Source organism: Synechococcus sp. C9 (assembly GCF_022984075.1).
Lineage (GTDB): Bacteria > Cyanobacteriota > Cyanobacteriia > Gloeomargaritales > Gloeomargaritaceae > Gloeomargarita.
In genome coordinates, this window is sequence record NZ_JALAAD010000001.1 from 2664663 (window position 1) to 2722333 (window position 57671).

At 50.0% G+C, this 57671-nt stretch carries 52 protein-coding genes, 1 tRNA gene and 2 pseudogenes (1 of these 55 only partly in view); 26 read left to right on the forward strand and 29 right to left on the reverse strand.

The window, feature by feature from the left end:
- Positions 1 to 99 precede the first annotated feature (99 nt).
- A complete protein-coding gene (rpaB, locus tag MLD66_RS12990) occupies positions 100 to 837 on the forward strand; it encodes a response regulator transcription factor RpaB (RefSeq protein WP_247219139.1) in 738 nt (245 codons plus the stop codon).
- Positions 838 to 1168: 331 nt separating this feature from the next.
- On the opposite strand, the gene thrS is transcribed toward rpaB, so the two are convergent.
- From thrS to MLD66_RS13010, 4 genes are all read right to left on the reverse strand, one after another.
- Complete coding sequence (gene thrS / locus MLD66_RS12995) at positions 1169 to 2944, reverse strand: threonine--tRNA ligase (RefSeq protein WP_247218536.1); 1776 nt, start codon at positions 2942 to 2944, stop codon at positions 1169 to 1171.
- A 10-nt stretch (positions 2945 to 2954) separates the two neighbouring features.
- Positions 2955 to 3386: a chemotaxis protein CheW gene (locus MLD66_RS13000; RefSeq protein WP_247218537.1), complete on the reverse strand. Its 432-nt coding sequence runs from the start codon at positions 3384 to 3386 to the stop codon at positions 2955 to 2957.
- A 548-nt stretch (positions 3387 to 3934) separates the two neighbouring features.
- Positions 3935 to 4393, reverse strand: a complete 459-nt coding sequence (locus MLD66_RS13005; RefSeq protein WP_247218539.1) for a hypothetical protein — start codon at positions 4391 to 4393, stop codon at positions 3935 to 3937.
- Positions 4394 to 4446: 53 nt separating this feature from the next.
- A complete protein-coding gene (locus MLD66_RS13010; RefSeq protein ID WP_247218541.1) occupies positions 4447 to 5061 on the reverse strand; it encodes a hypothetical protein in 615 nt (204 codons plus the stop codon).
- A 107-nt stretch (positions 5062 to 5168) separates the two neighbouring features.
- On the opposite strand from MLD66_RS13010, the gene MLD66_RS13015 reads away from it, so the two are divergent.
- The 7 genes and pseudogenes from MLD66_RS13015 to MLD66_RS13045 all read left to right on the forward strand — a co-directional run bounded on the left by MLD66_RS13015 (position 5169) and on the right by MLD66_RS13045 (position 16171).
- Positions 5169 to 5990, forward strand: a complete 822-nt coding sequence (locus MLD66_RS13015; RefSeq protein WP_247218543.1) for a helix-turn-helix domain-containing protein — start codon at positions 5169 to 5171, stop codon at positions 5988 to 5990.
- A gap of 193 nt (positions 5991 to 6183) precedes the next feature.
- Positions 6184 to 6837: a VWA domain-containing protein gene (locus tag MLD66_RS13020; RefSeq protein ID WP_247218545.1), complete on the forward strand. Its 654-nt coding sequence runs from the start codon at positions 6184 to 6186 to the stop codon at positions 6835 to 6837.
- A gap of 8 nt (positions 6838 to 6845) precedes the next feature.
- Positions 6846 to 7667, forward strand: coding sequence for a PP2C family serine/threonine-protein phosphatase (locus MLD66_RS13025; RefSeq protein WP_247218547.1), 822 nt, complete (start codon positions 6846 to 6848; stop codon positions 7665 to 7667).
- Positions 7660 to 11253 carry a tetratricopeptide repeat protein gene (locus MLD66_RS13030; protein ID WP_247218550.1) on the forward strand — a complete coding sequence of 1198 codons (3594 nt, stop codon included), beginning with the start codon at positions 7660 to 7662 and terminating at the stop codon, positions 11251 to 11253. The genes MLD66_RS13025 and MLD66_RS13030 overlap by 8 nt, the downstream gene beginning before the upstream one ends.
- Before the next feature lie 259 nt (positions 11254 to 11512).
- Positions 11513 to 12359, forward strand: a pseudogene (locus tag MLD66_RS13035) (IS630 family transposase).
- 363 nt (positions 12360 to 12722) lie between these two features.
- The gene (locus tag MLD66_RS13040) at positions 12723 to 15845 is read left to right on the forward strand and encodes an Eco57I restriction-modification methylase domain-containing protein (RefSeq protein ID WP_247218552.1); all 3123 of its coding nucleotides are present in this window, start codon (positions 12723 to 12725) and stop codon (positions 15843 to 15845) included.
- A 125-nt stretch (positions 15846 to 15970) separates the two neighbouring features.
- Positions 15971 to 16171 (forward strand): DUF2283 domain-containing protein, encoded by a 201-nt coding sequence (locus MLD66_RS13045; RefSeq protein WP_247218554.1) that lies wholly within the window; start codon positions 15971 to 15973, stop codon positions 16169 to 16171.
- A gap of 36 nt (positions 16172 to 16207) precedes the next feature.
- On the opposite strand, the gene MLD66_RS13050 is transcribed toward MLD66_RS13045, so the two are convergent.
- Positions 16208 to 16450, reverse strand: coding sequence for a DUF433 domain-containing protein (locus MLD66_RS13050; protein WP_247218556.1), 243 nt, complete (start codon positions 16448 to 16450; stop codon positions 16208 to 16210).
- A gap of 48 nt (positions 16451 to 16498) precedes the next feature.
- Here MLD66_RS13050 and MLD66_RS13055 point away from each other — a divergent pair, with 48 nt between their 5' ends.
- From MLD66_RS13055 to MLD66_RS13065, 3 genes are read left to right on the forward strand one after another with little or no spacing between them, the layout of a single operon-like run.
- Complete coding sequence (locus tag MLD66_RS13055; protein ID WP_247218558.1) at positions 16499 to 16951, forward strand: hypothetical protein; 453 nt, start codon at positions 16499 to 16501, stop codon at positions 16949 to 16951.
- Positions 16929 to 17528, forward strand: coding sequence for an RES family NAD+ phosphorylase (locus MLD66_RS13060; RefSeq protein WP_247218560.1), 600 nt, complete (start codon positions 16929 to 16931; stop codon positions 17526 to 17528). The genes MLD66_RS13055 and MLD66_RS13060 overlap by 23 nt, the downstream gene beginning before the upstream one ends.
- A 1-nt stretch (position 17529) precedes the next feature.
- Positions 17530 to 20796, forward strand: coding sequence for a helicase-related protein (locus MLD66_RS13065; protein ID WP_247218562.1), 3267 nt, complete (start codon positions 17530 to 17532; stop codon positions 20794 to 20796).
- A gap of 628 nt (positions 20797 to 21424) precedes the next feature.
- Here MLD66_RS13065 and MLD66_RS13070 read toward each other — a convergent pair.
- From MLD66_RS13070 to MLD66_RS13080, 3 genes are read right to left on the reverse strand one after another with little or no spacing between them, the layout of a single operon-like run.
- Entirely contained in the window at positions 21425 to 22219 is a 795-nt protein-coding gene (locus tag MLD66_RS13070; protein ID WP_247218564.1) for a TniB family NTP-binding protein, read from the reverse strand.
- Between the two features lie 2 nt (positions 22220 to 22221).
- On the reverse strand, positions 22222 to 23382 hold the full coding sequence (locus tag MLD66_RS13075) for a transposase family protein (protein ID WP_281438634.1): 1161 nt from the start codon (positions 23380 to 23382) through the stop codon (positions 22222 to 22224).
- Positions 23346 to 23825, reverse strand: a complete 480-nt coding sequence (locus MLD66_RS13080; RefSeq protein WP_247218568.1) for a helix-turn-helix domain-containing protein — start codon at positions 23823 to 23825, stop codon at positions 23346 to 23348. Before MLD66_RS13080 ends, MLD66_RS13075 begins: the two co-directional genes overlap by 37 nt.
- A 519-nt stretch (positions 23826 to 24344) precedes the next feature.
- On the opposite strand from MLD66_RS13080, the gene MLD66_RS13085 reads away from it, so the two are divergent.
- Positions 24345 to 24605: a hypothetical protein gene (locus MLD66_RS13085; protein ID WP_247218570.1), complete on the forward strand. Its 261-nt coding sequence runs from the start codon at positions 24345 to 24347 to the stop codon at positions 24603 to 24605.
- 221 nt (positions 24606 to 24826) lie between these two features.
- Here the strand turns inward: MLD66_RS13085 and MLD66_RS13090 are convergent, their stop codons facing one another.
- The 5 genes from MLD66_RS13090 to MLD66_RS13110 form a co-directional block, all read right to left on the reverse strand.
- Positions 24827 to 25552 (reverse strand): peptidylprolyl isomerase, encoded by a 726-nt coding sequence (locus MLD66_RS13090; protein ID WP_281438474.1) that lies wholly within the window; start codon positions 25550 to 25552, stop codon positions 24827 to 24829.
- Positions 25552 to 26112, reverse strand: a complete 561-nt coding sequence (locus tag MLD66_RS13095) for a photosystem I assembly protein Ycf4 (protein WP_247218572.1) — start codon at positions 26110 to 26112, stop codon at positions 25552 to 25554. Before MLD66_RS13095 ends, MLD66_RS13090 begins: the two co-directional genes overlap by 1 nt.
- A gap of 47 nt (positions 26113 to 26159) precedes the next feature.
- Positions 26160 to 26903, reverse strand: coding sequence for a response regulator transcription factor (locus tag MLD66_RS13100; RefSeq protein WP_247218574.1), 744 nt, complete (start codon positions 26901 to 26903; stop codon positions 26160 to 26162).
- Between the two features lie 104 nt (positions 26904 to 27007).
- Positions 27008 to 27649: a DUF3318 domain-containing protein gene (locus tag MLD66_RS13105; protein WP_247218576.1), complete on the reverse strand. Its 642-nt coding sequence runs from the start codon at positions 27647 to 27649 to the stop codon at positions 27008 to 27010.
- A 60-nt stretch (positions 27650 to 27709) separates the two neighbouring features.
- Entirely contained in the window at positions 27710 to 27913 is a 204-nt protein-coding gene (locus MLD66_RS13110) for a hypothetical protein (protein ID WP_247218578.1), read from the reverse strand.
- A 200-nt stretch (positions 27914 to 28113) separates the two neighbouring features.
- On the opposite strand from MLD66_RS13110, the pseudogene MLD66_RS13115 reads away from it, so the two are divergent.
- Both MLD66_RS13115 and pth read left to right on the forward strand, forming a co-directional pair.
- Positions 28114 to 31365, forward strand: a pseudogene (locus tag MLD66_RS13115) (LAGLIDADG family homing endonuclease); the annotation flags it as partial.
- 12 nt (positions 31366 to 31377) lie between these two features.
- Positions 31378 to 31947, forward strand: a complete 570-nt coding sequence (gene pth, locus MLD66_RS13120; RefSeq protein WP_247218581.1) for an aminoacyl-tRNA hydrolase — start codon at positions 31378 to 31380, stop codon at positions 31945 to 31947.
- A gap of 87 nt (positions 31948 to 32034) precedes the next feature.
- Here the strand turns inward: pth and MLD66_RS13125 are convergent, their stop codons facing one another.
- The 3 genes from MLD66_RS13125 to MLD66_RS13135 form a co-directional block, all read right to left on the reverse strand.
- On the reverse strand, positions 32035 to 32703 hold the full coding sequence (locus MLD66_RS13125) for a Coq4 family protein (RefSeq protein ID WP_247218582.1): 669 nt from the start codon (positions 32701 to 32703) through the stop codon (positions 32035 to 32037).
- Positions 32704 to 32976: 273 nt separating this feature from the next.
- Positions 32977 to 33873 (reverse strand): MazG family protein, encoded by an 897-nt coding sequence (locus MLD66_RS13130; protein WP_247218584.1) that lies wholly within the window; start codon positions 33871 to 33873, stop codon positions 32977 to 32979.
- A 5-nt stretch (positions 33874 to 33878) separates the two neighbouring features.
- Complete coding sequence (locus tag MLD66_RS13135) at positions 33879 to 34388, reverse strand: TIGR04376 family protein (RefSeq protein WP_247218585.1); 510 nt, start codon at positions 34386 to 34388, stop codon at positions 33879 to 33881.
- 68 nt (positions 34389 to 34456) lie between these two features.
- On the opposite strand from MLD66_RS13135, the gene MLD66_RS13140 reads away from it, so the two are divergent.
- Entirely contained in the window at positions 34457 to 35788 is a 1332-nt protein-coding gene (locus MLD66_RS13140; RefSeq protein WP_247218587.1) for a dihydroorotase, read from the forward strand.
- Positions 35789 to 35959: 171 nt separating this feature from the next.
- Here the strand turns inward: MLD66_RS13140 and MLD66_RS13145 are convergent, their stop codons facing one another.
- Positions 35960 to 36655 carry a ComF family protein gene (locus MLD66_RS13145; protein ID WP_247218588.1) on the reverse strand — a complete coding sequence of 232 codons (696 nt, stop codon included), beginning with the start codon at positions 36653 to 36655 and terminating at the stop codon, positions 35960 to 35962.
- 374 nt (positions 36656 to 37029) lie between these two features.
- Between MLD66_RS13145 and MLD66_RS13150 the strand changes: the two genes are divergently transcribed.
- The 3 genes from MLD66_RS13150 (at position 37030) to MLD66_RS13160 (ending at position 39250) form a co-directional block, all read left to right on the forward strand.
- Entirely contained in the window at positions 37030 to 38451 is a 1422-nt protein-coding gene (locus MLD66_RS13150; protein ID WP_247218590.1) for a form I ribulose bisphosphate carboxylase large subunit, read from the forward strand.
- A 74-nt stretch (positions 38452 to 38525) separates the two neighbouring features.
- A complete protein-coding gene (locus tag MLD66_RS13155) occupies positions 38526 to 38903 on the forward strand; it encodes a chaperonin family protein RbcX (RefSeq protein WP_247218592.1) in 378 nt (125 codons plus the stop codon).
- 17 nt (positions 38904 to 38920) lie between these two features.
- Positions 38921 to 39250: a ribulose bisphosphate carboxylase small subunit gene (locus tag MLD66_RS13160; RefSeq protein ID WP_247218593.1), complete on the forward strand. Its 330-nt coding sequence runs from the start codon at positions 38921 to 38923 to the stop codon at positions 39248 to 39250.
- A 613-nt stretch (positions 39251 to 39863) separates the two neighbouring features.
- On the opposite strand, the gene MLD66_RS13165 is transcribed toward MLD66_RS13160, so the two are convergent.
- A complete protein-coding gene (locus tag MLD66_RS13165; RefSeq protein ID WP_247219143.1) occupies positions 39864 to 40964 on the reverse strand; it encodes a HAMP domain-containing sensor histidine kinase in 1101 nt (366 codons plus the stop codon).
- Between the two features lie 80 nt (positions 40965 to 41044).
- On the opposite strand from MLD66_RS13165, the gene hflX reads away from it, so the two are divergent.
- From hflX to MLD66_RS13180, 3 genes are read left to right on the forward strand one after another with little or no spacing between them, the layout of a single operon-like run.
- Positions 41045 to 42661, forward strand: coding sequence for a GTPase HflX (gene hflX, locus MLD66_RS13170; RefSeq protein WP_247218595.1), 1617 nt, complete (start codon positions 41045 to 41047; stop codon positions 42659 to 42661).
- Positions 42645 to 42797: a hypothetical protein gene (locus tag MLD66_RS13175; RefSeq protein ID WP_247218597.1), complete on the forward strand. Its 153-nt coding sequence runs from the start codon at positions 42645 to 42647 to the stop codon at positions 42795 to 42797. Before hflX ends, MLD66_RS13175 begins: the two co-directional genes overlap by 17 nt.
- A complete protein-coding gene (locus MLD66_RS13180; protein WP_247218599.1) occupies positions 42770 to 43312 on the forward strand; it encodes a hypothetical protein in 543 nt (180 codons plus the stop codon). The genes MLD66_RS13175 and MLD66_RS13180 overlap by 28 nt, the downstream gene beginning before the upstream one ends.
- Here MLD66_RS13180 and MLD66_RS13185 read toward each other — a convergent pair.
- Positions 43309 to 43566 (reverse strand): hypothetical protein, encoded by a 258-nt coding sequence (locus MLD66_RS13185; protein WP_247218607.1) that lies wholly within the window; start codon positions 43564 to 43566, stop codon positions 43309 to 43311. The two genes, MLD66_RS13180 and MLD66_RS13185, sit on opposite strands and share 4 nt — an antisense overlap.
- 62 nt (positions 43567 to 43628) lie before the next feature.
- Between MLD66_RS13185 and MLD66_RS13190 the strand changes: the two genes are divergently transcribed.
- A tRNA-Arg gene (locus MLD66_RS13190) sits at positions 43629 to 43701 on the forward strand.
- Between the two features lie 36 nt (positions 43702 to 43737).
- Here MLD66_RS13190 and MLD66_RS14585 read toward each other — a convergent pair.
- The 7 genes from MLD66_RS14585 to MLD66_RS13230 all read right to left on the reverse strand — a co-directional run bounded on the left by MLD66_RS14585 (position 43738) and on the right by MLD66_RS13230 (position 49214).
- Entirely contained in the window at positions 43738 to 44454 is a 717-nt protein-coding gene (locus tag MLD66_RS14585; protein ID WP_281438476.1) for a pentapeptide repeat-containing protein, read from the reverse strand.
- Positions 44451 to 45143 carry a phosphoribosylformylglycinamidine synthase subunit PurQ gene (gene purQ / locus MLD66_RS13205; RefSeq protein WP_247218608.1) on the reverse strand — a complete coding sequence of 231 codons (693 nt, stop codon included), beginning with the start codon at positions 45141 to 45143 and terminating at the stop codon, positions 44451 to 44453. Before purQ ends, MLD66_RS14585 begins: the two co-directional genes overlap by 4 nt.
- Complete coding sequence (gene purS / locus MLD66_RS13210; RefSeq protein ID WP_247218610.1) at positions 45140 to 45421, reverse strand: phosphoribosylformylglycinamidine synthase subunit PurS; 282 nt, start codon at positions 45419 to 45421, stop codon at positions 45140 to 45142. The genes purQ and purS overlap by 4 nt, the downstream gene beginning before the upstream one ends.
- A 47-nt stretch (positions 45422 to 45468) precedes the next feature.
- Entirely contained in the window at positions 45469 to 46113 is a 645-nt protein-coding gene (locus MLD66_RS13215; protein WP_247218612.1) for a pentapeptide repeat-containing protein, read from the reverse strand.
- Positions 46095 to 47186: a metallophosphoesterase gene (locus tag MLD66_RS13220; protein ID WP_247218614.1), complete on the reverse strand. Its 1092-nt coding sequence runs from the start codon at positions 47184 to 47186 to the stop codon at positions 46095 to 46097. Before MLD66_RS13220 ends, MLD66_RS13215 begins: the two co-directional genes overlap by 19 nt.
- Positions 47186 to 47323, reverse strand: coding sequence for a hypothetical protein (locus MLD66_RS13225; protein ID WP_247218616.1), 138 nt, complete (start codon positions 47321 to 47323; stop codon positions 47186 to 47188). Before MLD66_RS13225 ends, MLD66_RS13220 begins: the two co-directional genes overlap by 1 nt.
- A 151-nt stretch (positions 47324 to 47474) precedes the next feature.
- Positions 47475 to 49214 (reverse strand): cation:proton antiporter, encoded by a 1740-nt coding sequence (locus MLD66_RS13230; RefSeq protein WP_247219147.1) that lies wholly within the window; start codon positions 49212 to 49214, stop codon positions 47475 to 47477.
- 137 nt (positions 49215 to 49351) lie between these two features.
- Here MLD66_RS13230 and MLD66_RS13235 point away from each other — a divergent pair, with 137 nt between their 5' ends.
- The 4 genes from MLD66_RS13235 to MLD66_RS13255 all read left to right on the forward strand — a co-directional run bounded on the left by MLD66_RS13235 (position 49352) and on the right by MLD66_RS13255 (position 54839).
- On the forward strand, positions 49352 to 50512 hold the full coding sequence (locus MLD66_RS13235; protein ID WP_247218618.1) for a putative peptidoglycan glycosyltransferase FtsW: 1161 nt from the start codon (positions 49352 to 49354) through the stop codon (positions 50510 to 50512).
- Positions 50513 to 50552: 40 nt separating this feature from the next.
- Positions 50553 to 51680, forward strand: coding sequence for a substrate-binding domain-containing protein (locus MLD66_RS13245; RefSeq protein ID WP_281438478.1), 1128 nt, complete (start codon positions 50553 to 50555; stop codon positions 51678 to 51680).
- Between the two features lie 4 nt (positions 51681 to 51684).
- Complete coding sequence (locus MLD66_RS13250) at positions 51685 to 53760, forward strand: CHASE2 domain-containing serine/threonine-protein kinase (RefSeq protein WP_247218620.1); 2076 nt, start codon at positions 51685 to 51687, stop codon at positions 53758 to 53760.
- Positions 53761 to 53867: 107 nt separating this feature from the next.
- Positions 53868 to 54839: a hypothetical protein gene (locus MLD66_RS13255; protein WP_247218622.1), complete on the forward strand. Its 972-nt coding sequence runs from the start codon at positions 53868 to 53870 to the stop codon at positions 54837 to 54839.
- Positions 54840 to 54867: 28 nt separating this feature from the next.
- On the opposite strand, the gene MLD66_RS13260 is transcribed toward MLD66_RS13255, so the two are convergent.
- The 3 genes from MLD66_RS13260 to MLD66_RS13270 form a co-directional block, all read right to left on the reverse strand.
- Positions 54868 to 55104 carry a DUF167 domain-containing protein gene (locus MLD66_RS13260; RefSeq protein ID WP_247218624.1) on the reverse strand — a complete coding sequence of 79 codons (237 nt, stop codon included), beginning with the start codon at positions 55102 to 55104 and terminating at the stop codon, positions 54868 to 54870.
- A 177-nt stretch (positions 55105 to 55281) separates the two neighbouring features.
- Complete coding sequence (locus MLD66_RS13265; RefSeq protein WP_247218626.1) at positions 55282 to 55998, reverse strand: hypothetical protein; 717 nt, start codon at positions 55996 to 55998, stop codon at positions 55282 to 55284.
- A gap of 137 nt (positions 55999 to 56135) precedes the next feature.
- On the reverse strand, positions 56136 to 57671 hold the 3' portion of the coding sequence (locus MLD66_RS13270; RefSeq protein ID WP_247218628.1) for an alpha-D-glucose phosphate-specific phosphoglucomutase. The gene runs 99 nt beyond the window's last position; the window shows 1536 of its 1635 coding nt (coding positions 100–1635); the start codon falls outside the window, past its right edge — the gene reads right to left on this strand; the stop codon is at positions 56136 to 56138.

Here is a 57671-nt window from a genome sequence, read left to right on the forward strand (position 1 = left end):
TATGCTTTGAAGAGCATCATTATGGTCATGAACCTGTGTATTCACAAGCTTAGGGTATTCTAGGCAACCATCGTTGGGTTTATGGGAGCAGTGACGACGTTGGAAAACCGCAAAGAACGGATTTTAGTGGTTGACGATGAAGCCAGCATCCGCCGGATTTTGGAAACCCGTTTGTCCATGATCGGCTACGAGGTGGTCACGGCGGCGGACGGGGAGGAGGCGCTGACGGTCTTCAAGCGGGAGCATCCCCATTTGGTGGTTTTGGATGTGATGATGCCCAAGCTAGACGGCTATGGGGTCTGTCAAGAACTCCGCAAGGAATCGGACGTGCCGATCATTATGTTAACAGCCCTGGGGGATGTGGCGGATCGGATTACGGGGCTGGAGTTGGGGGCGGATGATTATGTGGTCAAGCCCTTTTCCCCCAAAGAATTGGAAGCTCGGATTCGCTCGGTTCTGCGCCGGGTGGAGAAAAATGGGAGTTCCAGTGCGATTCCCAGTTCCGGGGTGATCACCATCAACAACATTAAAATTGATACCAACAAGCGGCAGGTGTACAAAAACAACGAACGGATTCGCCTGACGGGCATGGAATTTAGTTTGCTGGAATTGCTGGTGGGACGCTCCGGGGAACCCTTTTCCCGTACGGATATTTTGCAGGAGGTGTGGGGGTACACGCCGGAACGCCATGTGGATACCCGGGTGGTGGATGTGCACATTTCCCGCCTGCGCGCCAAGTTGGAAGACGACCCCAGCAACCCGGATTTGATCCTCACGGCTCGGGGCACGGGTTATCTATTCCAACGGATTACGGACGTGAATAAATCCTCAGATTAACCAATTTGTAGGAGAATGGGTTGCCCGCAGGGCACCTCTATAAATTCAAAGTTGACGGTTGCAGGGGGGCACCCCCCGCCTTCTAGGTAATACAGGTATTCAACAATGAGATTTATGGCTACGCCATCCAGGCTATGGGTTGGTTCCAATAGATATGCCTTGAAGTAAGTCCTATTGGAATGACCACTTCTCAAGCTCTACTCCTGGCTAAAAAACGCAATTTACATTTATTCAACCCCCAAGGGTGAGGGCAATAAATCATATTTTGATGTGCAAAAATTCTGCCATCCCTGCATACTAATTAATCAGGCTTTCATCACGTTTAATCACCTTAAAAATCCTGACGTTGGTTCACCGCCCGCTGTAACCGTTCTTCCACTTCTCGCACGGGTAATGCCCCCAAATCCCCCCCCTGGCGAGTCCGTACACTCAGGGTTTGGGTTTCCATCTCTTTCGCCCCCACAATCGCCATCACCGGAATTTTCGCCGTCTCCCCATTGCGGATCAGTTTGCCCAAGCGTTCCCCGGACTTATCCACCTCCACCCGCAGACCCATTTTCTGCCAATTTTGAGCAATTTCCTGGGCATAGCTGAGATACTGTTCCCCAACGGGTAAAAAGCGCAACTGCACCGGTGCCAACCACAGAGGAAAATCCCCCGCATAGTTCTCAATTAAAATCCCGAAAAACCGCTCTAGGGAACCAAAAATTGCCCGGTGGATCATGATAGGAACCTGGCGAGAACCATCGGCGGCTACATATTCCAAACCAAACCGATGCGGTAAATTAAAATCCACCTGAATCGTCGAACATTGCCATAAACGTCCAATCGCATCCCGAATTTTTATATCAATTTTGGGACCATAAAATGCCCCACCGCCTATATCTTCCTTGTATGCCCAATCCTTGGTTTGGAGGGCATCTTTCAACGCATGGGTTGCCAATTCCCACACCTGGTCATCCCCCACATATTTATCCGGACGGGTGGATAAATTCACTTCGTAATCCCGAAACCCAAAATCCGACAAAATTTGTTCCGTGAGATTCAAGACACCCAAAATTTCCTCCGCCACCTGTTCCGGCAGACAAAAAATATGCCCATCATCCTGGGTAAACCCCCGCACCCGCATCAAGCCGTGCAGCGTACCGGAGCGTTCGTAACGATAAACCGTGCCCAATTCCGCATAACGAATCGGTAATTCCCGATAGGAATGCAGGTGATTTTGATAGGTCAAAACATGGAACGGACAATTCATCGGTTTGAGTTGATATTCCTGGGATTCCACCGCAATCGCCTCAAACATACTTTCTCGGTAAAAATCAAAATGCCCCGAAGTTTTCCACAGGTCTAAATGGGCTAAATGAGGGGTGTACAAAAGTTCATAACCAGAGCGTAAATGGGCTTCCCGCCAATAGTTTTCAATTAACAAACGCATCCGGGCACCCTTGGGATGCCAAAACACCAGTCCGCCCCCGGCTTGCTCTTGGATGCTAAATAAATCCAATTCCTGCCCCAACCGCCGATGGTCCCGCCGCAGAGCTTCCCGTTTTTGGTGCAGATAGGCGTGCAATTGCTCCGGAGTTTCCCAGGCGGTGCCATAAATCCGTTGCAACATGGGATTGCGTTCATCCCCCCGCCAGTAGGCTCCCGCCACACTTTCCAATTCAATGGCATCGGGGTTGAGTTCCCCCACATTGTCCAGATGGGGCCCCGCACACAAATCCCACCATTGATCCCCCAAATGGTACAGGGTAATTGGCTCTTGAATCCCTGCTAAAATCTCTAATTTGTAGGGTTCATTCAGGGCTTGAATCCGTCTTAGGGCTTCCTCTCTCGTCACCTCTTCCCGAATGACCGGCAGTTTTTTCTTGATAATTTTTACCATCTCTTTTTTGATGGCTTTCAAATCCGCTTCCGTAAAGGGTTCCGGGTGGTCAAAGTCATAATAAAACCCGTCTTCGATCCACGGACCAAGGGTGACTTTCGCCCGGGGAAATAGTTTTTGCACCGCCATCGCCATCACATGGGAAGCGGTGTGCCGGATGCGCTTCAGTTTTTCCGATTCACTGGTGCGGGGTAAATGCACCGGGGGGGGTGTGATAGACATAATAAATTCATCATAACCTAGGGGATGGGGTGATGATGCTACCCAACCGTTGACTGTCCAGCAAAAATAAGGTCATTGTATCATTATTTAACCGAGCCACATGGCTGGCAAGTCCGAGGGTGTCCCCCTGGCGATAGGTGGCGGGAATTTGGCGTATCTGCTCTGGGAGAATATCCACGAGGGCGGGCATCCCCGTGCAGGGAAGACCATAGAGTTCCGCATTGCCTTTGACCACAATTAGATGGGTGGCGGGAATCGGGTTGGTTTGACCGAATAGGTACTGGTGTAGGTCAAGCACCACCACCTCTTGCTCTTCAAAATGCGCCAGACCAACCGGTTTTTGCCCACTGCTGAACACGGTGGGGTAAGGCAATACCTTCTGCACCTGGGTCAAGGGCAGTCCCACCTGGAGCGACCCCAACGGAAAATGGAGAACTTTCATCGTGTGGTGCGAAATTCTAAGGGGTATTTCTATTATGAATCTGATTATGAATCTGATGGGAATCTGAACCTATAGCCATTGTACAATCTCAAATTATTTGTCACCGATCTCAAATTAATGTCGTCATACACCCCCTTTGTCCTCATTCATCAAGAAACATTCCTGACTTAGTTGTGGGAAAGCAGACATACCGGAATTGGTCATGGCATTACTACGCTACGGCATCCTGAAAGATAGCATATCGCCTTTCACCCGCTCTGTTTGTTGGAAGGCGGATGCAACTTAAGGCTACACCCACGCAAGTTACACTCATGGACACCTCTACAAATTCAAAATTAGCGGTCGCAGGGGCATAGCCCCCGTCTGTGGTTCTCAATAATATAGGTATCTCAGCGAAATAATCTGCCAGTGGTGACAATAAATTGAGGAATAAATAGAGGTGCCCTCATTTCTAAGAGTCCCCTGCTACCTGGGTCAGCCGTTCTCGTAGTAGGTGGGAACAGATGTTGCCTGTGGGCAACAAAATCAGCCCTTGTGCCGCCATTTGTTTAGTCAAACCCCATGCAAATCAGCGTTTCTGGGTCCACATCTGCTAAAGGGTGCCAGTAGTCTTCTAATTTGTCCTTAGAGTGCCAGTAGTCTTCTAATTTGTCCTTCTCGAAGTAGGGAAGCACACCATTTTCCACCGAGTGGTGCACCGCTTTGAGACGCTTTCGGAATTTCTCGCTCTTCCAACCATATATATCGCATTTGTCATCAAAAACCACCTCGATGTACCTTTCGAGTAATCCCCTCAAAACCCGCCGGAACGCTTCCTCCCCCTCCGTAGCAAAAGACAGCATATTGAGTAAGAAATGATCTGAACTCACCCGACAAGTAGCGAGAAAAATCCACATTCCCACCGTTTCTTTCTCCTCATTCGGCAAACTTTCCAGCAACAATCGGCCGGTCTCACAAGGTGTCAACAAAGTCGTTATACAAGTTTCAGTGCGGGCAAAAATCTTCATAATACATCCTAAACTGACTTTTCTATTTTAACGAAAAGGAGTTTTCCCCCGCCCTAGTTGCTGAAAAGCGGATGCAACGCAAGCTGGGTTTCCAGCCGCTCAATTTTGATTTCCACTTGCCGCCGTTTCCGCCTGAGTTCGTCCGTATCTTCCGACTCCGTGGGCACAGTCAAGCGGTGTTTCAGCAAGTAGGCAAAGATAGACCGCTCAACGACATCCTGACATTGTTGGTACACCTGAAACCAATTATTAATCTCCCTATGGAGAAGTGCTTGTGCCCGAATTTTCATCTCCTCTAGGGATAAACCCGCATTTTTCGCCAATTCTGCATCCGGTCTGAGGACACTCAACCAGGTTTGCTGACCCTGTAACTTTTGCTGTAGTTTCCGCCGTTTTGTTAACCAAGCCTTGTAGGTTTCCTGCACCTGTCGTTGGGCGGAGGCACACCAGCGAGCAGGCAGACCGCTTTGCGCCTGGTTCACTAAATTTTTGACCACCTGGGTAGGCAGTTCCCCGGTAGCTACCCATTGCGGAAAATCTTTGTGTTGGGAAACTTGTTCCAAGGTGGTGGCAATCAGCGGCGCATAACGACCCGCCATCATCTCCCACACCTGGCGGCGGGTTTCCTCTTCAGCAACCAGACGGCACTGAATCGTTAACTTAGTCATATATCCATAAGAAGTTGATAATTTAATAATAGCATATCTGTGTTAAAAGTTGTCTAGCCATTGAAAGCACTTCAGGGTACGATAAAGCCAATCAATACTTGGGAACGATGTTTTTCAGCACGAAGGAGGCGGCGCGCATCACGGGCTGTACCATCCGGCAACTGCAATACTGGCGGAGTAAGGGGTTGGTCGTGCCAGTAGTGAATCCGGCGGGTACGGGGTACAGTGCGTATTACGACCGGGAAAACCTGGTGAATCTGTCCATCGTGCATTACCTGTTACAGCGGGGATATGACTTGGCGGCGATAGCGATGTCGTTGGCAGTGTTGCAAAAGCTAGATGCAGGGTATGCCCAGCCGGAACAAGCCCGGCGGTTTCTGTTGCGGTGGGAGGATGTCCAACAAAAGCTCGTCGTAGAGGAATTTGACCCTCAGAAAGTAGCAGTTTTGATAAAGCAAGGGGTTTTTAGTATGACGGTCATACCGGTAGATGAGTTACAACGACAAATTCAAACAACGATTGAAAATCCGCAATCGGTTGAGGAGTTGGTCATGGCAAAACTGATGACAGCGGGTTGGGATAAAAGTCCACATTCCATTACGATTAATGGGGAAATTGTCGCTAAAAATAAAAGTTCATCCACTCGGTCAGGGAGAAAGAATAGAGCAAAAGCTGATTATATTCTCAACTATGGTCATCATGGGGCGATTGCTGTGGTGGAGGCGAAATCTGTTTATATGGATGCGGGTGACGGGCTACAGCAAGCGAAAAATTATGCTGAGATGTTAGAATTACAGTTTGCTTATTCAACTAATGGTATCGGTATTGTTGAATACGATTTTGGTACTAAAATGATAAAGGAGAGGGATGCTTTTCCTACTCCTGATGAACTGTGGAAAAGACTAGGGGGTATCTCCAATACCAATTGATTTCTGTATAGTAGAAGTCCAAGGAATCTCATCCTGAAGAATGTGGATTTCAAACTTTATTTGTAAATATAAAGTACAACAAGATGGAGGCATCTACCTATCAATCTTAAAAAAACTGGTGCAAATTGGCATCCCATACAAAGTACAGATTATGCTTAACATTATCCATATTTAACTTACACCCTCGTGGATTATGCCGGTAGGCTTGCCTGAATTCGTTGACAACCCTGAAAACCGTTGTCCGGTAGTGCTTTTACTTGATACATCTGCTTCTATGTCAGGAGCACCCATAACAGAACTAAACAGAGGTGTAACTCTATTCAAAGAGGCGATCCTAGAAGATGCCAAAGCATCTCTACGGGTAGAAATAGCAATTGTTACGTTTGGCCCCGTTCAGTTAGTTCAAGATTTCGTAACTGTTGAGCGATTTAATCCGCCTAGCTTTACAGCACAAGACGGAACCCCGATGGGAGAAGCAATTGAATATAGTCTAAATTTGCTAGAAAATCGCAAAGCAACTTATAGAAATAATGGCGTTCAATACTACCGCCCCTGGGTTTTTTTAATTACAGATGGTGCACCTACGGATGATTGGCAAAACGCCGCTCGTTTGGTCAGGAATGCAGAAGCGGGGAAACGTTTATGTTTTTTTGCGGTAGCGGTAGAGGGTGCGGATACCCATACTTTGAAACAAATTGCACCGCCAGAGCGTCCACCTGCATTACTACATGGCTTAGATTTTCGGGGCTTATTCTTATGGCTTAGTAGTTCTTTGTCCAGAGCTTCAAGTGGCAATATTAATGACCCAATTGCCCTACCACCAGTGGGTTGGGGAACAATTACATAGAGTTTATTATGTGGAGATATATTGTTCGGTCAGCGATTGGTGTAGCACATCAGCAACTCGGCCTGCCTTGTCAAGACAATGCGGGCTGTTTCGTTAAGGAGAATTGTCTCATTGGGGTAGTGGCGGATGGTGCAGGAAGTGCAAAATTTGCAGAAATCGGCTCACAGAGTCTCGTCAAAACTACGCTCAAATTTATCAATGAACATGATCTACACTTCAGCAATAAATTAACCATGTGGCAACTTCTCAACACAGATGTTACCCAATTGCCTAAAGTGTGGAAAGCCAAAACTCCAACTGATGAATATGTTAAAACTTTTTTTAGGGATTTGACCGATGAGTGCATAAAAAATTTACGTCAAGAGGCGCAAAAAAACCATTGTGACTTATGCGATTTAGCTTCTACATTACTGGTTTTTATTGCTCATAAAAAGTGGCTAGTAGCTATGCAAATCGGAGACAGTATTTTGGTAGTTAGAGAGCGGGGAAACCAAGATTATAAATTGCTATTCAATCCCCAGCGTGGAGAATTTGCCAATGAAACTGTCTTTATTACATCCTCAGAGGCAATTACCAATATGCAAATTATAGTCATGCCTATATCCTGTGATTTTATTTGCGCCGCTAGTGATGGCTTGGAGAGTGTAGCTCTTAGATTCAGTGATTGGATGCCTTTTTCCCCTTTCTTTTCCCCGTTAGAGGAATACTTGCGGGAAACTGTTGACCCTGACCTAAATGACCAATACATCGTTGATTTTTTGAACTCAGATAGACTCAATGCCCGTACTGATGATGATAAAACCTTATTAATCGCAATCAGTTATGAATAGATTAATTGAAGTACAAACCCATCGTTCTATTGAATTAACGAAGCAAATAGCTTCAAGTGGTGAAGGTTCCGTTTGGCGGACAAATTGTTCTGGACTGCTTGCCAAAGTATATCATCAGCCCTCTGTTGAACGTATCCAAAAACTAGAGGTAATGCTCAAAAATCCGCCTGAAGAAATGTTAGCTAATATAGGGCATACATCTTATGCTTGGCCGGTAGCAATTTTAGAAAATGAGAAGGGTCAACGAGTTGGTTTTTTAATGCCAGAAATCAAGCAGGGACGACAGTTAACTGAGATATATAATCCATCCTTGCGAAAGCGATTAAAGCTAGAGGTTGATTGGAAATTTTTACATACTACTGCTTATAATTTTGCATTATTGATGGAATCAATTCATAAAGCAGGCTATGTCATTGGGGATGTCAAGCCGGAAAATATTTTGGTAAATCCCCAAGCATTGCCATCAATTATTGACACAGATTCATTTCAAGTAAGTGATCCTGAAGGGCATATTTACCGCTGTCCTGTTGGGTCAGAAGGCTTTACTCCGCCTGAATTAATTGGTAAGAATTTCAAAGAAATAGACCAGACGGAAGTGCATGACCGCTTTCGTTTAGGGGTTATCGCCTTTACTTTATTATTTGGCTATGAGCCTTTTAAGGGAGTTTGGAAGGGCGGTGGGGAACCTCCTGAACTTAACGAGTGGGTCAGACATAATTATTGGCCGTACAGTGGTAATGGGAAGGTAGGTTTAGCCGACTATATGATGCCTTTAGATATAGTGCATCCAGAACTACAGAACTTATTTTTACGTTGTTTCAATGATGGATACTCTGTTCCTGCGATGCGTCCTAGTGCCAGGGAATGGAGGCTAACATTAGGAATGGCAATTGCCGAGTTACAAGTATGTGGTGTAGTAGAAACCCACCTCTATCACCGTGGAAATTCATCTTGTTGTTGGTGCGAAAGGACAGCAAAAGGGCTTCCAGATGTATTTCTATTCAAGAGAACTGTTCTCGCAGTTATTTCTCAGCCTGAACAAAAGCCTGCAACTTTATCCCATCCCAGTAACAAAACTCTTGTAACCGTATCTCATCACACTAATAAAACCACAAATAAAAACAATCAATTTTCTTCTAAAAAAGGTATGCTTATATTTTTATTTAGCATTGCAGTTTGTGGGTTTATATCATTACTTCCAAAATATTATTCTCGAGTTACTACTACCACCTCTAGCGAATCTAGCGAAATTCGTGATGCTTCCTACTATCACAATCAAGGAACAATTAAATATTTACACCAAGACTATCTAGGGGCGATAGTCGACTTCAATCAAGCCATTCAACTTAACCCCAACGACCCCTTCTTCTACTACGACCGGGGGAAGGCTAAATACGAACTCAAAGATTATCAAGGGGCAATAGCCGACTATACTCAAGCTATTGAAATCTACCCTGATTTTCTCGGTGCTTACCACCTTCGGGGAAAGGCTAAATATGAACTCAAAGACTATCACGGGGCGGTAGCCGACTACAATCAGGCTATTAGCCTCAGTTCTAGTGATCCCGATGTCTATGATGCCAATGTCTACTACGACCGGGGGAAGGCTAAATATGAACTCAAAGATTATCAAGGGGCGATAGCAGACTATACTCAAGCTATTGGAATCAATCCTAATGATGCCGATACCTATAACAAGCGGGGGCTTGCTAAATACGAACTCAAAGATTATCAAGGGGCAATAGCAGATTACAATCAGGCTATTAGCCTCGATCCTAATGATGCCGATGCCTACACCAAACGGGGGAATGCTAAATACGAACTCAAGGACTATCCAGGGGCAATAGCAGATTACAATCAGGCTATTAGCCTCAATCCTAATGATGCCGATACCTACTACAAGCGGGGGAATGCTAAATATGAACTCAAAGATTATCAAGGGGCGGTAGCAGACTATACTCAAGCTATTGGAATCAATCCTAATGATGCCGATACCTACTACAAGCGGGGGCTTGCTAAATATGAACTCAAAGATTATCAAGGGGCAATAGCAGATTACAATCAGGCTATTAGCCTCGATCCTAATGATGCCGATGCCTACACCAAACGGGGGAATGCTAAATACGAACTCAAGGACTATCCAGGGGCAGTAGCCGACTACGATCAGGCTATTAGCCTCAATCCTAATGATGCTGATGCCTATAACAAGCGGGGGCTTGCTAAATACGAACTCAAAGACTATCAAGGAGAGATAGAAGACTATAATCAAGCCATTAAAATCAACCCTAATCATGCTAATGCCTATAACAATCGGGGGCTTGTTAAAATTTTTTCCGATGATCGTTCAGGTGGATGTACTGATTTATCACGAGCGATAGATTTGGGTTCCAAACTGGCATCCAGAAACTATCAAAAATATTGTCGTTATTATGCTGGTGCCTACAACAAGCGGGGGCTTGTTAACCATGAACCCAAGGACTATCAAGGGAGAACACAAGACGATACTCAAGCTATTAGCATCAACTCTATTGATGCCAATGCCTACACCAAACAGGGGAATGCTAAATATGAACTCGGAGACTATCGAGGGGCAATAGCGGACTACAATCGAGCTATTGGAATCAATCCTAATAATGCTAATGCCTACAACAATCGGGGACTTGCTAAACATGAACTCAAAGATTATCAAGGGGCAATAGCAGACTACACTCAAGCTATTAGAATCAATCCTAATGATGCTGATGCCTACAACAAGCGGGGGCTGGCTAAACAAAAAATCCGAAACTATCAAGGGGCAATAGCAGACTACACTCAAGCTATTAGAATCAATCCTAATGATGCTAATGCCTACAACAATCGGGGGAATGCTAAAATTGAACTCCGAGATTATCAAGGGGCAATAGCGGACTACAATCGAGCTATTGGAATCAATCCTAATTATGCCTATGCCTACTACAATCGGGGGAATGCTAAAATTGAACTCCGAGATTATCAAGGGGCAATAGCGGACTACAATCGAGCTATTGGAATCAATCCTAATGATGCTAATGCCTACTACAACCGGGGGCTTGCCAAATATGAACTCCGAGGCTATCAAGGGGCAATAGCAGACTACACTCAAGCTATTAGAATCAATCCTAATGATGCTGATGCCTACACCAAGCGGGGGCTGGCCAAACAAAAAATCCGAAACTATCGAGGGGCAATAGCAGACTACAATCGAGCCATTAAAATCAATCCTAATGATGCTAATGCCTATATCAATCGGGGGCTTGCTAAAATTGAACTCCGAGATTATCAAGGGGCGGTAGCGGACTACAATCGAGCTATTAAAATCAATCCTAATGATGCTAATGCCTATATCAATCGGGGGCTTGCTAAAATTGAACTCCGAGATTATCAAGGGGCGGTAGCGGACTACAATCGAGCTATTAAAATCAATCCTAATGATGCTAATGCCTATATCAATCGGGGGCTTGCTAAAATTGATTCCAATGATCGTTCAGATGGATGTGCTGATTTATCACGGGCGATAGATTTGGGTTCCGAAGTGGCATCCAGAAACTATCAAGAATATTGTCGTTAAAAATTGCTGAATATTAGAGTCTGTTTAATAGGAAGAACCTAAATCACACTAATTGGTGTGGAAATTCAAACGATTGTCCCTCTGGATAGACCGTTCTGCAACTTGAGGATCGGTGTCGGATTACTGTATTTGATCCCGATGTAGAACCCACGCTACGCCGTCAAGGATTTGACTATAGTCATTTTTAATAAAAATGCAACATTTTATGAGAAGAGGGTGTAAGATAGAAGAGAAGTAGGAATTAAGGAGAAGAATCAGGATGTGTTACAGTCTGGATTTACGGAAAAAGGTGATAAGTTTCATTGAGAACGGGAATAGTATCACGAAAGCGGCGCGAATCTTCGGCATCAACCGAGCAACCGTGTACCGGTGGCTAGACAGACCCAATCTGGAGCGCACGAGAGTAGTGAGAAGGAAGAGGAAAATCGATATTGCCAGACTGAATCAAGATGTGGAGAAATACCCCGATAAGACTCTTCAGCAAAGAGCACAAGAGTTTGGGGTAGTGCCAAGCTCAATATATTATCAATTGAAGCGGCTAAATATCACGAGAAAAAAAACAGTTTCGCTATCGAGAAAGAAATCATTCCGATAGAATATTACACTACCGGACATTGAGAGAATTAATCAAGAAGTATGGGATAGAAAGTCTGCTATTTATTGATGAGACGGGCTTTGAGAGGTTCGTCAGTCTGATTTATGGTTGGGCTAAACGGGGAAAAAAGATTTATGGAGAGCGTCAGGGACGGCGGTATAAACGAGAGAATCTCGTAGCGGGTCGGCGCAAACATAGCAAGGATTTAATTGCTCCCATGCTATTTGACGGCAGTTTAGATGCGGTGACTTTTGAGCGATGGTTAGAGGTGCATTTATTACCAGCATTGACGAGACTATCGGTGTTAATTTTGGACAACGCACCGATTCATCGTAAGAAACGCATTCGAGAATTAGTGGAAGCGGCGGGGCATATCGTATTATTTTTGCCAACTTATTCCCCAGACCTCAATGACATTGAGCATGACTTTAGCGCATTAAAAAAATTGAGGATGTACGCTCCCCCTGGTACCACCATTGATGAAGTCATTCGTAATTATTGCGCAAGTTAGTGTCGCATTCTAAACCGAAATGACTATAAGTATGAATGATCGCTTAAATTTTGCGAATTACCTGATGCCCACCCCATAGGCGGCTGATTGTTCTGACGGCACCATTCCCTTGCAGGTGGTCAAGTATCATTAAAGTATTACCGAACGGCGAGGAATATGTCGGAGCGTAGGCTACAGCTTGATGATGTGCGGCTCACGGATTCCCCCCGTCGGATTGCGGATTTATTTCGCCGTTTGGGATACCGGACAGATGCAGAGGTATTGCCCCTCGACCTGGAGAGTTTGGAGTTGCCCCCCCGCAGTCAAGCCGCCATTCGTACTGCTTTTTTGATTGCTGACCAACCGGGAACGCCCGCCCTCCAAGTGTTATTGCTGGAATTGCGTGACGCTGAATGGGAATCAAGTGGTACCGCCAGTGGTCGGATGAAAGCGATTGCCAAGGTACTCAGTCAGAAACCGGATTACTACCTGTTGTTGGCGACCAATACCAATTATGACCGCCTGCTGGTGGTAAATCCCCGCAAAAGCCTTGATCCGCAGGGGAATATCAGGACAGGGATTCGCAAGTTACTGATTGACCGGCGCAATCCCACCGCCTACGACCGAGACCGATTGGAAGCACTGGCGATAAACGTTCAACATCCCCGGGAACTGTATCAGTCCCATTGTGCCGCTTTTGATGTTGAAAAAATTACCAAGGAATTTTACCGGGGCTACCAAGACCTTTTTCAACGGGTGCAAACTGTTGTCAAACATCATAATCCCCATCCCTATTTTGAAGATAAAAAACGGTTACAGCAATTTTGTCAAAGAATGTTGGGCAGGATTATGTTTTTATACTTCCTGCAAAAGAAGAATTTTTTGGCTGAAGACCGGCAGTTTTTAACCCAACAATATCGTCATAGGAAATTACAATCTCATGGTACAGAATACTACACTGAAATTTTAGAAAATTTGTTTTTCAATGTGCTGAATACGCCGATGGATCAACGGTCAGGACTACCGGATGCCTGGTGCAGAGGTATTCCCTACTTGAATGGGGGTCTATTTGAACGGGATTATGGGGTGGGAATTGTAGATGGTGCAGGTCAAGAAACTCCAGCGGAAATTCATTTACCTAATTCATTATTTGACCCTGGCGATACCCATAGCATCTTAGCATTTTTCAATCGCTACAATTTCACCGTAGCAGAAAATTTGCCGGGGGATGAGGATGTGGCTGTTGACCCGGAGATGTTGGGAAAAGTGTTTGAGAATTTATTGGAAGAACAACAGCGGGGTGAGAGTGGAACGTTTTACACGCCAAGGGGTATTGTCCAATTTATGTGCGAATCGGCATTGTGTCACTATCTTGCCAGTGAAACGGGTATAAAACTAGAGGCAATTCAAGAATTATTGAGCTTGGATTTAGCGGAAATTAGCTCTACGGAATTGAACGAAAAATTAAGTCGGACAGAGGCGCAAGCGATCAAAACGGCTCTTAGTCATGTGAAAATTCTTGACCCGGCGGTGGGTTCTGGAGCTTTTCCGTTGGGGATGATGCAGGTGATTTTAAGCCTACGTCAGGTGGTGGCTCGCCGGGAAGGGATGACAGTAGAACGGGGCAGTTTACTCATCAGCGAATGGAAGCGGGAAATTATTGCTAATAATCTTTACGGGGTGGATATTAAACCAGAAGCGGTGGAGATTGCAAAATTGCGGTTGTGGCTATCGCTAGTGGTAGATATTCCTCGAATTGAGGATGTAGAACCTTTGCCCAATTTGGATTATAAACTGATGTGCGGCGATTCACTCATCACGACAATCAATGGTGAACATATCATCCCTGACCCCCGTAAATCGGAATTACAACTGAGTTTGATGGTTAGTCCTTTGCAAGCAGAAATTCAAAAGTTAGTTGAATTAGAGAAAAAGTTTTATTTTGTGAATGCGGAAGAACGCAACGCTCTGCGAACTGAGATTTTGAACATAGAAAGAAATATATTTATCACGGCTATTCAGAATCAACGTAAGCTATTAGAAGATAAAAGAAAGCTCAAAGAAGCCGGTTTGCTTTCAGCGACAAGAGTTAATAAAGCAATGCAGGACGAATATGACCGTATTTTATTATCTATTCAAAGATTAAATGAATTTGAGGCAGAGGTATTGAGAGGGGAACGGTCGCTGACATTTTTCCAGTATCCCCTACACTTCCAGGATGTGTTTCAACAGGGGGGATTTGATATTGTGATTGGCAACCCACCCTATGTACGCCAAGAACAAATTAAAGACTTGAAACCAGCGTTACAGCGGGAGTACGAATGTTATACAGGCAGAGCCGATTTGTTTGTTTATTTCTATGAACAGGGATTGAATTTACTTAAACCGGGTGGGTATCTCACCTATATTTCCTCTAATAAATATATGCGTAGTAGTTATGGGGAAAAATTGCGGGATTTTTTAGGAAATAAAAGTAAAATTTTGCATCTGATAGATTTTGGGGATACGAATGTATTTGAAGAAGCGATTGCTTATCCAAGTATTATCCTATTACAGAAAGATGCGCCCAAACAAGACACCAACTCAGTCAAAGCATTAACCTGGAGTCAGGATGAACCCCTCGACAATTTTCCAGCAGTTTTTAAGCAACGCAGTATTCTGATTTTACAAAAGGAATTAACTCGTGATGGTTGGCGGTTGGAGTCTCCATCAGTTTTACGCTTGTTGGAAAAACTCCGCAAAGCCGGTACACCCTTGGGGGAATATGTCAACGGACGGTTTTACTATGGGATTAAAACAGGGCTGAATGAAGCGTTTGTAGTGGATCGGGCGACGCGGGATAGATTGATTGCTGAACACCCCTCTTCTGCTGAAATTCTCAAGCCATTTCTACGGGGAAAAGATGTGAAAAGATGGTGTGTGGATTATCAGGATTTGTGGTTAATTTTTACTCGTCGAGGGACTGAGATCGAGAAATACCCCGCAATTAAGAAGCATTTAGACAACTATAAGGATCAACTTCTGAACAGAGCAACATCCCATTTACATCCTTGGTATGAACTTCAACAGCCTCAAGAAGGATGCTGGCAGGAGTTTGAGCGACTGAAGATTATTCTTGGTAGATTTATGGATAAACCAACTTTCGCATTTGATAGGGAGAAGTTTTTTCATAATGATGCTCTTTACATGATTTCAGGAGTTAGTGAGTATGTAGTTGCAATTTTAAACTCGTCAATAAGTTGGTGGTTTTTGAGGCAAATATGCACAGATTTACAAAACGGATATTTGCAGGCTTTTCAGAAGGATTTATTTCAAATCCCCATTCCCCCAGCCTCAGAACACGACAAAGAAGTGATTTGTTCTCTAGTGCAAAAATGCCTAGATTCTAGGGGACAAGGGGTAGAGCAATGGGAGCAAGAAATAGATGAGATTGTCGCTCGTTTATACGGTTTGACCGAGACAGAACGAGCCATCATCACAGAGAGGGACAATGATCGACGGGTTTGAACTCTCTGACTATGCCCGCTTCCAGATGCAAGATCAGATTTTGGAGGTAGATGGCTGCGAGTGATTGTCAACCCAACGGTTAATCCCCAACAAGTTGTTACGGTCTTTTTTGATAGGAGAGTTAAATGAAAGTAACCGTGCATAAAGATGATGATGCCCTTTATTTACGGCTCGACGATACCCCCATCATTGAGTCCGAAGAAGTAAGCGATGGCATTATTCTGGATTACAACGCTGAGGGTAAAGTGATTGGCATTGAAATCCTTTACATTAGCCAGCGCAGTCCCAACTCCTGGCAACAAATTCTTCTGGAAACAACAACTTAGTGATAAAGAGAGGTAACTGAGCGTCAATCCAAATGTTCATGCAGTCAATCGAGGAAAGTCAGTACGTCGTGTAGCAAATAGCAAGCAAGCTTGAATGTCTTCAGGCTCTAGATCAGGAAAATCTTCCAAAATCTCTTTGACACTGACGTTTTCAGCCAGCATTTCTAAAATATCACTCACTCGAATTCTCATTCCTCGAATGCAAGGACGACCGCCACACTGACCAAGTGATAAAGAATAGCACCTGACAGCTAAATGACCATAAAAATTATTACTCAACCGTACACAGAATTTGGTACACTGAATAAATAATGAGATTTTATAACTATGGCTACAGTTTCCTCCCGTGATTTAGTTGCTCCCGCCCGAAAGGTAGAAGCAATCCAACATGACCCCCTCGCTATAGCTAGAGCTAAAGGAACGCAAATCAAAGCCAAGATTCTAGCCGAATCTGTTAGTAGTCAAACGATCATTCGTATTTTGAAAATTTCTCGCCCAGTTCTGGATAAATACCGCAAGCAGGGTTTAATCCTAGCACTACCACAGGGACACAGAAGCTACATCTATCCTCTTTGGCAGATTCATAAAGGTAAAATTCTCCCAGGTCTGCCACAAGTATTAGCTGAACTCTCAGGCATTTCTGATTGGGGAAAAGCTATTTTTCTGACCACTGGCGACCTGCGACTGAATAATGCAACTCCTATTGATTGTTTACGGCAAGGTAAAGTGAAAGAAGTGATCGCCGCCGCTCAATTGTATGGTCATCACTCCGCAACCTAGCCCCCACCCCGATCCACCTTCAGACTTTGACCAAAGACAATTACCCACAATTTCTATTACTGAACCACTCTATCGTTTTCATGCTAATCAATATCAAGCCATCTATTTTTCCACTAAAGGAAATGGTAGATTTGATGGTAGAAACCAGGGTTATGGAATTTGTTACACAGGCATTGATGTCTATGTAGCATTTATCGAAACATTTGGTAGAACCTTGGGTAATAAAGCTGTAGCCTCAGCCGATCTTCGCTCCAGAACCTTATCAAAAATCACCGCAAATCGCCCTCTTATCCTTGTAAATATCACAGGTAGAAATCTGGTAAAAATTGGAGCAGACAGTAGGCTTTCATCAGGGGATTACGAAACATCTCGCACATGGGCAAAAGCCATATTTAATCATCCTAGCCAGCCGGATGGAATTTACTACCGTTCCCGCCATGATGATCAACGATTTTGTTGCGGGCTGTTTGATCGAGTTAAAGACCACCTTACAGAAATTGGTCAAGGCAATTTAATAGACAACCATCCTGAGCTTCTGGCTGATATACTTAACCATTATGATTATGGCTTGATTTAAGATGCCCTTACCGGACTATATTGACAACACCCAGCACACCCTCGAAGCGATCCTCCGAGAACTCATCCAAACGCAAGAACAAACGACCCTCGACATCGCCACCGGATTTTTCCGTATCGAAGCCTGGGTGAAATTAGAACATCCTCTCAACCGTCTTACGCATCTACGACTTTTGATTGGGCGTGACCCCAGCATCCAACCCGCCGAACGCAGTTACATCAACTTACAAAAAGTGTTTCAAAAGGATATACAGACTCAACTAGAACAGACTGAGTTTAATCTTGCATACAAAGAGCAAATAGACCGTCTTATTGCCTACCTCAGTAGGGAAACTGTTGAGGTGCGTCTCTATGGTGGTAAAGAGAATACAACAGCATCTTTTCTTCATGCTAAAGCCTATATTTTTGATGATTATAGTATTATTGGCTCCAGCAACTTTACCCCTTCAGGACTAGAAGGTAATACAGAACTTAATGTTTTGATAAAACAGAGTGCCATTGCCAGAGACCTGAGAAATAACTGGTTTGCCAAATTTTGGAATCATGAGAGTGTGGATACGGAATATAAACAGAAACTAATTAACATTTTAGAAGCATCTAAATTTGGTAGCCGAGCTTACACCCCCTATCAAGTTTTTGTCAAAGCCCTTTATGAACTATTCAAAGAAGAAACTACGATTGATGAACATAACCGTACCACATTAGAACTGGCAAACTTTCAACAACAGGGTTTTGAACAAGCCGTCCGCCTGATTAACCGCCATCACGCTTGTATGATTGCCGATGCGGTGGGGCTGGGTAAAACCTACATTGCCTTGCGCCTTATGGAGTATTACTTGACACAAGATCGGCGACCTGGTCATGTACCCCGTGCTTTGGTTATCTGTCCCGCCCAACTACGAGATTTAGTCTGGCGTAAAAAACTTGATGAATTTGGCATTAAAGCCGATATTGTTTCCCAAGAAGAAATTGCTCGGACAGGCTTTGAAATTAGAAACTACACGAAGCACGATATTATTGTCGTTGATGAATCCCACAACTTCCGTAACTCTGGCACAAATCGTTACAACAACCTGCAAAAGATACTTGCCAGTGGTAAACGAGATAAAAAAGTTATACTACTCACCGCCACTCCGATTAACAATAGCATTTTTGATTTGTACCATCAATTTATGCTGATGGCTAGAAATAATCCCAACTATTACCGAGAATGGGGGATTAGTAATCTCACCAGCTTTTTTAAGGCTTTGAACCGAGGTCAAATTGAAATTACAGAACTGTTATTTCTGGGCATGGTACGCCGTTCTCGACTGGATGTTATCAAAAGGCAAAAGGCTGGTGAACCCGTAGTCATCGATGGCAAAGAAGTGCGATTTCCACAAAGACAACTCGAAAAGTTCACCTATAATTTTGAAGAGAATTATGCCGGACTATATGCTCGCCTTGCAGAGCAAATTGATCAACTCCATTTAGCTCCTTACAATATCAACTCATTTAAGTTAAAACTAAATTCAGAAGAACAAGCACAGATGAAGCGTAATGAGGCTCTGGTAGCATTGATGAAAACGCTTTGGTTAAAACGCTTGGAAAGTTCATTAACTGCATTTCAAAATAGTATTGAGAACCAACGCAAATTTCAGACAGAGTTTAATGAGTGTTTAAGTAGTGGTAAACTATTGGATACTCGGACATTTCGCAAAATACTCACCGCCGAAATTGATGAACAGGAAATTGTTGATCTAAATGCGCTAATCGAGAGCCTACAACCTGTTGACCCCAAAGAATATAATATCAGTGAACTACAAAAACAAATTCATCATGATTTTACTACATTGGAAAATATTACCAATACACTCACACAAATTCGCCAGGGGTTCGCACAGGGCTTAGGAGCGAATGATAAAAAATTAGAATCTTTCAAAAACCTGCTAACAAATCAACTCCAAAGACAAAAAATCATTATTTTCAGTTATTTCAAAGATACGGCAAAATATTTGTATAATGAACTAATCACAGATAAACTGTGGCTACAAAATATGGGTTCTCCGAAAATTGATTTAATCACTGGGGACACTAAAGGAAAGGAACGGGCAGATAAAGTTAAACGATTTTCTCCTCATTCTAATTGTAAAAGCGATGAAGAAACTCAAGAGTGTTTAGCCAATCCAATTGATATTTTAATCTGTACGGATGTGTTATCTGAAGGGCAAAATCTTCAGGATGCCGGGGTATTAGTTAACTATGATTTGCATTGGAACCCAGTTCGTATGATTCAGAGAGCAGGACGTATAGACCGAATTGGTACTACTTTTGAAACGCTTTACATTTACAATTGCTTTCCTGAAGAAGGACTAGAAAAACTATTGGGATTAGTTGAAAGATTACAACAACGAATTGCCACAATTGACCGGGAAGTAGGACTCGATGGAAGTGTGTTAGGCGAAGCCATTTCTGAACGCTCCCTAGAAGAATTGAGGAAACTAAAGCAGGCAGACACAGATGCGGAAAAAGCCATTATTCTTGAGGAGCTAGAAGGAATTTCAGAATTAATTTCTTTAGATGAAATGCGCCTACCGCTCGCGGAATTTTTGAACCAAAGAGGGAGTGCATTGATTGAAGAGATTCCCATGGGAATCCACAGCACTCGTGATGGTAGAGAAGGGGTTTTTTTAGCATTTCAAGCCAAAGGACGTACTGCTTGGTATTTCTACCCCCGTATTGATGGCAATATCGTCACTGACCGTCAGCAATTTGGTTCGCAGATAATTACTGATAAACGGCGTATTTTCAAAATGCTTCAATGTACTGAAAGTGATTACCCCGATCCAGAAAACCTTCCCCCTGTTCCTTTTAACAAAGAAATTTTTACGATTCTTGAGGGTGCCATTCAGAATGTAATAAATGACTTCCGTAAACAAGCCGGTATGCAACGAATCAAACCGAAACTCTCAAAAGTTCTTCAGCAAATTGCTCTTGCTTTGGAAGCAAATAATTCATTTCAAGATGAAACAGATCAAGAGCAAAAAGAACGTGTTTTCAGAATTATCACCACTTCTGAAAACTTGCGAGTCTATGAACCGGATATAAAACAGATTTGGGAAGATTATCGTACCAATCATAGGGATGACATCAATTGGCTAAGCAATCGGCTAGACGAGTATTTTATAGAAAATGAAATTGGACAAGATTTATTAGACTCAGAGCCAACCATGTCAGAATTTATCACAAAAGAGGATGTTCAATTAGTCTGCTATGAATGGTTTGAATGAAAGTTAAACTACCCAGGCATTTGTATCAATTCATAGCTACTGAGAATATGCCCCAGATTGGCTCTAATTGCTAACATAGGAATCTGATTTTCAGACCTAAAAAGGTAACTTTCAGTTTTATTCATTGTAAATAACTAAAAACTTTTTTGCATTATTTGCATGGACTCGAACGTGATACCACACCGGTCGCAGTATCCAGTCCAAAGGGCTGGAATTCCAAATCTTTTTTTACACTTCGGACACTCGGATAAGAGCCGCAACCGATGTTTTTCACACCCTGACGTTTGCTTATATTGCCACGCCAATCGGTGGTATGGAGCCTCGGCGTAACACGCCGCACATAAACGGGATGGTTCCAACTTGATAGGGACACCACAAGGGGGCAACATCCCTAGCACCGCCTCTGGACTTATCCCCATGTACCCGGCTAAATCTGCGATTTGCTTTGCTGTGGGAAAGGGATTGAGATAAAAATGTTCTAATCGTTTGATGAACATACCCCCCAAACCACTTGCCGTTCCCAAGGCAGAAATAGTGAGATAATTTGCACGGCGAAACCGTCCCAAGTAATGGCTCAAACTCTCACCTGGATAGGGTTCAATTTGATACAACCAAGGCTGTATTTCCACTAATCATACCCCGCCATAACTTCTTTAAGCGTTTCCAGGTCAATCTTGAACTTCCCTTTACTTAACGCAACAATCGCCGCCTGTCGCAAAATCATATCCAGTATCCCAATGTAGCCCCGTGTTTTTTCCCGCAAAAGTTTTAACGCTGATTTGTTTGTTAGATTTGAAGGTACAGGTAATCGGAGAATATCTCGCTCCCAAATTGCTACTGTCTGCCCAAACTGTTCCGAGTGAATTACCCCCATCTGAAAATAAGCTAAAAAGCGGTTTTTGACCTGTTCATCTCGATTAATTACAGTAGTGAGGCGTTCTGTCCCCACCAAAATTACAGCAATATTCAACTTATCGTAAATGTCTCGCACATCTGCAAAAGTCTTGGGCTTGATTCGATCCGCCTCATCAATTATCAACATTTCCACTTGGCAGTCTTTAAGAAGTCGATAGACCCGCCGCCGTAAATCCTCAATGGTTCCTTTGGTAATCTTAAATTGCAAAGATTCGATAATCAGAGTATAAAGTTGCTTTGCACCACAATCTTGAGGCACTTCCACCAACACTACTGGGAATCTAAGCACTGAACCCGAAACTTGTTGAGACGGATGCTCCATTAAATAACTTTTGACACCACACGATTTGCCGGTACGGGACTCCCCCACAATCCGACCCGGTTGACGACTGATGCGTTGAAGGTCTAACCAAGTATGCAAGGAACGTACCTGGTCTAATTCAACAATTTGAGACGCTTTTAGTCGCTTAATCTCCTGCTCAATATCAAGTGTTAGGGTAGTAGTCATACCTAAATTTCTCCATCTAAATTCCATACTTTTACAGGGGGTATCTCTATAGGATTCTCTGGCGCTAATTCATCGGCTGTAATGGTGGGTTGAGGCTCATCCCATGTACCTCCAATATCCGCCTGGGCTTGCTTACGCCGTGCCTTTTTCGTGTTCACCACTTCCTGTTGACGACGCTCCACTTCTGCCAAAATAGCCGCATTACTTAAGCTCTTTTGTTGTTCCCTCAGTCGTTGCTGTGCCGCTTTTGCCTCGTAGAGGGATATTTTCGCTCCCTCCAACCCTTGGGCATGGGCTTGGGTCACAAAGACTTCCTTCCCCTGCTCCAGACGGTACACCCAAACCGTAGTGATGTCGGTCGGTTGGTACCGTAGGCTCACTTGCGTCCCTTCATAACCGCTCAAGCGTTCCCCCTTGTAGATGAAGTTCTCGAACTGGATACAACCCCCCCGTTGCACACGCCGCTGGGTGGATTTCATCAAGCACACATCCAACTCCCGCTCGGTCGGTAAATCCGGCACTGCGGGTAGCCCTGACTCCCACCGCTGGTAGCGGGTTTGGTCACCCATGCGCGCATCCAGGGATTGGTTGTAGTTGTCCACCACATAGCGCACCAACAACCGCTCCAAATCGGTGAGCATCAAAGTAGCCTCCTTCTCTGCTTCTTTGGGACGCTCCTGCACATTAGAACCGGTGTAGCCGGGCAAAGTAGAAAAAAGTTGCGTATTCAAGGTCTTGAACGGTCGTTCCACCAGTCCCCCATCTGAGGGTTGCCTGCGTAAGTAACAGGTGAATCCGAGTTGGACCCCGATGTGTTCAAGGTGCTGGGAGCGAAAGTCTTTGCCCCCGTCGGTGTACAGATATTGAGGTCTGCCAAAAGTACCCCACTCACAATGGAGTCCGTAGCCATGTCCATAGCATTTCGGCAAAATCGCATGGCGGAGAGCCAGTGCCACAACCGTCGAGCTAGGCGCATCAAATCCAAGGTGAAACCCCATGATGCACCGGGAATAACTATCAATGATGGTGGTCAACCAAGGGCGACCAAGCAACTTGCCTTCACTATCAACCAGCAGAACATCCACCTGGGTATGGTCACACTGCCAAACTTGGTTACTGTACTCAATTAGTAATTCTTTGCCATCCCTGGTTTTGAGAGCCAGTCGCTCCCCCTGCCACCCTGGGAAATGGAATTTTTTACCTTTTTTGCTTCATATACAGGAGCCAGGAAGCGATAGACCGAGGCTCGGCTTGGGGGTTTCAGTTGCGCCTGCTGAGCCTTGAGTTTGACTTGCACATAGACTTGCTGGGGTGTCATTTTCTTACCCCCCCGATTCCCTTGCTGAAACGTCTTGAGGATGAACTCCTGCCACTCCTTGGCGAGGCGAAATTGACCTTTATCCGCACGATGTATTGATACAAACCCATCAAGACCGTCGTTTTGCCAGCGTTGCATCCATCGTTGGACAGTCCGAACCGACTTCCCCAACCGCTCGGCTGTCTCCCGGAGCCTTTGTCCGTAGGTAACCTTGTCACACGGCTCCATCAGGCGCAAGAGGGCATCGAGAAGTTCTTGGTTAACTTGTGGCTCTGAGGTATTGTCCATATAACTCTATAAAACACATACGCTATTTTAGCGAAATGAGAACAAGGATGGTGACATCCAAAGTGAGACAATTTCGGAATATGTCAGCTAATTTGAGATTGTTGATGGGGGGGAGAGTCTTCCACAACAGAATACCCAAAACCCTCTATCCCCGATGGACGTTGCATTTTAGGAACTTTACTTCCGGTGACAGCTAATTTGAGATCACGTCAAACAATTTGAGATTGTACAGCCATCCTATAGCCATCCTACTTGATTAGTGAACAGAGATTTCCCAGAACCATACACCGCAGGTGCTTCTTGGACGGGGGTAGTGCCCTGCGACCCTTGGCTTTGTAAATGTAAATCTTTCCTCACAAATCAAATGTGATCGTGATATGAGTCTGAATCGGCTCACCGTCTTCGGTGTCAGTAATTGCCATGCCTGGATCACAAAACGAAAAATATCGTAACTTTTGGGCGATGGGTGGCAAAAAGTAGCGAAAATAATCAATATAAAAATATCCAGTTGTAACAGGGATGAAAAGGGTAAAAATTCAAAGTGTAATTGCCGCCGGAGTGTTGACGAGCCTATTGGGGGGGATGTTCGCCCTAGCCGTTTCCCATGTTGGTCAAAAGGATTTCAACCGGCTCCGATTTGAGAGTGAATTTTACCATCGCTTACATCGGCGGTATTTTGTGGTGATTGGGGCAGGATTGGGATTCGCTCTGGGGGCGGCACAGTGTTATATCGTCCAGTTGAGTAAAATTAAAATTGACCCGGAACGGGAAGATTTATGAATAGCGGGCATGGGGAAGTCATGGTTACAACATCAGCGAGAACCCCCTACCACCGATGAAATTGCCGAAATTACAATTATTGGAACCGATTGAAGGTTATCTCGCTCAAATACACATACTATTGAAAACCAAAGACGGGAGATACCCCCTGCGACCCCTATTTCATTTTCATTTAGGATTGCTATGGGTAGCGAGATGATGTTCGGCTGGTTCAAATAAACTCACTTAATGGTGGTGAGATTCTCTAGTCCTTTTGTTACAGTAGCACTGGTGATCCGGTCCCCTTGTTTAATTTTATCCACCACTTCCATGCCCTTGGTGACATAGCCAAACACCGCATAATTCCCATCCAAAAAACTGGTTTCCGCCAGGGTAATGTAAAACTGGGACGAAGCGGAATTGGGATTTTGCGACCGTGCCATCGCCAGTGCCCCCCGATTGTGCCTGAGTTTAGGAGCTTGCCGGATGTTTTGCTCCGGGAACGTGCGCCCATAGACTGCTTGCTGACCATCCACCGGCTTGATTTCCAAAGGAATCACCCGCTCCCGCTGGGTCTGTGGGTCAACAAAACCCCCCGTCCCATTGCCCTTGGGGTCGCCCCCCTGCACTACAAACGGCTGAGGTTCCCGCACCACCCGATGGAAGGTCAAATTATTGTAAAAGCCCCGCTGTACCAAATCCACGAAATTCCCCGCTGTCACCGGCGCATCCTCCCCATTCACCTCCAGGGTGATGGTTTGCCCGTTGACCACCATGTCCACCGTCGCTTTGCCATTCAAACAGGGATAGCCCTGCAGGGGTTGCACCAATTCCGGTGGGATATTGCAATTGGTACTGCTCATGGCGATGGTTCCCTCCTTAGTTGGTGCGCTGGTCAGGCTGTCCGCATTGGCTTGACAACCCATTAAGCACAATAGCATTAAACCCGCAAACAACCAACGCCCCATCACAACCCCTCCACCGGTACGCCTAAAAACCGTGCCAGCCGGGCCGCCTGATCCTCCAACTCGGACAGAGCCAAAGGTCGCCCCACCTGGGTCAAGGGAATATCCCGTTTCCCCCGCAGACGTAAGTACAATGCCCGCTTCGGGTTAAACCCATCCTTCACATCCACCCGAATCCCTTGCACCTCGTCGAGGGGGTAGATCAATTCCACCCGCCGGTCTTTCCCCGGCCAACCCCAGCGGAAAATTTTCACCTGATTGGTTCGTTTATTGTACTCATTGTAACCACCCCCCACATCCCACCAGATCAGCAACCAGAGAAATAGACTTAAGCCAATTCCCGCCACCCCGTAGGCACCCATGACAATCCCTTGGGGAATAAAAATCAACTGGGTTGGGTCGGCAAAGGGGAGCAAATTCACGTGGGTATAGCTGGAAATGCCCGCCAGCAAAAACCCCACGCCCCCCAAACCTACCACCACTGCCCACCAGTAGTTACTCAAACGACGGGTACCCTGCACCCGGTCAATATAGCATTCTGCCGTTGTGGTTTCCGTGGTCATAGACCTGCCAAGATTGATCCAGCTTGTTCTATGGTACCAGCCCCGGTCTAGGAAGCCGCCATCTCATTCCGACTCGCTGGAGCAACATTATCCAGAGCGGGCAATTCTAAACAATAACCTGCCCCATAAACCGTCTTGATGTACTGGGGATGGCGGGGGTCGGGTTCCAACTTCGTGCGTAAATGCCGTACGTGAACCCGGATGGTTTCAATGTCATCGTTGGGGTCATAGCCCCAAACTTCCCGCAAAATGTCGCTGGGAGAAACGGTCTGACCATGCCGTTGGAGCAAACAATGCAGGAGGTCAAATTCCAGGTGGGTGAGTTTCACGGTTTGATTGAACCACACCGCCTCAAACCGTTCCGGGATCAGGGTCAAAGGTCCATAGCTGAGAATTTCCCCGTGGTTCGCCTGGGGTACCCGGTCAGAGCGCCGCAGTAACGCCCGCACCCGTGCCAACATCTCCTGCACCTCAAAGGGTTTGGTGAGATAATCGTCCGCTCCGGCATTAAAACCCTCTACCTTGTCCTGGGTCTGGCTCAGAGCCGTGAGCATCAAAATGGGAATGTCCCCCGTCCGTTCATCCCGCCGCAACCGCTGGCAGAGGGTCAACCCATCCACCCGGGGCAACATCAAATCCAACATGATCAAATCCGGTAGGAGTTGCACCGCCAAAGCCTGCCCCTTCACCCCATCACTGGCTTCGCTCACGTCGTAACCGGCTAGTTCCAGATTCACCCTGACCAATTCGGTGATGGCGGCATCATCATCAATAACGAGAATCCGGGGCATATAACATCAGTTAAAAAAACGGCATTTTATAACACAATACGCAACAAAGCGTAATGCTCATTTCCATTATAAACGTTTGTCAAGCCAGTTTTTGGTACAAGTACCTAGGATTCAGTTTGGGAGCGGCTACGGCTAGCCTGTTTCGCCCGTTGGGCACTGCGTTTGAGGGCATCGAGGCGAGCTTCATAGCGGCGGCGACGGGCTTTATCGGGGGTTTGTTCCGCCAACAGTTTCAGGGCACTGCCCAGGCTCTTGTAGGCATTCGGCAGGGTGTAGCCGTACTGGGTCGCCAGTTGAATCGCCCGTTCATCAGCTTTGATGGCAAGTTTCAGGGCGTTTTGTTTTTGGTTGCGCCGCCATAACCGATACCCCGCAAACCCGGTCAAGCCCAGAGACAGCAACAGCAGGAGCGTATCTTGCACCCACAGTTCCCCCACTGTGCCTCCCAAGCCAATCGCCAGAGCAGCCATTTCCCACCCCTCCTTGGGCAGGGTATCGCTCTGGATGCGGGCGACCTCATGCCAAAACAGCAAATTTCTTTGATCCAAAGCCAACTGTTCCCAGCGCACCGGGTCAATTTGCACCTCCACCTGATCCTTATCCACCTCTTCGGTAGTGATCACGGGGGGATTCATGGCGGTGGAAGCCACAATCGTCACCCAACCCCGCATTTCCCCGGGTAGGAGCCCTTGCAGGCGGCGAAATTCCCCTTGGTAGGCATCCGCAGTGGCAGTGTAGGCAGGCATGAACCGTACGTTCCTAATGGTTAACTCATGACTATTTACAACTATAGGCAAATTAGGGCGTTACCGGAGTGCCACCACCCGAAATCCCATCGCACATTCAAAGGCAAGGGGTTCCTGAGCTTCGCCCCGCTGGGCGGGATGACCACACCCCAACCGACCGCTCAACCAACGGGGAGCACCCGTGTGATGGGCAAGGGGGCAGTTTTGGCAGACCGATTCGGGGGGCAGTACCTGGTCATTGAGTACAATTCTTAAGGTTGGCATAGACGAAACTGAGCGTTAGATGCCTGGTGATGTCCCTGTCCCAGTTGCGATTATATCGCAGGTGAGGTTGGGGTATATGATAGCTAAGGAATCCCTCTCTGTCGTTGCGTGAGTCCCCCATGACCCAAGCGCCTGAACGTCCGCCCCAGACTACCGACCCGGCTATCGAAGCGGAACTCGACCACCGCATGAGCCGCTATGGGCTGAATCCATGCGGGGAAATATTGGGTGCAGATTTCCATTGTGTGGCGGGAAATACGCTGTTAATTACTCGTAGTGGTTTGGGTTCGATTCAGTCTTTAGTGGGGCAAGTTGTTGAAGTTTGGAATGGGCGGCGATGGAGTGCAGTTGTACCCCTATTAACTGGGCGAGAACGGCAATTGTATCGAGTGCATTTCGGGGATGGTACTTGGTTGGATGTGACGGACTACCATCGCTTTTTTGTACGCCATCGTTTTGGCAAAGATTACTTGGAAATGACGACCCAAGAGATTCAAAACTATCTGGAATCGGGCGGCTACCAACTGCATACGGAACCTTTTTGTATTGATTACAGGGACGGGGAATTTGTTGACCCCATTTGGGCATACACGTTGGGGCAACTGGTAGGCGATGGTTCCCTCTGGCAATCTCACGGTCAACCTCAATTACAATTGCGTTTATACGGTGCTAAAAGTTATCGTGCTTTGACTATTGCCAGTCGCTCATCAGGACAGGTTAGTTACTATACTGAAAATCAGACCACTCCATGTTTGCGTTACACCGGATTTGCGGAAGCATTTAACCCAGAATGGGTGCGACAACTGAAGTATGACCCTACGGCTTTGGAGTCTTTAGCCCAGTGGAATCGTGAGGCGATTTTGCATTTTGTCGCTGGATTCATTGATGCGGATGGGACAGCAACTCCTAGTGGTGGGGTACGGCTTTATCTATCGAATTACGACCGAGCCTATCGAATTTATTTGCTCCTGCTAAAATGTGGGATTCGTTCCTCCATCAATCTCTGTGCTAAGGCGGGAACAACCACCAATTTGGGTCGGCGGCATCAGGATTTATGGTATTTACAAATCACGGATTGCCAAGGGATTCCCTGCCAGCAAGTGGACACGACCCAGGGACATCAACCACCCACGAAAGGGAAATGGCAAACGATTCGCAAGGTGGAATTATTACCTGGTTTCCATGACACCTATTGTTTCCATGAATTGGAAGTTCATAAGGGGGTTTTTGGTGGGACATTGACGGGGCAGTGTAATTTAGCAGAAATTCACCTGAATCAAATTGATCCCCATAACTTTGAGGAGCAGGAAAGGGCATTTACCGCCGGAGCTTTATCGGTAGCGGCACTGCTCAATCACCGATTTGTTGAACCGAGATTCCAGTATTCCCGTGAACTTGACCCGATTGTGGGGGTGTCTTTTACCGGGTTGTTTGACTTTTTTGTACACGCCTTTGGTAAGGAATGGTTGCAGTGGTGGGCGGCGGATCGACCGAAGAGTGAATTGGGTTTAATTTTGCGGCAAAAAGAAACGGATTATTTGCAATTTTGGCGGGATGTGGTGCATCGGGTGGTGTGGGATTATTGTGACCGGCATGGTCTGCGGCGACCCAATCGTTGTACAACGGTGCAACCGGCAGGATGTTTGGATCGCACGGCGTTACGCATTTTTGATCAGGGCTTACTTTATGCGGATGAAATTGTGGAACCTGGCAGTGGGGAAAGTCGAGGTTTAGGGTTGACGGTACGTCATGGGATTCCGACGGATACGGCTATTGCCAATCCACCGCTACCGCTGGTGCGAGTCACCCTGAAAAATGGTCGGGTTTTGCGAATGACCCCCAATCATCGCCTCTCGATTGCCGCTCAATGGGTCAGAGCCGATCAGCTAAAAATTGGCATGGAAATTGATTATTCTTTGGGTGAATATCGCCATAGGGAAGATGCCCCACTGATCAGCCTCAATTTGGCTCAATATACCCGTGCGGGTCGGAAAGAATTTTTAGGACATGGGCGAGGGGTACTGACCGCAGAAATCACGACACCTACCACTTTGAATCCTGAATTGGGTTATTTTTTAGGTTGCTTGTTTGGTGATGGTGCGATTAGTGAATGTAAGGATCGGGTACGGTTTGCGTTTAATGCCAAAGAATTAGACTTGGTGGAGCGTTTACAGGGGATTGCCCAAAGGCAGTTTGGTATTGGTGGAACCATTAGCTATGACGCTCGTAATGGTGGCACAAGAAGTGAATTGGTTTTTGCTTCTAAACAACTGTTTGATTGGCTGAAGTTGAATCAATTACAGAAACCTAATAGCAAAGATTTAGAACGGATTCCCCTAGCAATTCGTAAGTCTTCCCGAGAGACAATTTTGGCGTTTTTCTGCGGCTTGATTGATACTGATGGCTGTGTACGGTCAACAGGTTCTCTGTGCATTGATTCTTCGAATGAAACCTTTATTCGCAATTTACAACAGGTTGCCGAAGCAGTTGGTTTATGCTTTAGTATTTATCACAACATCCAGGGGGAGAACTTCCAATATCAAAAGGATATGTGGGGCTTATCCCTTAGTCCTATGTGGTCACAACCGGAAGCTTTAGCTTATCTCAATACCCATAGTCGTAAATGTCAGTTGTGTCCATTACCAGAACCCAAGCGTCAATTTGTCTTTCATCCCTATCGCATCGTTGATATTGAGTGGGAAACCACCCCTGATTACAGTTATGACTTTGCGGTATCGGGCATAGATGATGATGATTCCTGGTACTGGCAAGGGGCGTTGAAATCCCACAACACCAAAAGTTTACTCACCAATGCCTCTCCCGGTTGGCATCCCCCAAAAGCCCAGCGGTACATTCGCCGCATTACGTTTGCCAAAAATGACCCGGTCGCCCTAGCCTGTATGGATTATGGGTACTCGGTGGTGCCGGGACAATCGGATAAGGATGACCAGGGCAATTTGCTCAATGACCCCTTTGATCCCCGCTGTAATGAATGGTTGGTGGAAATTCCGGTGGCGGTTTCCTGGGCGGATATTGCCGACGAAGCGGGCATAGATATTAGTCGGTTCAATGCCTTGGCGCAATTTGATTTTTATATGAATGTCCAACGGAATTACACCACCCACAATACCTCGGCGACAATTGAATTTCGGGAGTATGAAATCGAGGCATTAGCCGACCGCATTTACCAAGCCATTCAACGGGATGAGGGGTATATTAGTGCAGCATTATTATCCCGGTTTGATGCCCTGCAAACTTTTCCCCGTCTGCCGTTTGAACCGATTAGCAAAGAACGGTATGAGCAGTTAGTTCAAGAGGTTTTACAACGACGGAAATTGGCTGATTTTGGGGCATTGTTACGTCGCTATGACCAGCCGGATTTGCAATTGGTTCCCCAAGTTGCCGCCTGCGAAGGCGTGACCTGCGAATTACCTGCCCAACCCCCGGGTTAAATTGCTAATTTCATGTCCTCTTTTCAGTTGATCGTTGGTCTGGGTAATCCGGGGAGTAAATATGCGTTTACCCGTCACAACGTTGGTTTTATGGCTGTCGATAGACTCGCCAAAAGATGGAGTATTGCTTGGCAGGAAAAAAGTAAATTGCACGGGTGGATTGCCCAAGGTAACGAAGTGATTTTGCTGAAGCCGAATACCTATATGAACCATTCGGGACAGGCGGTGCAGGCGGTCTGCCATTGGTTCAAAATCATGCCCCGTTATGTATTGGTAATTTATGACGATTTAGATTTACCCTTTGGCAAATTGCGCTTACGAAAACAGGGTTCCGCCGGGGGTCACAACGGCATGAAATCCATTATTCAACATTTAGGCACCCAGGAATTTCCCCGCTTACGCATCGGCATTGGTCGCCCAGTAGAGGGAGAGAGTGCCCACTACGTTTTAGAAGCGTTTAATAGTGAACAAAAAGAAAAATTACCTAGCATTTTAGACCAGGCAGTGCGGGTGATTGAACTAGGAAGAAAACAGGGTTTAGACTACGCTATGAATGAGTGTAATGCTTGGAATATTGAATGAAGAATCATGCTAAAAACTAGGTTGCAAGCCTATTACTTCTAGGCTTAGTTCTGCATAGCCTGTATGGGTTGGCAACGGTAGGGTATTTCATGGAACGTTTGCCGCTTGTTCTAACCCCAATTCTACCCGCCAATCCGCTAAGGGTTTCTCCCAGTGGTCTTCCCATCGTTCAGCCAGCAGTGGTTTCGCTTGACGTCCCAGACGGTATCCACGGGCAAGGTGTTCAAGCAGGGTCTCTAAATCCTGGGGAGCCTTGAACAGGGTACTGATGAGACCGCCAGTAATCAGTATTACAGCCATAGTGCGACGGGTTTGCGCCAGTTCAAATGCTTTCAATCCTAATTCCCCTGGCACATCCGTATGAAAACCTGTGACGATATGCCAAATATCATGGGTTTGCCGCATTCGTAACAACACATAATTGGTGTCGTCTTTGACGGGAATCAGGCGATAGAAATTTGGGTCAAATCCTGAAGAAATAATGTAATCCGCATAGGTACGCCCCAAGGAACCGACAGGCAATTTTTGGAGGGCTTCGACGTCAACCTTCGGCGGTAAATAGCGATCACGAATCAACTCAGCCACCCCCGGTAAGGATTGAACAAATTCAACAGATAGTCGAGTCGCTTGGGTATCCCGTAGCCCATCTTCGATATCATACACAGACTGGGTGTGAGCCGGGTCTTCGAGAAGAGACACCACTCCTTTTAAGGCACTAATATAACCGAGTTGTTGTTCAAGATTCACCCAAGCCATGATCATTGCCTCTTAAGCCACCTATTTATCGTATCAAAAAGTTTGCTTAAGCTGATACAGTCTGTTCATGTAGCTAAACATACCAAGGTTGACATGATATGGGTCGCTGGGCGTAGCCCCACATTGGTTTCCCAGAATCTTAAGGCGACAACCTTAACCTACCTAGCTATAAATGAAAGGATACAATTTTTTTTTCTAAGACTTGACTTGAATGAAGTGAGAACAAGTGGGTTTACAGCCCTATCCCGTAACCACTTAAAAGGCTGTAATAGGCTATACCTTCAAGTTATGCTGTTCTACTATAGATTGATTCATTATTGATAAAGCCAGATTCGGGTCTAGGTGATGGGCAGTTCCCCAGGCGGCGAGCATAAATAATAATCGCCCCAAATGTTCCTGATCCGGTTGGGCTAAAAATGCCTGGAATTGCTCATTGAGGGTCTGGGAATTGATAGAGAGGTTCAGGTGTTCTGGGTCTTGGAGATGCAGTTTTTGATAGATTTTACCAGCGGCAATCAGAGCCGGGAATGTCGCCATATAATGATGAAGTTTTTCAGTAAGCGAATGCCCCTGTTCCTGTTGCTTAATCGCTTCCCAATTTTGACGCACCACCGCCACATCTGCCACTACTAATTCACCAAATACGTGGGGATGACGACGGATCAATTTTTCACTGATACTAGCGGCAACTTCTGCTAGGGAAAATTCACCCATTTCTTGTGCGATTTGTGATTGGAGTACCACCTGCAAAAGTAAATCTCCCAATTCTTCTTGGATGGCGGCGGACTGCCCAGTACCGATGGCGTGGACGACTTCGTAGGCTTCTTCGATGATATAGGGGGTTAAACTGGTTGGGGTTTGGGCTAAATCCCAGGGACAACCGGTTTGAGGATGGCGCAGTTGGGCAACAATATCCACCAATTGCCGACAGCGTTCTCCCACCGGATCACCAAGATAAAGGTGAAGGGGATAGGTAAATTCCTGGTGAGATAATTGGGATTTTTCCCCAGTAAAAATGATGGTTTGAGAATTAAAAATCGTCAGGGGTTGGGTAGGAGCGCAATCGTGCAAAATTGTATCTAATTCTTGAGCATTTTGAATGTGTAAAAAAAGGGCAGGTAATCGCAGTTCTTGCCCCGGTTGCCAGTGATCAATTGACAGTAAATTCAAACCGTTCATTTGCGTCCCATATCCCGTTTTAATTGTTCAAATTCCCTTTCCAATTCTAAATTTCTAAACTCCTTTTCTACCCTATCGGGTGTCTGGTAGCCGGAGGAGCTATCGGTTGGGGGCTGAACCTGTTGACGTTTGGATTGAATTTGCGTCAGTAACGCCTGCAACTGTTGAATCCGTTTTTTGGCAACGGTTAGTTCTGCCCAATATTGGTTGCCCTGGGTCATCAATATCCCCTGGCGCATTTTCGCCGCATGGATCAAATCCTGCCGTCCTGCTCGTTCCGCCAGTGCCAACCGTTCATGCCACAGCCGAATTTGCTCGCCCGTTGCCAGAATTTTTTGCTCCAATGTTTGGGTTTCCCCCTGCAATTGTTGGAGGAGTTGGCGGGTCTGGGTTTCCTGTTCGGCGAGGGTGTCCTGTTCCATCTCCGCCGCTAAATCCGGGTGCGCCCGCAAAAAATCATCTAATTTGGCTGTTAAAGAAGCCTCCAATTCATCCCACCAACCCATAGATGCCCTCACCATAGGATAATAAGTATAGTTTAACGGTTTGACTGCACTCTGTTCTAGGTTATCCGATGTTTAACACCGATAACAATCTGTGGATACACCAAGCCCAATTATTAGGGGAAGATGGCATATTACGCCCCTATAACCTGGGGATTCAAGGGGGTAAAATTACAGCCATTACCACTGAGGATCATCGCCGTGAATATGAACATATTTTAGACGCTCAGGGTTGGGTTCTATTACCAGGAGTTATTGACCCCCAAGTACATTTTCGGGAACCGGGTTTAGAGCATAAAGAGGATTTTTGGACTGCCAGTCATGCCTGCGCCAAGGGAGGGGTAACCTCTTTTTTAGAAATGCCCAATACTCGCCCATTGACTACCAATCAGATAACTCTTGATGACAAATTGCATCGAGCCGCCCAGAAATCCTTGGTAAATTATGGTTTTTTTGTGGGAGCAACCCGGTACAATCTCACGGAACTCAATCAGGTACACCCCGTTTGTGGGATCAAAATTTTCATGGGTTCAATGCACGGCGACCTGCTCATGGATGATCCCGATTATTTAGAACAAATCTTCGCCCAGGGTACCCGTTTAATTGCGGTTCATGCGGAAAATCAACAACGGATCACCCAACGCCGCCAGCAATTTGCGACCCAGTATCATATCCCGGATATTCATTCGGAAATTCAGGATGATATTGCTGCCCTCCAGGCGACAGAATTAGCCGTCAATCTTGCGATTAAATATCGCCGCAGATTACATATTTTGCATTTGTCCACCGCTTTAGAAGTGGAATTTTTACGCCTACACAAACAGCCTTGGATCACCGCAGAAGTGACCCCACAACATTTGCTCCTGAATCGTTCTGCCTATCAAGAATTAGGCACGCTTGCTCAGATGAATCCACCCCTCCGTACCGCCCATGACAATCAGGTACTATGGCAGGGATTGCAGGAGGGATTGATTGATTTTATGGCAACGGATCACGCCCCCCATACGTTAGCAGAAAAAGCCCAGCCCTATCCCCAATCTCCCTCAGGAATGCCGGGGGTGGAAACCCTTTTGCCCCTGATGCTGACCCAAATGAAACAAGGGAAATGCACCCTCAAACAAGTGACCCAGTGGTTATCTACCAAGGTGGCAGAAGCCTATAAAATTCCCAACAAGGGACGGATTGCCCCTGGCTATGATGCGGATTTAGTTCTAGTAGATTTGGAACAGGAATATCCCGTGCGGCGAGCGGATTTGCAAACTAAGTGTGGGTGGAGTCCCTTTGAAAATTGGGTACTCACAGGTTGGCCGCAGGTGACGATTGTGGGGGGGCGGATTGTTTATTATCAAGGGCAATTTAATGAGGAAGTTCGAGGCACAGCATTGCAGTTTTTATCTGATTAATTGCAGGTATAGCAATCCTACTTGATTAGTGAACAGAAGTGAACAGAGATTTCCCAGAACCATACACCGCAGGTGCTTCTTGGACGGGGACGGTGCCCCTGCGACCCCTATTCCATTTTTATTTAGGATTACTATAGTTTTATTGGCTAATAATTTGTGAACGGGCTGTACTTACCCCTTAGTTTTGGTTTTGGATTTGCTCACCGGGGCTTTGGCGGGCATATCCGCTTTCCCCGTCGCCACCACCAAAATTCCCACCACCGAGAATCCCGCCTGTGCTAATACGGTTTGGGCTGTGCGGGCCGTCGCTCCCGTCGTGTAAATGTCATCCAAAATCAACACCGGGTTCTTGGGAGGGGGATGGCGGGGATGAATGGCAAACGCTGTCGCCAAATTCGCCTCCCGTTCCTGCGCCGATAGGGAATGTTGCGCCTGGGTATCGGTTTGCCGCAGGAGTAAATTGCTGTACAGTTTTAAGCCAACATACTCACAAAAGGCTTCTGCCAATAGTTCTGCTTGGTTGTACCCCCGGCTTTTGCGTTTTTCCGGATGAATGGGAATGGGTACCACCGCAGGCGGTTGTGGCAGTCCATGCCCCCCCGTTAACCATAAATCCCCCAGATGATGCCCCAGGGGCCGGGCAAGCTCCGGGCGGTTGTGGTATTTGAGTGCCCCCAAGACCCGTTTGAGCGCATCCCCATACCTTCCCCAAGCCGCCAAAGGTAGGGGTTCCTGCCAAAATTGCCAGGGCTGGGGCAAACGGGTGGCGGCGATCTGCCGTTGACAATCAATACAAAAACAGCCCTGCGCTGGCCGGGTACACAAGGGGCAAGCGGGTCGAAATACGGTCGTCAACAGGGAGCGCATGACCCCAATCGGTGGCGGTTACCCCTACTCTAACCCAGGGCTGGAGATTACAGAATCGTTGTACAAACTTCACACAAAGCAATGTTCTAAAAAATGATTAAAAATCATGATGACTCTTATCACTAATACCAATAAATTTCTAGGGTATGCACCAGAATCCCCGATTTTATCGCCGGGAACCTGGATAAATTTCTTCACAAACAGTAATGAATAACTTTTCATTATCACTCCTATAAAACCTTACAAAGTTGCATAGGGCAACCTTCGTGATAGCGTGAAATTAAACCCGTCCTAGTCCCAGTTCATCCCGTTACCGATGGGGAGAATTTTTCTGATTGGGTCGGCATTAACCGTTTGCGAAGGAGTTAGGGAATATGGCCCCACGAACCCAAGCCCAGGCCGGATTTCAGGCCGGGGTGAAAGATTATCGCCTCACCTATTACACACCGGATTACACACCGAAGGACACGGATTTGTTGGCCTGTTTTCGGGTCACGCCCCAGCCCGGGGTGCCGCCGGAGGAAGCCGGAGCCGCCGTGGCCGCCGAGTCTTCTACCGGGACTTGGACGACGGTGTGGACGGACAACTTGACCGATTTGGAGCGGTACAAAGGCCGTTGCTACGACATCGAACCGGTGCCGGGGGAAGACAATCAATACTTTATGTTTGTGGCCTACCCCTTGGATTTGTTTGAAGAGGGTTCCGTCACCAATATGCTCACCTCGATTGTGGGGAATGTGTTTGGGTTCAAAGCCCTGAAAGCCCTACGGTTGGAGGATTTACGCATTCCGGTGGCCTATTTGAAAACCTTTCAAGGCCCGCCGCACGGCATTGTGGTGGAGCGGGACAAGTTGAATAAGTACGGTCGTCCCCTGCTGGGCTGTACGATTAAGCCGAAACTGGGCTTGTCGGCGAAAAACTACGGGCGGGCGGTGTACGAATGTCTGCGGGGCGGTTTGGACTTCACCAAAGACGACGAAAACATCAACTCCCAGCCCTTTATGCGCTGGCGGGACCGGTTCCTGTTTGTGCAGGAAGCCATTGAAAAAGCCCAGGCGGAAACCGGGGAAATCAAGGGGCACTACCTGAATGTGACCGCCCCCACCTGCGAAGAAATGCTCAAACGGGCGCAGTTTGCCAAGGAAATCAAAACCCCGATCATCATGCACGATTATTTGACCGGGGGCTTTACTGCCAACACCACCCTGGCGAAATTCTGTCGGGACAACGGCCTGCTATTGCACATCCACCGGGCCATGCACGCCGTGATTGACCGGCAACGCAACCACGGGATTCACTTCCGGGTCTTGGCCAAATGCCTGCGGATGTCCGGGGGCGACCACCTGCACTCCGGCACCGTGGTGGGCAAACTGGAAGGGGAACGGGGCATTACCATGGGCTTCGTGGACCTGATGCGGGAGGACTACGTGGAGGAAGACCGCTCCCGGGGGATTTTCTTCACCCAGGACTACGCCTCGATGCCGGGGGTGATGCCCGTGGCCTCCGGGGGGATTCACGTGTGGCACATGCCCGCCCTGGTGGAAATTTTTGGGGACGACTCCTGTCTGCAATTCGGGGGTGGTACCCTGGGTCACCCCTGGGGGAATGCGCCGGGAGCCACCGCCAACCGGGTTGCCCTGGAAGCCTGTATCCAAGCCCGCAATGAAGGCCGGGATTTGGCCCGTGAAGGCAACCAAGTGATCCGGGAAGCCGCCAAATGGTCGCCGGAATTGGCTGTGGCCTGCGAACTCTGGAAGGAAATTAAGTTTGAATTCCAGGCGGTGGACACCCTTTAGGTTCTGTGCTCAGGAAACCGGCAAGATGCTGGCGCTTATGGCACCATGAAGGTTACCGGTTTCCCCCCTTGCCTATGGATTATCCGCACATTGCCCGCCAAACCAGCCGTGTCCTGAGCAGTTATCTCACCTACCAGGCTGTGCGGGTGGTGGTGGGGCAACTTTCCCAGACCGACCCCCCCCTGGCCATCTGGCTGAATGGGTTTTCGGCCACCGGCAAAATCCAGGACGGGGAGCAATACCTGAGGGAGTTGTTGCAGGAACGGCAGGAACTGGCCTTGCGGGTCATGACCGTGCGGGAACACCTGGCGGAAACTATCCTCGATGTCCTACCGGAAATGGTGCGGGCGGACATTCAGCAGGCCAATATCCAACAGCGCAAACACCATTTGGAGCGCATCACCCAAGTTGCCTCCAGCGAAGCGGCCACCTGGCCGGAATTGGAATCTTAACCTACGGAGACCCAACCATGAAAACCTTACCTAAGCAACGGCGGTACGAAACCCTTTCCTACCTGCCCCCGTTGACCGATGCCCAAATCGCCAAGCAAATCCAGTACATCTTGGACAAGGGCTTTATCCCGGCGGTGGAATTTAATGAAACCTCCTCGGCGGAAGAACACTACTGGACCATGTGGAAATTGCCCCTATTCGGTGCCACCTCCACCCAAGAGGTGCTGAATGAAGTCCAAGCCTGCCGCTACGAATACCCGGATGCCTACATCAAAGTGGTGGCCTTCGATAACATCAAGCAGTGTCAGATGATTAGCTTCATCGTCCACAAGCCTGCTAAAATATAGTCTTAGCATTTCGTCATTCCAGCCATCGGGGTCGGTTGACTTCGATGGTTTTTTTTACGGCGATCCTATGGCTGGTTTCGGATATAGCCATCCTAAATGAGAATAGAACAGGGGTTGCAGGGGCACCGCCCCCGTCCTTGGTTCTGGAAAATTTCTGTATGCCTACGGCACGCAAGCTATAGCCATCCTAAATGAGAAAATGAGAATAGAATAGGGGTCGCAGGGGCACCGCCCCCGTCCTTGGTTCTGGAGAATTCTTGTTTGTTAATCAAGTAGGATCGCTATAATCAAATAGAACTGCCACAGACCTTGGCAATAAGGTTCTGGGTATCCTTTAATTTGTGAACAGACTGTAGGGCACCTTTATAAATTCAAAGTTAGCGGTCGCAGGGGGGCACCCCCGCCCTTGGTTCTGGGTAATATTGGTATGCCAACGATGGGATTGATGATTGGTTCAAATAAATAGAGATGCCCTAGAGGTTCCCTGTAATTTAATTAATTTAATATAAATTCCCATTGCTATCAGCACCAAACTTACTTTTCACTTTTGACCAACAGTTCTCAATAAATAAATTATGATTCAGAACTCAACCCCTGCGATGGATGACAGACCCTAAGTCTGCCCCTCTGCCATCCGGTTCAGCCACACCTCCATACGGGTGCCGGGGGGGCTGATCAGGGTAATCCGCCCGCCCATTTGATGCACCAGTTCCCGCACCACCGCCAAACCCAACCCATCCCCAGGGGTGGTAGCCGCCGTCTGTGCCCCCCGATAGTGCCGTAAAAAAACCTGCTCCTGTTCCGCCGGGGGAATCCCTGGCCCGTCATCCTGCACCCAAATGACCACCCCATCCTCAGTAGCCCGGGTGCCCACCTCGATATGTCCCCCCTTGGGAGTGTACTTGAGGCTATTGTCCAGGAGATTGCTCACCACCTCCCGCAGGGCTGTGGCATCCGCTAGGGCAATGGGGCTAGGAACGGGCGGGTCGTAGCTGAGGGTCAACCCCCGCTCCTGAGCGGTCAACTGCGCCGCCATCACCAACGGAGTGAGAACGTCCACCACCGCCACCGGCTCTTGGGTCAACCCCGGCAAGAGTAGGGGCACCGTGCCGCCAGGTAAAAGCGGCTGGGGAGTCGTGGGTTCCAACCGATGCAGGAGTTCGGCGATCCGCTCCGTTTGGGCCAACATCCCTGCCAGCACCTCCTGGTTGGGGGTTCCCGCCAAACGTTTGTAGAGCAATTTGGCAAAGGTTTTGAGGGCACTCAGGGGACTGCGGAGTTGGTGGAGCACTGTGGCTAACAATTCCCGGTGCTGTGCCTGTCCCAGGGCTAGGTTTTGGGCTTGGGTTTGCCAGCCCTGCCGCTGTTGCTCCAACCGCCAAGCCAACACCAAAGTCTGCGCCGCCCGGTGGAGTTGCTCCTGCTCCCAACCGCTCCACAACATCCCCGGACGCAACAACACCAACAGCCCCAGCAGAACCTCCCCCTGCAGTAAGGGCAACACCAATTGATCCGGTTTGGCATTGGTCAACCAGGGACTACCGGGCAGGGCGGCTTGGTTTTGGGGATAGGTGGCTACCGGGGTAAATGACCAGCGTTCCGCCGATTCCCGTAAGTACATAGTACAGTGGGAAACCTGCAATAACTGCCCCAATAATTCCAGTTGCGCTTGGCAGAAGGTGACAAATTCTGGACTCCAGGGGGGGGATGTCATGGTCAAGAGGGGCGGGATGGGGGGCGAGTCACTTGCTCTTAGCCCCGGTATTGGTTATTTTATGATCCAAACCCTTTGGCGTGCACGAGTCTTTGGCGGGAACCGGTCTGTACGGGGATATTCGGGGCTTGAAACCGGCTCAACTGCGCCAGTTGCAACGCCTGTACCGGTTGCGTTTGCCCCAGGATGTGTTGATCACCCCGGAACTGGGACAACGGCTGTGGCAGATTACCCTGCTGATTGAGGCTCCGGTGTGTCTCTATGTCAACCGGCGGGGGCAAATCCTGCGGGTGGCGGTGGGAACCCCGGAAACTACCCGGGTGCCCCTGTATGAGTTACCCCGGTATGGGGCGGGGCGGTTGTCTGGCTGGCGGTGTTTGAGTACGGCTTTGCACCCGGATGCTCCGAGTCATGCGGATTTGACCACCCTGATGGAGCAACGGTGGGATGCCCTGGTCACGGTGCATGGTCAGCAGGTGTCTTGGGCTTATCCCGGCAGTACGACTTGGGTATTATCGGCACCCTTGCCCCTCCCTGCCCTGGCGGAATTGGACTGGCTGACCCAACTGCAACAGGCGGAACAGGAGCGTCACCCCGTCACGGTTTCCACCCGTACCCCGGACTGCCAGGGGGTGATTTTGGTGGGCACCCGACCGACGACCCTTTCCCTGAGTGCCTTTCAGGCGGGCTTACAGGAAATGGCATTACTCATCGCCAGTGCGGGGGCAGAGGTGGTGGCGACGGTGGTACAAACCCGAGCGCAGGGGTTGGGAGCGGGGAAAATCCAGGAGATACGCCGGTTGGGGCGACTCCAGGGGGTGAATGTGGTGGTCTTTAACGGGGATTTGTCCCCAGCGCAGGTACGCAACCTGGAGCAACAGTTGGAAATGCGGGTGGTGGACCGCACGGAACTGATCCTGGATATTTTTGCCCAGCGGGCCCGTTCCCAGGCGGGTAAATTGCAGGTGGAATTGGCGCAATTGCAGTACCGCCTCACCCGCTTGACGGGGCAGGGGCAGGCACTTTCCCGGTTGGGGGGGGGTATTGGCACCCGGGGGCCGGGGGAAACCCGTCTGGAAACCGAACGGCGCACCATTCAACGGCGGATTGCCCATTTACAAAAACAGGTGGAGCAGTTGCGGCAACATCGCAGTCGTCTGCGCCAACAACGGCAGAAGCGGGAGGTACCGACGGTGGGTTTGGTGGGATACACCAATGCGGGCAAATCCACGTTGTTTAATGCCCTCACCCGGGCGGAGGTGTATGCTTCGGATCAGTTGTTTGCCACCCTGGACCCCACCAGCCGCCGGTTGGTCTTAGGAGCCAGCCCCCAGCCCCTGGTGTTAACCGATACGGTGGGATTTATCGAAAACCTGCCGCCGCCCCTGTGGTCTGCCTTTCGAGCCACCCTGGAGGAACTGACCGAGGCGGATTTATTGCTCCATGTGGTGGATTTATCCCATCCCGATTGGCAGGCGCAAATGCAGGCGGTGGAAACCTGTTTAGCCCAGATGTCCCCGGTGCCCGGCCCCACGTGGCTGGTGTTTAACAAACTCGACCAGGTGGATAGTGAAACCCTACGGCAGGCGCAACAGACCTATCCCCAGGCTCTCTACATCGCCGCCCGGGAGCGGATTGGCTTGGATACCCTCCGGCGAGCCTTGGTGGGGTGGTTAAACCATGCCCTGGCCAGTTAAGGTGAAAGGGTATTTTTGTGTAACCATCATGGAACAATGGACACCGATCTTGGTGGCAATGGGGTTAACCATCCTCCTGCTGGTGCTGATCCCTTGGGTGCTGACGGATTGGCTGGTGCTGAGCCGCCGGTTTTGACCTGGCACATTTCCGCTTTGGTGCGCTATCCCCTGTATGGGCTGTACGGGGTTGTATTGGCACCCCTACCATTTTTAGCCCGGATGCAGGGGCAAATTCTCGGGGCTTGGCTGTTAGGACTGGGGTTCATGGTGGGTTTTGTCCTGTTATCCGGTCTGCTCAGCCAACGGGTAAGGGCAGATGACACCGGGTTACAGGTGGTTTACCCCGGCTGGGTACCCCTGGTACGGGGGTGGCGGGTAAATTGGCAGGACATTGTACAAATTGCTACCCGTCCGACCGGTCAGGGGGGGCGAGTCCATTACCTGGTCACCACCGATGGGCAGGGTTATTTAATTCCCATGCGGATCAGTGGGTTTAGCCGTTTGTTGAACACCATTACCCACCATACGGGGCTACCCACCAGCGCCATCAAACCCCTGGCGCAACCCTGGATGTATGGAGCCCTTGGGCTATGTGTTTTGATTTTGCTCCCGTTTGACCTATGGCTGATCGCCCAAACCTGGCGGGGTTAGACCGGTTCCCAAACAGCGGGCTTGGGCTGAGCGGGAGTGCGGAACTGTTGACCCACCCAAAATCCCAGTGCCGCCCCCAGTTCTCCCCCCAATAGGGAACCAAGCAGAGAGCCAGTCAGGGAACCCACCAAGCCACCCCACAGGGGTTCGACCAGCAGACCAAGAATACCGCCCCCTACGGCACCCACCAGGGAACCCACGAGGGAACCGAGGAGAGAGCCGGTGTATAGACAAAACCCGGTTAAACTTGTCATAAATTTACCCCGTACAACTTGGCTACAATTGTAAACTTTAGAATATCGAGCCAGACGTTCCAGCCGTAGTAGCTCAGGGGATAGAGCACCCGCCTTCTAAGCGGTCGGTCATAGGTTCAAATCCTATCTACGGCGTACTAACAAAACGTTTTTTTATCGATGGCAATCTTATCAGCCCAGCGCCGCATCCATCACCGCCCCGTTGGGAAGGGTAGCCCCGGTCAAGTCCACATCGGTTAAGACCGCTTTTTGCCAGTCGGCCTCCACCAAATAGGCTGAGCGCAAATTGGCAGACTGGAGTACCGCCCCGTTCAAACTCGCCCCTTTCAGGTTGGCCCCCTGGAGATTCGCCAAGCGCAAGATCGCCCGGGACAAATCCGCCTCCCGCAGACTGGCTTGCGCTAAATTTGCTTCCCGCAGAACCGCCCGACACAAGTCCGCCTGCCAAAAATTCGCTTCCCGGGCATCCACCCGATGCAAATAGGCTCCCGATAAATTCACACTGGTCAATTCCCCCTGGATCAGCACCGCCCCGCTCACATCCGCCCGGCTCAGGTTGGCGCCACTCAAATCCGCCCGGGACAAATCCGCCCCCGCCAACACCGCCCCCAATAATTTCCCCTGCACCAGGGTGGCACCCACCAGGATGCAATCGCTCAGGTCGGCTTCCCGCAAAATCGCCTGTTTCAGCTTGGCTTGGGTGAGGTTGGCTCCGGCGAGATACGCCCCCGTCAATTTCGCCCCACTCAGGTCAGCGCCAGTCAGATTGGCTTCGCTTAAATTCACCCCGTTCAGTGCCGCTTTGTACAAATCCACACCGGATAAATCCTGACCGATGAACTCCCGCTCGCCGGTGCGGTACCGTTCCAATAGCTCTTCTGCGTTCATAAAGACAGGCGACAACAGGCATTCTCAGCATACCACGCCAACAGCCCTTGAAATAACCCCAGACCATCCGTGCCCCCCAAGTCGGCATCGCTTGCCCGTTCCGGGTGGGGCATCATGCCCAACACATTCCCCTGGGGATTGCAAATACCCGCAATCTCCGCCACTGAACCATTGGGATTCGTACCATGATAACGAAAAACCACCTGCCGCCGCTGTTCCAATTCCTGAAGAACCGGCGGTTCAGCGTAATAACATCCCTCCCCGTGGGCAATGGGCAGGGTCAGAATTTGATTTACATCATACTGACACGTCCAAGCTAAATCCCGGCGTTCCACCCGCACTGCCACCTGGTCGCAGATGAAGCGCAATTCCCGATTTCGCATCAATGTCCCCGGCAGTAGCCCCGCCTCGGTCAAAATCTGAAACCCGTTGCACACCCCCAACACCCATTTCCCGGCTTGGGCATGGCGCACCACCGCCCCCATCACTGGGGAAAACCGTGCCAACGCCCCGCAGCGCAGGTAATCCCCGTAGCTGAACCCCCCCGGCAAAATCACCAGGTCAGCCTCCCCCAAATCCGTTTCCCCATGCCAGACCAGGCGGGTGGGTTGCTGGAGTATTTGTTCCGTCACCCATGCCATGTCCCGGTCACAGTTTGACCCAGGGAAAACCACGATGGCGCACTTCACCGCCCCGCCTCCAGGGTAAAGCGATAGGTTTCAATCACCGGATTGGTCAGCACTTCCTGGCACATCCGTTCCACCTGGGCATGGGCGGTGGCGGGGTCTGTGGCGGTTAATGTTAGTTCAATGTATTTGCCAATCCGCACCTGTTGCACCCCCTCGTACTGCTGTTGTTGCAAGCCTTTGGTAATGGCTGTCCCCGCCGGGTCAAGGACAGAAGGCTTGAGGGTGATGTAAATTTCCGCCCGATAGACCGGCAAGGGCGTGGGGGGTTCTGGGGGCATGGGCAACCCAAGCGTGCTCCTCCCCATTGTACCGGCTGGGGGAAAGCCTAAGCCCCCATTTGCCCGTCCGGCATGATTGTTTGGGATAAATCCGCCCAGTCCCAAACCGCCGCCGCCACCTGCGCCTGGTACAAATTGGCGCCCGTTAAATTTGCCCCACTCAAATCCGTCCCCAAGAGATGCGCCTGTTGACACCGGCTGTGGCTCAGGTCAGCCCCGCTCAAATCCGCCCCCGCCAAGTCCGCCCCCACCAACTGGGTTTCCCGCAGGTCAGCGCCGATGCCCACCACTTCCCGCCAATTACTGCCGTGACAGCGGGCTTGAGTAAGCGTCGCACCGGTCAAATCCGCCCCCTGGAGACAGCTTGCCGCCAAATCCGCCTCCGTCAACTGGGCACCCCCCAACTGCGCCTGGGTCAAATCCGCCCGTACCAAGTCAGCCTGGTCGAATACGGCGCCCGTGAGGTTGGCATGGCTGAGATTCGCACCGCTCAGGTTCGCCCGCCGGAACTTAGCCCCCCCCAAATTCGCCGCCTGGAAATTCACCCCCACCAAAATCCCGTCGCTGAAATCCACCCCCCGCAAATCCCGCTGGGACAGGTCGGCAAAGCTCAGATTCACCCCCCCAAACCGGCGGCGACCCCCCTCATAGGCGACCAATACATCCGTCACCCCTAGGCGGACTTCCGACATAATTCCCGCATGGGCAAGGGTAACACCGCCTCATTATCCCCCGGCGGACGGTCACTACAGGCTTCAAAAAATTCCCGCACCGGCGACGGCAAATCCGGCAAGCGAAACCGGGCATCCCCCCAGGCAATATCCGCCCAAAAATGCCCCAACCGGGGTGCCAACGCCTGCGCCTGCGCCAAAGGCAAACTCAGGGGCGGGTGGGTGAGCAAATGCACGATGAATTGGGGGGAACGCTCCTCCATCCAGCGACGGGCATCCGCCAGCAGATTGGGAGCTTCCGGTAGGGTGGTAATCCGTTCGGTGGTAATCCGCAGTTGCCCTGCCTGCCAGGTCAGCAAACGGTAGGCGTGGGGATAGCTGACCAAAGAACCGGTGGTCACATCAAAAAAACCCTCTTCTTCGGCAATATCCTGGACGTGCAAATGCCCGGTGAATACTACCTGAATCCCATGTTTTTTTAATAAATTTTTCAGTGCGTGCCGATTATCTAAAAGATAGCGTTGCCCCAAAATACTCCGGGATTGATTGGGCAAATGTTCACAGACATTGTGATGCACCATGACCAAGATATTTTGCCAGGGCTGGGCATTCAACAGATGTTCCAACCATGCCCATTGGCGGGGGTCAATCGTGCCAATGAGTTCGCCATCGGGGGTAAATTGGTTGGAATTTAAGCCGATCAACCCCAAACCGGGTAAAATTTCCTGGGCGTAGTACAATTCCTCCGTGTCCCGATAGCCGTGCTGGCGGTAGTAGGCGGGAAATTCCGTCGCCGGGATCGCCCCTGGGTCGGGGGGAATGTCATGGTTGCCGGGAATCACATAACTGGGGAAGGGCAGTTGCCCCAGGCGTTTGGAGAGCCAAGTGTGGTTTTCCGGTTCCCCGTGCTGGGTCAAGTCTCCAGGAATTAATAAAAAATCCAAGGTTTGTTGGCTGAGGCGGTCAAGGGTGGCTTCCAGGATGGGAATGCTGTACTCCAGGCGGTGCAGGCGGTGGGCATAGTGCCGGTAGGTCGCCGGGGTGGTGATGTGGGGGTCAGTCAAAACGGCGAAACGGTACACCGGCGCATTCATCAGGACACCTCTACCAATAAATTGAAATTCCAAAATTGCAAAATAGCCGTCGGGCGCGCTTGGTTCGCCAGGAGTTCCCCATGCCAGGCATGAAATTTGCGGTTGATTCTAATAGTAATGGTGTTAATAATGTTCACTAGCACACCTCCAAAGTATAGGCAACAGGGGTACAGTCCCGGATTTGGTTCTGGATATTATGAGCATTCCAGCGAGATAAGGTTCTAGCAGTGATGATAACCATAAGGTGTGCATAACTATTAGATTTCCTTAAGCATTTCCCCCTCCACTTTAACTTGCCGAGGACAAGGACGGGGGACTCAAAGGCAAGAGACAGGCAGGTTCCGCCAGGTTTAAGTCCTGGTAGTGGTGGTTGCGGATCGCCGCCAGTTCCATCTGAATTTCCTGGGGCGGTACCCCCAACTGGGTGAGCAAATGGCTACTCAAGCCCAAACTGGCTTCAAAATCCGGGTGAATCACCTTGGTCGCCCCCAGCCGGTAGAGGGTATCAATGTGTTCTCTGCGGGGGGCGCAGACAATCACCTCCCGGTCAGGAGCCAATTGCAACGCCCGTTTCAGGCACAGCCGGATGCTCGCCAAATCGGGAATCGTCACCACTAGGGCTTGGGCTTGGGGCAAATTCGCCCGTTGCAAAATCCCCCAGGACGTGGCATCCCCGCACAAGTAGGGCAAACCCCGCCCCCGCAAATGGGCAATCGCCCCCTCCGACTGCTCCAAAATCAGCAGGGAACAGCCGTGCGCCGCCAAAATCTGGGCCACATCCTGACCAATTTGCCCATACCCCGCAATCACAATATGCTCCCGAAAGATGGGCGCTACCGGCATTTCTGGGGGGGGAGTCCCCATCTGCCACTGTTCTAAAAACCCCACCACCCACTGCAACAGCACCGGGCTGACCAGCAGGGTAATCGCCGTCGTCCCCACCACCAGCAGGTAGAGATGGCGAGAAATTAAGCCCAACCCCTGCGCCGCCGTTGCCAAAATGAAGGAAAATTCCCCAATCTGGCTCAACCCACAGCCCACGATCAGCGCCATTGTCCAGGGATAGCCAAACAAGCGGGTGACCGGCACCACCACTCCAAATTTGCCCAGCATCACCAACAGCACCAACCCAGCAATCAGGGGGGCATGGGTGAGGATAAATTGGGGGTCAATCAACATCCCAATACTGGCGAAAAATAACGCCCCAAACACATCCCGCAGGGGTTCCACATAGTCCAACGTTTGGTCCGCATATTCCACATCGGCAATCATCAACCCCGCCACAAATGCTCCCATTTCACTGGATAAACCCAACGCCTGGGTCAACAGGGCAATCCCCATACACAGGCACACCACCCCCAGCAAAAACAATTCCCGGCTCTCCCGCTGAGCCAAAAACCTTAGTAAGGGCGGCACCCCCCACCGTCCCAGGGCGAAGGCGCCCAAACTAAACCCCACCAATTTCAGCAGGGCAAACCCCAGCGCCGACCCCAGCCCCTCCCCGGTCGCCGTGAGCGCCGGTAAAACGGCTAACATCAGCCCCACCGCCAAATCCTGCACAATCAAAATGCCCAACATCGCCTGCCCCGCCAGACTCTCGGTTTGCCCGGTTTCCGCCAGGGATTTGAGCGCCACCGCCGTGGACGATAGGGCTAAAATGCTTCCCAACACCACCCCGGACATGGGGGCCAGCCAGCCCGTTAGGGACACCGCCGCCGCCGTCAACCCCACCGTTAAGCCCATTTGCAGTAAGCCGCCCCCCAGGGCAACCCCCCCGACCCGCCGGAGCTTCCCCAGGGAAAATTCCACCCCCAGGGAAAACAACAGGAGCGTCACCCCAAACTGAGCCAGGGTTTCCACCTGCACCACTTCCCGGATGCCTGCCAACCCCGCTGGACCGATGACCACCCCCGCCAGAATGTAGCCCAACAGGGGCGGTTGTTTGAGTGCCGAAGCCAGCAGACCCCCACCCAGAGCCGTCGCCAGCACGATCAACAGGTCAACAATCAGCCGTAAATCCTCTTGCACAAGCAACCTATTCCAATCCCCTTCCCCACCATAGCGATTTTTCACCGCCGCTGGGGCACCCTGGGGCTGGGGATGGGCTAAGTCCGAGGCGTAAAAGCGTGTACACTATAAAGCAAGTTCACTGGCATTGAACTGACATGGTGGATACAGTTCGCAGGTGGCTTTTCCCCTTTGCTGACCCGCAGGTGGCGGAGTGGTCCGGGTCTGCCCGCTGGTTGCAACGGTTAACCTTTCTCTGGTTGGCGGTCGGATTGGTTGTTTTATTTTCCGCATCCTTCCCGGTGAGTTTGGCGGACCATGGGGATGGGTTTTATTACATCAAACGCCAGGTGGCTTGGGCGGTCATGGGTATCCTGGGCTACGGGGCGATCCTGCGGATACCGTTGAAATGGTGGTGGCAGGGGGCGGGGTTCGGGTTGCTGGTGTGTGCGGTGCTGATGGGGTTGACCCTTTCCCACGGGACGGAGGTGAATGAGGCGACCCGGTGGTTGGCACTGGGACCGTTGTTGATCCAGCCTTCGGAACTGGTGAAGCCGTTTTTGATCCTGCAAAGCAGTCGCTTGTTTGCCAACTGGTTTCATTTGTCCTGGTTAACTCGGGCGTTGTGGTTGGGGGTGTTTGGGCTGGTGGTGGGGATGATTTTGCTCCAGCCGAATCTGAGTATGGCGGGGCTGACGGGGCTGACCCTGTGGGTGCTGGCGTTGGCGGCGGGGTTACCCTGGTTTTATTTGGCAACCACGGCTCTGGGGGGAGCAACGGTGGCGGGGTTGAGTTTGCTGGTGAAGGAATACCAACGGCGGCGGGTGATTTCCTTTCTGGACCCCTGGGCGGATCCCTTGGGGCATGGGTATCAGTTGGTGCAAAGCCTGTTGGCGGTGGGTTCCGGGGGCATCTGGGGTACGGGGTTGGGTTTGTCGCAACAAAAGCTGTTTTTCCTGCCGATTCAGCATACGGATTTTATCTTTGCCGTATTTGCCGAGGAGTTGGGGTTGGTGGGGAGTTTGTTGTTTTTGGGGTTTTTGCTGGTCTATGCCAGTTTGGGTCTGCGGGTGGCGATGGGGGCGGAAACCCAACCGGGACTGCGTTTGGTGGCTCTGGGGGGGACGGTATTGTTGGTGGGGCAGTCTTTATTGAATATGGGGGTGGCGACGGGGGTTCTGCCGACTACGGGGTTGCCGTTGCCCTTTTTTAGCTATGGGGGCAATTCCCTGCTGGCGAGTTTTTTGCTGGCGGGGCTGTTGGTGCGGGTGGCGCGGGAAACCCAGCGGGGGGCGGTGATTCCCTGGCGGAGGGGTTAGCCCCCTTATACTAAAAACTGAAGGCTTGCTCGTGGTGACCATGACTTCCAAGGTGCCCCGAAAACATTTGCGTCGCCGGACGGTGCTCTCCCTGGGGTTCCTGGCGGTGGGGCTGGCGGCGGGTTTGGCACCTCTGCCGGGGGAATCCCGTACCCTGGTGGTGGTGGCGGGGACGGAACTGCAACAGGCGCTGACGGCTTTGAAATCCGGGTTTGAACAAAGCCAACCGGGGGTGCGGCTGGAACTGCGGTTCCGGGGTTCCCAAGCCCTGGCGAATGATTACCTGGATGACCGCTATCAGGACGTGACCCCGACGATTTTGATCCCGGCGAGTGGGGAAATTTTGCAACGGTTGGCGCAGGATTGGCGCGCTCGCTACGGGGATGAACCGTTTTATAGTCCCCCCCAGCCGATTGCCAAGACCTTTTTGGTGGGGATTGCCTGGCCGGAACGGGGTCGGGTGCTGTTTCCCCAGGGGCGGTTTGAGTGGGAACGGGTAGTGCAGGCGATGCGGGCGGGGCAGTGGTCTGCCTTGGGGGCACCGGCCAGTTGGGGGAGTTTTGATTTCCGCATGACCGACCCGTTGCGCTCCAACAGCGGGCAATTGACCCTATTCCTCTGGGCGGGGGCGGTGCTGGGGACACCAGCCACAGCGGATAACCTGAACACGGAGGCGATCAATCAGTTATTCAGGTTGATCAAGCGCTCCGTGTATCAGCCGCCCAACTCCACGGATACCCTACTGGAGGCATTCATCTCCCAGGGGGTGAATGAGGGGGATGTGGCGGTGGTGTATGAGAGTATTGCCCTGAGCCGTTGGCCCCAGGCGCGGGTCTCCCAGCCCCAGGGGTATCAGATTTACTACCTGAGTCCTACGGTGGAAACCGTGTCCACGGCGGCAGTCGTCCGGCGCAATGTCCCCCCAGCGTTAGCCCGCACGGCCCAACAATTCCTGGACTTTTTGCGGGCACCGGATCAGCAGAAAATCCTGGTGCAACAGGGGTTTCGACCGGTAGTGGACTTGGATTTAACCACGGTGGCGGGGAGTCCTTTCAGCCAGGGGATTCCGGGCGTAGCGGTGTCCCCCCCGGTGGAGCTTTTACCCGCCCCCCCTTCAGCGGTTTTGCAAGAAATTCAAAAACAATGGCAACGGGCGACAGTGGGTTAGGACGGTGAAAGCCCAATGGTGGCGGGCGGGTCTGGTGGTGGCTTTGGTCACCCTGGGGGTGGGGTGGTTGGATGGCTTGGCGGTATGGACCGCTGGGGAATTGTGGGTCTATGACCGATTCCTCCCGTGGCAACCGGCGGCAACCCTGGAACGACCCCTCCTGCTGGTGACGATCACCCCGGCGGATTTACAGGGGCGGGAGCGGATCACGGACCGGGAGTTGCAGGCTCTGCTGGAAACATTGCTGGCGGCACGGGTGGCAGTGGTCGGCGTGGATGTGATCCGGGATGTGCCGGTGGGGGGGGATAGGGCGGCGCAAAAAAAATTGGTGCAGTTGGTGAACCGCCAGGCGAATGCCCCGGAGGGTGCGGTGATTTTGACCTGTTTTTTACCGGATGCAACCCACAAGGGGGTCTTGCCACCGCCGGGATTAGGGGATCAGGCGCAGGTGGTGGGGTTTGCGGATGTTCTGCCGGATGCGGACCGGGTGGTGCGGCGCAATTTACTCGCCCAATCCACGGGGGATGCCTCCCCCAGCCCCAGTTGCCAGTCCCGCTATTCCCTGGGTTTTTTAACCGCACTGACCTACCTCGCCCAGCAGGGGTACGAACTGACCACCACCCCCCAGCAAGCATTACGCATTCATCGTGCCCTGATTGCTCCCCTACCGAGGGATGCGGGGCCCTACCGGGATTTGGATACGGCGGGGTATCAGGTCTTTCTGCGCTATCGCCCCCTCTCGACCCTGGCGGAGACCGTGACCCTGACCCAGGTGATGCAGGGCCGGACGGGGATGCCGCTACGGAACCGGGTGGTGCTGGTGGGGTATGCCCAGTCGGCGGCCAAGCCGGTGGTCACCCCTTTGGGCCCCATGCCTTCGGTGGAATTTCACACCCAAGGGGCGGGGCAAATCCTGCGGGTGGCGCTGGGCGGGGAACGGTGGCTCTGGTGGTGGCCCCGGTGGGGGCAAGGGCTGTGGTTGTGGGTTTGGAGTGGGGTGGGGGCAGTAGTGGGTTGGCGGGCCCGGCGCCGCTGGCCCCCGGAACTGGCATGGGCACCAGTAGTTTTACTCCTGAGCGCCTGGGGAGCGAGTGGGCTGGGGGGGTGGGTACCCTTGGTGGCTCCCGGTGTGGCGTACCTGGTCACGGGAATGGTGATTTGGTGGTGGTTGCCCCGTCCCCTAGCTGTCCTGCGGTCGCGGCTGACCCGACCCCTGCCCCGAGCCAAGACCCTCGACCCGAAAGGCCGGTATGGGGTGCAAACTTGCCTGGGTCAAGATGAGTGGGGCTGGCTGTACGAAGCCACGGATCAACACGTGGGGAAGACGGTAGTTGTCCGGGTGCTCAAACTTACCCCCTCACCCCAACGGCGGGAAGAACTGCGGCGCACCTTTGTTGCCCAACTGGAACGCTACGTATCCTTAGATAATTTGCATCTGATCCAAATTTTGGATTTTGGGCTGACCAAGGAGGGATTTCCCTTTTATGTGCGGGAGTATTTACCGGGGGTGAGTCTGCGGCAACGCCTCCGCCAACAGGCACAATTTTCCCCCACCCAGGCGGTTTATCTGATCCGGCAAATCTGTAAAGGGTTAGAACCGGCCCACCGGCACGGTTGGGTGCATCAGGACTTGAAACCAGACACGATTTTTCTCATCCCTACGGGTGCCAGACCGCCCTTTGCCGAACTGGTGAAACTGCTGGATTTTGGCTTGAGCCAATGGATTTATGAAAGTACGGCGGACACGGTCAGGGCGGCCAACAGCAGTAGTCTCCCCTACACTGCCCCGGAATTATTCATGGAGACGACCGCCACCCCTAGTGCCGACATTTATAGTTTGGGCGTTTTACTTTATTGGATGGTCAGCGGCCACTATCCCTTCCCATTGAATGAGGGGGCATCCTTTTCCCAATGGTCGGAGGCGCACTGCCACCAAGCCCCTCTGCCCCTATCTCCCCCCCATCCCGTCGAACTCCAGCCGATCCTCCGCCGTTGTCTGGACAAGGACCCAAGCCGCCGTTACCCCCATGCCCAAGCCCTGGATCAAGCCCTGGAAGATTGGCAAAATCAATGGGTGTAAGACAATTTTATGTGCGCCGTGCAACCGTTACTATGGGACATGGCAGGGAGCAATGAAAATTAACTGATGATTGGGTGTATGCAAAACTTCAACCGAAGGGTGTATTTGTGACTTTAATTTGGGGATTGCTGATCATTGTCGGTGTGGTTTTGATTGTGTGGGGAGCGGAAGCCTTTGCCGAACATTTGGGGGCGGCGGCGGTGCGCTTACGGATGAGTGCCTTTGCCCTGGCATTGCTGTTGGCGGGCGCGGAACCGGAAGAACTGGCGACGGCGGTAACCGCATCCCTGCGGGAGGCACCAGCGATTGCCTTTGGGGATGTAGTGGGTGCCAATATCGCTATCTGTCTGGTGGCGTTGGGGGTGGGGGCATGGATTGCGCCTTTGCCATTTGGGAAACGGGTGAGGCGCTATGCCCTGTTGGGTTTGCCAATTGCGTCCCTTGCAACGGGATTGATTTGGGATGGCGTGATTCGTCGCCTGGAAGGGCTGGGCTTGGTTGGGCTGTACGTTCTCTATGTGGGGATCATCTGGTGGGTAGAACGCCAACCCCCGGCGTTGGGGGAAACTGGGGAGTTCGCAGAAGCGACCGAGGCATTTGCCGCCGAGCCAGCCAGGGGCATATCGCAGTGGGTAGCTAAAGAATTAGGCTGGGTTTTGGCGGGATTGGGTGCCATGATGGCAGGCTCGATTGTATTGGTGGAAGCGGTGCGTCAGCTCAGTCACGTGGAAACCACCCAAACCAAATTAGCCCTCTCCCTGGTTGGTTTTGCTACGGCGTTTGAATTGGTGATTTTGGCTTGGTCAACCGCCCGTAGAGGCGCAACGGAAGCGGCTGTTGCCGGAGTGGTCGGTTCGTTTACGTACAATGTCACCATGACCTTAGGGTCAGCGGCGGTGGTGCGACCGTTGCAAATCCTAGATGCCAGCCTACTGCATCTGCCCCTGATCGCCATGCTGGGGGCTTTCACGTTGGTTCTTGTTTTAGCATCCTTCACCGGTTCTCTACACAAAAGTGCCAGCCTGATTTTACTGTCGGCTTATCCGCTCTTTCTCATCGTTTTGTGGGTGATGGAGTAGTCACCCCCCCTGGAATCAACTTAGGGGCTTAAGCTGTTGGAGAGTTAATAACCAGATACTTTGTCCGCCCAGATTGCCCAAATTTAATCGTCACAGCAGACTTGGGACAACTAAAGTGTTTTGCGACCAAGGCAAGCAGTTCAGCATTAGCTTTCCCATCTACAGGTGGGGATTTGAGCCGTGCCAGCCAGTTACCGTCAGGCATTTGCTCCAAGGAGGAGATACGGGAATTTGGCTTCACGTGCACTTGCAGTATGATTTCCATAGGGAACACCTAAATCAATAGCAAGCAACAACTATAGCAGTCCTATTTCATTAGCGTTAGCTTGCGTGCCGTAGGCATACAAAAATTCTCCAGAACCAAGGACGGGGGCGGTGCCCCTGCGACCGTTATTTTAATAGGGATAGCGTGGCGTTGCCCTACTTAGTTAGGGTTACTATTTTATTCCACGGGGGGAAAGATACCTATTTCGACAATCCGGTCGTTTTTCACCACAAACATAATCCCATCTGGGTACACATATTTTCTCACCTGATCCCGTTCTCGGTATCCCGTGCCCCCTAGATACAAGCCCCGGGTAGCATCGTCAGGGAGTAAATCGGAGCCGTACACCTCAAGAGCCGTTTCTGGATCAAGTAAGGTGACCCCTTGATCTGTCCGCATCGGATAGGGCAATTCTCCTATGTCTGCTTGGTTGTATGTAACAACCGCTCCAATATAAACCAAAGGGAGTTTGCCACAGGCGGGGGAGCGGGTCACCCAAGCTCGCAAATTCTGATCTGCCCTACCATCCGCTTCGAGGGGATCACTGGTGCATTCGGAGTCAGAAGCTTGGAAAAACGCTAGTTCTTCGGATTGGTAGAGTTGGATGTGGTCGGTCGTTTCAGAACGGAAGCTAACTGGAATATATCGGCCTTGTCTCGAATTGATGGGAAAGTTCTCTTCGGGAAATTGTTTCAGGAAGTCTGCTAAGGTTGTCTGATTGAGGCGTAAATCTCCCCAACCCACCCCCGCAACTAAAGGTTGAGTCAGTTGGGCAGTCACATTGGGTGTCCCCAGTTGAACCACCTGACGAGTGACCTGGGAACAGCCTATTAGGATCACCACAAAAATTCCCAAGACCAGGTAACGATAGGGTCTCAAGATTGCTAATTTCATGACTCAATCAATGGCTGAAAGTAGGAAATGTTACTTCACAGCCTACACACAATATTCTCGGACAGCAACCCCAGACAATCCTCACCGGAATAGGCAACAAAACCCAATTTTAGACTTACGCTCAGTCACCCTCCTCGTCATGTAATCACCGTCGGTTGCTCCATGCCCGTTGTTTCCCGTAAACCCGCCACCTGATCCGCAATCTGAATCAACTCCGCCAGCGCCACCTGAGCATCCAACCCCTGTTGGTCCACATCCGGTTCATACCGCTCCATGTACACCCGCACCGTCGCCCCGTGGGTTCCCGTCCCCGATAGGCGGTAAATCAGCCGTGAACCGTCCGTAAACCCAATCCGTATCCCCTGGTGTTCGCTAATACTGCCATCAATCGGGTCTTCGTAGCGAAAATCATCCGCATATTGCACTGTGTAATTCCCCAGTTTCTGTTGCGGCAAACTGGATAACTGATCCCGCAAGGTTTGCATCATGCGCTCGGCTCGTTCACTATCCACCCCCTCATAGTCATGGCGGGAATAATAATTACGCCCATAGTTTTGCCAGTGCTGGGTTACCAATTCAGCGACGGATTTTTGGGTGACTGCGAGGATATTTAACCAAAACAAAACCGCCCACAATCCATCTTTTTCCCGCACATGATTGGACCCCGTGCCAAAACTTTCTTCCCCGCAGAGGGTGACCTGATTGGCATCCAGTAAATTCCCAAAAAACTTCCAGCCCGTCGGGGTTTCATAGCAACGGATACCCAATTTTGCCGCCACCCGATCCGCCGCTTGACTGGTGGGCATGGAACGGGCGACCCCCACCAAACCCTCTCGATACCCCGGCACCATTTGGGCATAAGCCGTTAACACCGCCAAACTATCACTGGGACTGACAAAAAAGTTGCGCCCCAAAATCATATTCCGGTCCCCATCCCCATCGGAAGCCGCCCCAAAATCCGGGCCCGTATCTTGAAAACAAATCCCCACCAGTTCGTGGGCATAAACCAAATTCGGGTCGGGATGGCCGCCGCCAAAATCCTCCAAAGGCACCCCATGAATTACGGTTCCCGCCGGTGCCCCCAACATCTCCTCCAAAATGCGTTGGGCATAGGGGCCCGTGACGGCGTGCATGGCATCAAAACAGAGGCGAAATTGACCGTTAGTTAATAACTCCCGCAGTCGGTCAAAATCAAATAATCCCTGCATCAACTGGGCATAATCGGCAACTGAATCAATCACCTCCACCTGCATGGTTCCCAACTGTGTGACCCCCAATTTATTCAGGTCAATATCCCCCGCTTCTAAAATTTGGTAAGACTGAATCCGTTGGGTATATTCATAAATGGCAGTGGTGACTTTTTCCGGGGCTGGTCCCCCATTACTGGTGTTAAATTTCACCCCAAAATCCGCCTCCGGCCCCCCCGGATTGTGACTGGCGGACAGAATAATTCCCCCAATCGCTTGGTATTTGCGAATCAAACAGGAAGCCGCTGGCGTAGATAAAATCCCCCCCTGACCCACGAGAACCTTACCAAACCCATTGGCGGCACACATTTTCAGGATAATTTGAATTGCCGTGCGGTTATAAAAACGCCCATCTCCCCCTAAGACCAAAGTGGCTCCCTGGCGTTCCGGCAAGGTATGAAAAATAGACTGGATAAAATTCTCCAA

Bases quoted from the DNA above. Each gene is read 5' to 3' on its own strand.
- MLD66_RS13235 (WP_247218618.1), top strand. From the start codon at position 49,352: ATGGTGGATACAGTTCGCAGGTGGCTTTTCCCCTTTGCTGACCCGCAG.
- purS (WP_247218610.1), bottom strand. From the start codon at position 45,421: ATGCCCCCAGAACCCCCCACGCCCTTGCCGGTCTATCGGGCGGAAATT.
- MLD66_RS13220 (WP_247218614.1), bottom strand. From the start codon at position 47,186: ATGAATGCGCCGGTGTACCGTTTCGCCGTTTTGACTGACCCCCACATC.
- MLD66_RS13140 (WP_247218587.1), top strand. From the start codon at position 34,457: ATGTTTAACACCGATAACAATCTGTGGATACACCAAGCCCAATTATTA.
- MLD66_RS13160 (WP_247218593.1), top strand. From the start codon at position 38,921: ATGAAAACCTTACCTAAGCAACGGCGGTACGAAACCCTTTCCTACCTG.
- MLD66_RS13045 (WP_247218554.1), top strand. From the start codon at position 15,971: ATGAAAGTAACCGTGCATAAAGATGATGATGCCCTTTATTTACGGCTC.
- MLD66_RS13060 (WP_247218560.1), top strand. From the start codon at position 16,929: ATGGTCATCACTCCGCAACCTAGCCCCCACCCCGATCCACCTTCAGAC.
- MLD66_RS13155 (WP_247218592.1), top strand. From the start codon at position 38,526: ATGGATTATCCGCACATTGCCCGCCAAACCAGCCGTGTCCTGAGCAGT.
- MLD66_RS13005 (WP_247218539.1), bottom strand. From the start codon at position 4,393: ATGAAGATTTTTGCCCGCACTGAAACTTGTATAACGACTTTGTTGACA.
- MLD66_RS13095 (WP_247218572.1), bottom strand. From the start codon at position 26,112: ATGACCACGGAAACCACAACGGCAGAATGCTATATTGACCGGGTGCAG.
- MLD66_RS13000 (WP_247218537.1), bottom strand. From the start codon at position 3,386: ATGAAAGTTCTCCATTTTCCGTTGGGGTCGCTCCAGGTGGGACTGCCC.
- MLD66_RS13010 (WP_247218541.1), bottom strand. From the start codon at position 5,061: ATGACTAAGTTAACGATTCAGTGCCGTCTGGTTGCTGAAGAGGAAACC.
- MLD66_RS13110 (WP_247218578.1), bottom strand. From the start codon at position 27,913: ATGCCAACCTTAAGAATTGTACTCAATGACCAGGTACTGCCCCCCGAA.
- MLD66_RS13065 (WP_247218562.1), top strand. From the start codon at position 17,530: ATGCCCTTACCGGACTATATTGACAACACCCAGCACACCCTCGAAGCG.
- MLD66_RS13020 (WP_247218545.1), top strand. From the start codon at position 6,184: ATGCCGGTAGGCTTGCCTGAATTCGTTGACAACCCTGAAAACCGTTGT.
- thrS (WP_247218536.1), bottom strand. From the start codon at position 2,944: ATGTCTATCACACCCCCCCCGGTGCATTTACCCCGCACCAGTGAATCG.
- MLD66_RS13185 (WP_247218607.1), bottom strand. From the start codon at position 43,566: ATGACAAGTTTAACCGGGTTTTGTCTATACACCGGCTCTCTCCTCGGT.
- MLD66_RS14585 (WP_281438476.1), bottom strand. From the start codon at position 44,454: ATGAACGCAGAAGAGCTATTGGAACGGTACCGCACCGGCGAGCGGGAG.
- MLD66_RS13025 (WP_247218547.1), top strand. From the start codon at position 6,846: ATGTGGAGATATATTGTTCGGTCAGCGATTGGTGTAGCACATCAGCAA.
- MLD66_RS13015 (WP_247218543.1), top strand. From the start codon at position 5,169: ATGTTTTTCAGCACGAAGGAGGCGGCGCGCATCACGGGCTGTACCATC.
- MLD66_RS13175 (WP_247218597.1), top strand. From the start codon at position 42,645: ATGCCCTGGCCAGTTAAGGTGAAAGGGTATTTTTGTGTAACCATCATG.
- MLD66_RS13055 (WP_247218558.1), top strand. From the start codon at position 16,499: ATGGCTACAGTTTCCTCCCGTGATTTAGTTGCTCCCGCCCGAAAGGTA.
- MLD66_RS13145 (WP_247218588.1), bottom strand. From the start codon at position 36,655: ATGCGCTCCCTGTTGACGACCGTATTTCGACCCGCTTGCCCCTTGTGT.
- MLD66_RS13090 (WP_281438474.1), bottom strand. From the start codon at position 25,552: ATGGGGCGTTGGTTGTTTGCGGGTTTAATGCTATTGTGCTTAATGGGT.
- MLD66_RS13100 (WP_247218574.1), bottom strand. From the start codon at position 26,903: ATGCCCCGGATTCTCGTTATTGATGATGATGCCGCCATCACCGAATTG.
- MLD66_RS13070 (WP_247218564.1), bottom strand. From the start codon at position 22,219: ATGACTACTACCCTAACACTTGATATTGAGCAGGAGATTAAGCGACTA.
- MLD66_RS13215 (WP_247218612.1), bottom strand. From the start codon at position 46,113: ATGTCGGAAGTCCGCCTAGGGGTGACGGATGTATTGGTCGCCTATGAG.
- MLD66_RS13105 (WP_247218576.1), bottom strand. From the start codon at position 27,649: ATGCCTGCCTACACTGCCACTGCGGATGCCTACCAAGGGGAATTTCGC.
- MLD66_RS13125 (WP_247218582.1), bottom strand. From the start codon at position 32,703: ATGGCTTGGGTGAATCTTGAACAACAACTCGGTTATATTAGTGCCTTA.
- MLD66_RS13245 (WP_281438478.1), top strand. From the start codon at position 50,553: ATGACTTCCAAGGTGCCCCGAAAACATTTGCGTCGCCGGACGGTGCTC.
- MLD66_RS13135 (WP_247218585.1), bottom strand. From the start codon at position 34,388: ATGGGTTGGTGGGATGAATTGGAGGCTTCTTTAACAGCCAAATTAGAT.
- MLD66_RS13080 (WP_247218568.1), bottom strand. From the start codon at position 23,825: ATGGACAATACCTCAGAGCCACAAGTTAACCAAGAACTTCTCGATGCC.
- pth (WP_247218581.1), top strand. From the start codon at position 31,378: ATGTCCTCTTTTCAGTTGATCGTTGGTCTGGGTAATCCGGGGAGTAAA.
- MLD66_RS13150 (WP_247218590.1), top strand. From the start codon at position 37,030: ATGGCCCCACGAACCCAAGCCCAGGCCGGATTTCAGGCCGGGGTGAAA.
- MLD66_RS13085 (WP_247218570.1), top strand. From the start codon at position 24,345: ATGAAAAGGGTAAAAATTCAAAGTGTAATTGCCGCCGGAGTGTTGACG.
- MLD66_RS13265 (WP_247218626.1), bottom strand. From the start codon at position 55,998: ATGAAATTAGCAATCTTGAGACCCTATCGTTACCTGGTCTTGGGAATT.
- MLD66_RS13165 (WP_247219143.1), bottom strand. From the start codon at position 40,964: ATGACATCCCCCCCCTGGAGTCCAGAATTTGTCACCTTCTGCCAAGCG.
- MLD66_RS13260 (WP_247218624.1), bottom strand. From the start codon at position 55,104: ATGGAAATCATACTGCAAGTGCACGTGAAGCCAAATTCCCGTATCTCC.
- MLD66_RS13030 (WP_247218550.1), top strand. From the start codon at position 7,660: ATGAATAGATTAATTGAAGTACAAACCCATCGTTCTATTGAATTAACG.